Raw genomic sequence first — 54,465 nt, forward strand, 5'->3', positions numbered from 1 at the left:
GGGCTGGTGGAGCGGAGAGGTGTGCACGCTGAACATGGCCACACGGCGTGGCCGCCGGGGGCCGGGGAGCCGCAGGAAGGGCTGTCGGGGCGCGCGCTCTGACCGGGCGCGCCGCTGGCCGAGCCGGGACACTGACTGGCTCACGGTGCCGTTGCCTCCTCCGATCGGGGCGGGGCTCGTGAACGGCCCTCGACGTACAACAGCGGAAGGGTTGCCTCCCATTTCCACTTTGCCAAATCGTGACATGACGGCGGGCGCGGCGCCTGGCCGTACCCTCATGTCATGCACACCCGTCCCCCGTCCCCGGCCGCGTCGCGGCCCGTCGGGACGGTGACGCGCGGGACGACCAACCCCAACCGGCTGCGCCGCATGGACCGCTGGATCGCCGCCGTCCACGCGCCCGCGCTGCGCCGCGCCGACGCGCCGCCGGTCGCCGTGGACCTGGGGTACGGGGCCGCGCCCTGGACGGCCGTCGAGCTGCTGGCCCGGCTGCGCACCGTGCGCGCGGACGCGCGCGTGCACGGCGTCGAGATCGACCCGGAGCGGGTCGCCGCCGCCCTCCCCTACGCCCGCGAGGGGCTGCGCTTCACGCGCGGCGGCTTCGAGGTGCCGCTGCCGGGCGGGGAGCGCCCGCTGCTGATCCGCGCGGCGAACGTGCTGCGGCAGTACGGGGAGGACGAGGTCCGGCCCGTCTGGGACCGGCTGCGCGCGCGGCTCGCGCCGGACGGGCTGCTGGTCGAGGGGACGTGCGACGAGATCGGCCGCCGGCACGTGTGGGTCGCGCTCGGCCCCGAGGGCCCGCGCACGGTCACCTTCGCCACGCGCCTGGGCTCGCTGGACACGCCCTCGGACCTGGCGGAGCGGCTGCCCAAGGCGCTGATCCACCGCAATGTCCCCGGCGAGCCCGTCCACGCCTTCCTGCGCGACTTCGACCGCGCGTGGGCCGCCGCGGCGCCGTACGCGGCGCTCGGCGCGCGGCAGCGCTGGGTCCGGGCCGTACGGGCGCTGGCCGGGGAGTGGCCGGTGGCGGACGGGCCCCGGCGGTGGCGGCAGGGCGAGGTCACGGTGCGCTGGGAGGCGCTGGCCCCACGCTGACGTGCACGGACGTGAACGCGGGTGTGGGCCTGGATCTGGGCCCGGCCCTGAGCCCGATCCGGGGCTTGGGCGCCTTTAGAACACGTGCCCAGAATTTCGCACATGAGTGCATTCATGTGTTATACGCATTCGGCCCACAGAGGCTGACCGACCCCGTTATGCTCGCTGTCGCGCAGCGAGTTGTGAGGGTTACAGCACGTGACCGGTGATGCTGTGACGCCACTCGTCGCACGTGGGCTCGGGAGTCCTGGGACCCGGCTCCGCGCGTGCAACGCCGAGGGAGCGCGCCGCTGTCAGGCGTTGGCGAGGACGGCCGGACGGTCGTCGATCTTGTTCATACCTCCATCTCCCCGGTGCTCGTATGCGCCGTGCACCACGCCCTGTCCCCTTTTTCATGAGCGCTCTGAGGATGCCGATGGTTAGTGCTGATTCGCCACCCGGAGAGCCGAGGTCCGCCTCCGTCACGGGGTGGCTGCTGCCGCCCGCGCTGCTGGCCCTGGTCACGGCCGTGACGGTGCTGCTGGCACCCTCGGACGCCCGCGTCCACGTCGCCTGGATCGGCGCCGCCGCGACCGTCGCGGTGGCCGTCGCGGCCTGGGAGGCCGCACGCCGGGGGCGTGAGCTCGCCGACGCGCGCCGCCAGTTCGCCGAGAGAGACGCCCTGCTGTGCCAGTACCTGAACGACCAGCAGGCAGAGACCGAACGGCTGGCGCGGGAGTCCGTGCCCGCCGCCATCGCCAAGCTCAAGCGGGGCATCCCCTTCGACGAGGCCTCCCGCGGCACGGATGTCATCTCCCGCGTGAGCCCGGGCTTCGAGTCCGCGCACAGCGAGGTGCTGCGCGCCACGCTGTACGCGGTGGAGACCGAGGAGAACCTGAAGGACGCCGCCCAGCGCGCGTTCGTCAACATCGCCCGGCGCGTCCAGGCGATCGTGCACCAGCAGGCCTACGAGCTGCGGGAGCTGGAGGACAAGCACGGGAACGACCCGAACGTCTTCCACGACCTGCTTCGTCTCGACCACAGGACCGCGCTGATCGGCCGGCTCGCGGACAGCATCGCCGTGCTCGGCGGCGCCCGTCCCGGCCGCCAGTGGAAGAACGACATCCCGCTGTTCAACGTGTTGCGCGGGGCCATGTCCCGGATCACCGACTACCCGCGGGTGAACCTGCACAACGTGGCCGAGGTCGGCATCATCGGGCGCGGCGTCGAGCCGCTGATCCACGCCGTGGCCGAGCTGCTGGACAACGCCACCCGGTACTCCCCGCCGGAGACCAAGGTCCATCTCACCGCGACCGAGGTCCAGAACGGCGTCGCCGTCGAGATCGAGGACGCCGGTGTCGGCCTGACCGACGAGGCCCGCAGGCGTGCCGAGGAGTCCCTCGCGCAGATCACCACCGACGGCATCGACCTCGACGACCTGGGCGAGACGCCGCGGCTCGGCCTGGCCGTGGTCGGACGGCTCGCCCGGACGAACCGGTACCGGATCGCCCTGCGCGCCTCCGCGTACGGCGGGGTCCGCGTCGTCCTGATCGTCCCGCCGGAGGTCCTGTGCGTGACGCCCGTGCCCGGCGGCGACATCGCCAGGGCCCAGGTCCTGCCCCCGCCGAAGCACATCCTCGACGCGCGCAGGCGTGCCGCCGAGGCGGCGGAGGAGGAGTCCGTGGCCACGAGCGGCGAACGCACCGCCAACGGGCTCCCGCAGCGCAGGCGCCGTTCCCGCGCGGCCGTTCCCTCCATGCGGGAGTGGCACGCGGCCGGGAACGCCGCGGCTCACACCGGAACCGCGACCGACTCCTCGTCCCGGGCGTCGGAAGAGAAGCAGCCCCCTCCGCCCGGCCTGTGGCTGGCCGCCTTCACCGAGGGGATCTCCGGCGAACCCGGTCCCGGCTCCCCGGCATCTCGTCCCCACGGCCCGAGCGATGAAGAGTCCGAGCAGTAACTGAGCCATTACGTAAGGGTGAGTAAGCAAGTGGCGACAAAGCAGCGGCTCAATATGGACTGGATGCTTGAGGATCTGGCGTCCAGCGTTCCTCAGACCCGTCATGTCGTGGTGCTGTCCTCGGACGGCCTCTGCATGGCCCAGCACGGCACGGACGAGGACACCGCGGATCGTCTCGCCGCCGCCTGTGCCGGGCTCCAGAGTCTGTCGGCGGCCGTCGGTGCGGAATTCCCCCACGGCGACGGGAAGATGAAGCTCGTCGTCATCGAGGTCGACGGCGGCTTCTTCTATCTGATGGCGGCGGGCGCCGGGGCCTATCTGGCGGTCCTCGCCGAGGACGACGTGGACGCCGGGCTCATGGGCCAGCGCATGCGCGACCTCGTGCTGCGGATCGGCCAGCACCTCAGCAGCCCGCCCCGGGCCGACCAGCAGGTTCCATGAGCGACCCCGAACAGCCGAAGGGCCGTCGGTCCCGGCGGGAAGAGGGCGGCCCGGAACGGCTCTACCTTCTCGCCTCCGACCAGAAGCAGAAACCCGACGAACACGTCCCCCTCGACGTGGTCACGCTCATCCTGAGCCGGGGTGAGCCCAGCGCCAGTCTGCAGCCCGAGCAGGCCTCGATCGTGCAGATCTGCGCGTACCCGCTGTCCGTCGCCGAGCTGTCCGCCTACCTCAAGCTGCCCGTCAGCGTGGTCATGGTGGTGCTCGCGGAGCTGCTGGCGGGGGGCCATGTCGAGGCCCGCGCACCGGCCACGCAGACCAAATCGGTGCCCGATATCCAACTGTTGGAGGCGGTGATGCATGGACTTCAGAATCTCTGAGCCCGTGGTCGGACCCCGGAGCGAGGACATCCTGCCGCACTCCGTGACCTCGGCGGTGAAGATCGTGGTCGTCGGCGGCTTCGGCGTCGGCAAGACCACCCTCGTCGGCTCGGTCAGCGAGATCCGCCCGCTGACCACCGAGGAGACGATGACGCAGGCCAGCGCGGGCGTCGACGACCTCGCCGGGATCGAGCGCAAGACCGAGACGACCGTGGCGATGGACTTCGGCCGGATCACCCTCAGCGAGGAGCTGGTGCTCTATCTGTTCGGCACCCCCGGGCAGCAGCGCTTCTGGTTCCTGTGGAACGGCCTCTTCCAGGGCTCGCTCGGCGCGGTCGTCCTGATCGACACCCGGCGCCTGGAGGACAGCTTCGACGTGATGGAGCGGCTGGAGGAGCGCGGCACCCCTTTCGTCGTGGCCCTCAACTCCTTCCCGGACGCCCCCTCGTACCCGGTGTCGGAGATCCGCACGGCGCTGGACATCCCGGAGTCCGTGCCCGTGTTCGACTGCGACGCGCGCGACCGTACGTCCAGCCGTGACGCCCTGCTGACCCTCATCCGCTATCTGCACTCGCTCACCACCACGACCCCGGAGCCACGGTGACCGCCTCCTTCTCCCACCAGCCCCGCACCCCCTCCTCGTCCGGGCCGCCCCCGGAGTGCCCGGCGCACTCCCACTTCGGGAGAGTCGACGACCTGGCGTGGCTCCTCGGCCCCGAGGCGCTGAAGGACCCCCTGGCCTGGTACGAGAACCTGCGCGCCAAACACGGGCCCGTCGCGCCCGTCCGGCTGGACGGCGACCTCCCGGCCTGGCTCGTCCTGGGCTACCGCGAGATCCTGGAGGTCTCCGGCACGACCACCCGGTTCAGCCGCGACTCCCGCATCTGGCGCCCGTTCCGGGAGGGCAGGGTCCCGCCCGACTTCCCGCTGCTGCCGATGATGGCCTGGCAGCCGGTCTGCCTCTTCCTGGACGGCGAGGAGCGCAGCCGGCTGCGGCTGGCGGTCACCGAGAGCCTCGACCGGTACCACCGCCGGGGGATCCGCCGCCATGTCATGCGCTTCACGCGGGAGCTGGTCGCGAAGTTCGCCGAGCGCGGCGAGGCGGACCTCGCCGACGAGTTCGCCGAGCACCTGCCCATGCTCGTCCTGACCAAGATCCTGGGGATGCCCGACGAGTACGGCCCGCGCCTCGTGAAGGCCAGCCGCGACATGGTGGCGGGCACCGAGACGTCCGTGGCCAGCAACGAGTACATCGTCGAGACGCTCAAGCGGCACGTGCGCCGCAAGCGCGGCAGCCCCGGGCACGACATCACCTCCTGGCTCATCGAGCACCGCTCCGGGCTGACCGACGAGGAGGTCTGGAACCATCTGCGGGTCATCCTCATCGCCGCGAACGAGACCACGGTCAACCTGCTCAAGAGCACCCTTCGCGTCGTCCTGACCGACCCCCGCTGCCACGCCTCGCTGGCGGGAGGGCAGATGGTCCTGCCCGACGTGGTGGAGCAGGTCCTGTGGACCGAGCCGCCCCTGATGACCGTGCCCGGCCGCTGGGCCGCCGTCGACACCGAGCTGGGCGGTCAGAAGATCGAGGCGGGCGACATGCTGCTGCTCAGCCTGGCCGCGGGGAACCAGGACCCGGCCATCCGGCCCGACCCCTCGGCGCCCCTGTTCGGGAACCGCTCGCACCTCGCCTTCAACAGCGGGCCGCAGGAGTGCCCCGGCCAGAACATCGGCCGCGCCATCGCCGACACCGGCATCGACGCGCTGCTGGCGCTGCTGCCGGACGCCACGCTGAACATCCCCGAGAGCGAGCTGACCTGGAAGTCGGGGTGGATGACGCGCCATCTCACCCGTCTCCCCGTGACGTTCACCCCGCCGGAGGCCGAACTCCTGGAGGACGACGAGGCGGAGGACCGGGCCGCCGCGCCCGAGGGCGCCGGTGCCGGGGCGCGCCCCTCGCCCTGGGGCGCGGGGGACGCCGCGGCAGGGCCCGTTCCCCCGCGGCCCTCGGCGGCCCCCGTCCCGCACGCCCGGAAACCGTGGTGGGACACGCTGCGGACCTGGCTGCGGCGCTGACACCGGCCGCGGCGCCGACGGGCGCCGGGCCGGTCGGGGCCGCGGCCGGTCACGCGGCCGAGTGCGAGGAGGACCCGGTGAGTTCGGCGAGGGCGCGCTCGACGCGGTTCATCGCCTCCTCCACGACGCCCCGCGAGGTGGCGTAGCAGAGCCGTATGTTGCCCTCGGCGCCCGGCCCGAACCACTCGGGCGTCCCGGGGACCACGGCCACCCGGGCGCGCTCCAGGAGGAACGCGCCCATCTCCTCGCTGGTGAGGCCGGTGGCCGTCACGTCGGGGAAGAGCACGAACGTCCCGTCGGGGCGGGGGCAGGAGAGGCCCGGCATCGCGTTCAGCCGGTCCACGCAGTAGTCCCGTATGCCGTGGAGGTGGGCCAGGAAGGCGTCCTTCCAGGCCCAGCCGTGCCGGAGCGCCGCCAGGGCCCCGGCCTGCGCGAACGGCGTCAGGCTGTACGCGGCGCCCAGGCTCTGGAAGGTGCGCTGGAGCGCCTCCGCCTCCCGGGCGCCCGGGGCGATCACGAAGCCCATCCGCAGTCCGGGCAGCGCGAAGGACTTGGAGAGCCCGGTCACCGTGTAGACGCGCGGGAGACGCGGGAGGTCCAGGCTCGCCGTGCTCACGTGCCGGGCGGGCGGATACACGATCTCGCTCCACACCTCGTCGGAGAGGACCGGCACCCCGTGCTCGGCCGCCGCGGCGGCCACGGCGCGCAGCGTCTCCTCGGGGAAGACCGTGCCCAGCGGGTTGTGCGGGCTGCACAGGCAGATCAGCGCGGTGCGCGGAGTGATCAGCGAGGCGAGCCGGTCCGGGTCGAGGCGCCCGGTGCGCTTGTCCATCGGGCAGTGCACCCGGCGCGCCCCGGCCGCGTCGACGGCCTCGCCGAAGAGCAGGTCGACCGGGTCGAGCAGGACGCACTCGTCGCCCTCCCCGCACAGCAGGCGGACCACGCCCCACAGCGCGGCGGCCGTCCCCGGGGTGAGCACCACGCGCTCGGGCCCGGTCCTGATCCCGTAGCGGGTCTCCGCGACCTCGGCGACCGCCTCCCGCAGCTCGTCGAGCCCCTCGGGCGACTCGTACGGGAAGTAGCCGTCGGCGACGGCGGAGACGATCGCGTCCTTGACGACCCGGGGCCCGGGGAAGTCGGGCTCCGCGGCCGTCAGGGGGATGACGTCGGGCGGGTAGGCGCCCCAGCGCATGTGGGACCGGTCGCGCAGCAGGTCCGGCCGGATCCGCGCGTCGTCGAAGAGCGACCCCTCGGTGTGACGCAGCGACACGGCGATCAGCCCCTCTGGTAACGGGCGGACGGGTAGCGGTCGTACAGCTCCGTGGACCAGTACGTGGCGACCCGGGGGCGGCCGTTCCCCACGCGCAGCGAGGCGTACGTGTGGATGCCGCGGCCGTCGGCGAGCGGGCGCCGGGCCACGTGGTCCAGCAGCGTCCGGTAGCGGTCGGCGGGGAGGCCGAGACCGGTCATCGCGGAGCTGACGCGGCGCTCTATGGTCCGGTCGCTGTCCGCGTACAGCCACAGGGGGACGTACGCCGTGGCGGACACGGGCGTGGTGCCGCCGGAGGCCGTGAAGGTCAGATTGCTGACGAGGGGCTGCTCGCGCAGCTCGCCCTCCTTGCCGGTGAGTTCGCGGCAGAAGTCGGCGAGGAGCCCGGTCCGGTGGCGGGCGGCGACCTCGTCCATCCGCGCGTCCAGCTCCCCGGGCACGGCGTCGTAGTGCCGGAAGTAGACCTTCACGCGGGCCTCGGGGCCCTCGGCGAGGTCCAGGCCGAAGTAGACGATCCGGTCGAGGTCGAAGCCCCGGGCCGCGTACGCCACGACCGCGTCCCAGGCGTCCGCCAGGCCCACGCGCTCCAGCGCGGCCCTGGTCCTGTCGACGCTGCTCATCGCCCGGTCCGCCTCCGGGTTCAGATAGACCTTGAACCCGGGCCGTCCGGTGGGCCCGAAGATCGCGGCGTGCATCATGGCGAAGCCCGTCGGCGCCTCGTGGGGCAGGAAGAGGTCCCATACGGCCGCGAGACGGCCGCCGTCGGCGCCGAACTCCTGGATCAGCCCCTGGGTGAGACCGGTGGCCGCGCGCTGCGCGGCCGGGGTGGTGGGCACCTCGGGGAGGGACTCCACGAGCGCCCGTATGCGCACCTCGTCGCCCGCGAAGGCCGCGGAGAACTCGATCGGTGAGCCGTCGGCGCACACGTCCGAGTGCCACTCGGGCCGCTCGGCTATCCGCCGGGCGCCCCACGGGGAGAGCATCCTCCGCAGGGTCGCCGTGCCCCCGGCGACGTCGATGCCCGCGCTGTCGAACAGCCGCGTGGCGGTGGCGATCCCGTAGTCCGAGAAGGTCACGGCCGCGGCCGTCCGCGAATCCGGCTGCAAGGACAACATGGAATTCCTCCCCCATCTCGGGTCCCGCCGTACCGAGCGCCTCGCTGCACAGGCCGGCCGGCCGGTCGCCTCAAGACCGGGAGATGTCCATCCTTCACTCCACCGGGACACAGCCGTCGTTCCGCCCCGGGCCGCCGCCGCCCCGCATTCGCCAAGGAGTTACCCAGATCATGACCCTTGCATTCGTCAATGGTCGCGTGCCCCCGGGTAATGCCCCTGTCCCATGAATAGAGGAGGCTCGCGGGTCCCGGCAGCGGCGTGCGCCGGGCTGCCGAGGCACTCACCGGCCCGGCCGTACGCCCCCGCCTGACGGATGTGGAGGACGGTCACCGGAGAGACAGGAACGGTCTCAACAGGTCATCTCCCACTCCCGCCGGATCACAGGGAGGACGACTGCGGAAAGCATTCATCACATCGGAGGAAATCCCGCGCCGCCACAGTCTTCACCGAATCCCCCGGTTTCCCGACCCTCCGAAGAAGGCCGAAGAGGGGCCGGGGACGCCTCGCCGGGAAAAGTGTGAACGGGGGTCACGGCACGGGCCCAAGACGGCATATTCCCCGGCATTTTGCGTTCGCGACGTTACGGGATCACGCCGTGCGCAGCGCCGCCAGCAGGGCGTCGACGAGGGGGCGGTCATGGTCGTACGAGAGCGTCCGGCGGGCCGCCTCGGGGGACAGCCACCGCACCCGGTCGACCTCGCGGTTCGGGACGAAGACGCCGCCGCGCGCCTCGGCCGCCCAGTAACGCACCTCCTTGGGCCGCCCGTTGGCGAGATAGCGCATCGTGGAGAGCGAGGCGCCCAGCTCGCACTCCAGGCCGGTCTCCTCGCGCACCTCGCGCAGCGCCGCGCGGCTCTCGCCGGTCAGCGGGTCCGCGGCCTCCGCGCGGGTCAGCTTCCCCTTGGGGAAGGTCCAGTCGGCGTACTTCGGCCGTCCGACCAGGACGAGTTCGATCCCCTCGCCCTCCGGCGCGCGGCGCCACACGACGCAGCCCGCGGCCCGTACGACATCCCCGTGCGCTCCGCTCATAAGGAGGCCCGCCCTTCCAGCCGTTCCGGTGACGAGGCGGTGGAGACCCACAGGCGGCCGAAGGCGAAGCGGGCGGCCTCGACCTCGTGGCGCTGGTCGGCGTGGAGGACGCCCAGCGCGTAGGCGGTCGCGGGCGCGATGCGCGGGGTCGCTGCCGCCGAAGCGGCAGCGGCGGCGGCCTCCGCCGCGTCCCGGTGCCGGTCCAGCGCGCGGCTCGCGGGCACGAGCCGCGGGTCGCCGCCGCCCGCGCCGCCGAGCGCGAGCACCTCCTGCGCGTACCGGTGCACCCGCAGCAGCGTCCGTACGTGGTGCCAGGCGGCGTCCTGCCGGGCCTCGGCGGCGAGGGAGCGGGCCAGGGCCTCCGCGTTGTACGGCGCACCGGCGCGCGAGAGGGGCAGCGCCTCGACGGCCTCGGTCAGCCGCCACTGCGCCTGCTGGGCGAGCGGCACCAGCACGGGCGCGGCCCCGTCGGCCGCGCCGCCGTCCTTGTCGTCCGTACGGAACGGCACCTCCGAGGCGAGCACCGCGACCTCGTCCGCCACCGCGTGGAACCGCGCCGAGCCGAGCGCCTGGAGCGCCGCCGAGTGGGCGCGGGTCCGGGAGAGCGTCAACTGCCGCTCCAGCAGCGCCCCGGCGCGCGCGGCGCCGACGGGGAGCGAGCCGCGCTCCCGCTTGCCGCCCGGGTGCGCCGCCGCCCCGTTGCCCGCCGGGGCGCCCGGACCGGTCGGACCGCCCGGACCGGTCGGGCCGGGCACGGGGCCGCCGCTCGCCAGCCGGTGGAGCGCCGAGAGCAGCCGGTCGAGCCGCGCCGCGTACGCGTACTCGCGCGCGAGCGTGCCCGACAGCCAGTTCAGCTCCGTGCGCAACTGGTCGGCCCAGGCCGCGTCGAGCAGCGGCCGGTACGTGTGCAGGGCGCCGCCCAGCCTGCGGGCCGCGGCGCGCAGCGCGCGCACCGCCTCGGCCGCCTCCGCCGCGCTCTCCGCGCCGCCCGCGCTCTCCCTGTGTGTGCGCAGCCCGCGCAGGAACTCGGCCGCGCGCTCCCTCAGATACGTTCCGAGGACGTCGGCTGCCGTCGTTCCGGCCGTCACCGCCACTTCCCTCCCCGCCTGGGCACCGGCCGGACCGGCCACGGCGCCGCCGTCACGTCGCCGGGCCACGTCGCCTTCTCCGCCCGTCGATCAGCATTTCCTGCACGTTCGGCAGCGGCTGCCCCTCCTGATCGTGGGCCCGCCGGGTCCAGTCGCCGTCCGGGCCCAGGTGCCAGGACGCGGTGGTGTCGGACATGCCCGTCTCCAGCAGCCGGATGAGCGAGGCGCGGTGCGCGGGGTCGGTGACCCGGACCAGCGCCTCGATACGGCGGTCGAGGTTGCGGTGCATCATGTCGGCGCTGCCGAGCCAGACCTCGCCCTCGCCGCCGTTGCCGAAGGCGAAGACCCGCGAGTGCTCCAGGAACCGGCCCAGCACGCTGCGCACCCGGATGTTCTCGCTCAGCCCCGGCACGCCGGGCCGCAGCGCGCAGATGCCGCGCACCCACACGTCGACCGGGACGCCCGCGCGCGAGGCGTGGTAGAGCGCGTCGCAGATCGCCTCGTCCACGATCGAGTTGACCTTGATCCGGACGTACGCCTCACGCCCCGCCTCGTGGTGGGCGATCTCCTTGTGGATACGGGAGACCAGCCCGTCCCGCAGCGACTTGGGGGCGACCAGGAGCCGCCGGTAGGTCTCCCGCCGCGAGTAGCCGGAGAGCCGGTTGAAGAGGTCCGAGAGGTCGGCGCCCACCTGCTGGTCGGCGGTGAGCAGGCCCAGGTCCTCGTAGAGCCGGGCCGTCTTGGGGTGGTAGTTGCCGGTGCCGACGTGCGCGTACCGGCGCAGCACGTCGCCCTCCTGGCGCACCACCAGCGACAGCTTGCAGTGCGTCTTGAGCCCGACGAGCCCGTACACGACGTGGCAGCCCGACTCCTCCAGCTTGCGGGCCCACTTGATGTTGGCCTGCTCGTCGAAGCGGGCCTTGATCTCGACGAGGACGAGCACCTGCTTGCCGGACTCGGCGGCGTCTATCAGCGCGTCCACGATGGGCGAGTCGCCCGACGTCCGGTACAGCGTCTGCTTGATCGCGAGCACGTCGGGGTCGGCGGCCGCCTGCTCCAGGAAGGCCTGGACGGACGTCGAGAAGCTGTCGTACGGGTGGTGCAGCAGCACGTCGCGCTCGCGCAGCGCCGCGAAGACGTCTGGCGCCGAGGCGGACTCGACCTCCGCCAGGTCCCGGTGCGTCCCGGCCACGAACTTCGGGTACTTCAGCTCGGGCCGGTCCATCGCCGAGGCGATCCCCGACAGCCCCGTCAGGTCGAGAGGGCCCGGCAGCGGATAGACCTCGGCGTCGCTGACCTTCAGCTCGCGGACCAGCAGGTCGAGGACGTACGGGTCGATGGACTCCTCGACCTCGAGCCGGACGGGCGGGCCGAAGCGGCGGCGCATCAGCTCCTTCTCCAGGGCCTGGAGCAGGTTCTCCGCGTCGTCCTCCTCGACCTCCAGGTCCTCGTTCCGCGTGACCCGGAACATGTGGTGCGCCAGCACCTCCATGCCGGGGAACAGCTCCTCCAGGTGCGCGGCGATCACGTCTTCGAGCGGCACGTACCGCTGCGGCGAGGCCTCCAGGAAGCGGGGCAGCAGCGGCGGCACCTTGACCCGCGCGAAGTGGTTGTGCCCGGAGACCGGGTTCCGCACGACCACGGCGAGGTTCAGCGAGAGCCCCGAGATGTACGGGAAGGGGTGCGCGGGATCGACCGCGAGGGGCGTCAGCACCGGGTAGATCTGCTGGCGGAACAGCGAGAAGAGGCGGGCCTGCTCCTTCTCGGTCAGCTCGGCCCAGCGGATCAGGTGCAGCCCCTCCTCGGCGAGGGCGGGGGCGATGTCCTGCTGGTAGCAGGCCGCGTGCCGCGCCATCAGCTCGCGCGAGCGGGTCCAGATCAGGTCCAGGACCTCGCGCGGCTGGAGCCCGGAGGCGCTGCGCGTCGCGACGCCGGTCGCTATGCGGCGCTTGAGCCCGGCGACGCGGACCATGAAGAACTCGTCCAGGTTGCCGGCGAAGATCGCGAGGAAGTTCGCCCTTTCGAGGAGGGGCGTCGCGGGATCCTCCGCCAGCTCCAGCACCCGTTCGTTGAACGCCAGCCAGCTCCGCTCCCGGTCCAGGAAGCGCCCGGCCGGGAGCGTCCCGTCGGCCTCGTCGGGCCCGCGCCCCTCCTCGTACAGGTCGACGTCGGAGTCGATGTCGGGGTCGAGGCGCAGCTCGGCGGCGCCTCGTGCGACCGGCTGCGCGCGGTGGGCGGCGATCGATCCGACGGAGGGCTGGGCAGCGTGCGGGGCTGGCTGGCTCATGGCCCCATTGTTCCGGGCATTCTCCCGCCCGCGCTCGGGCTCCGGCGCGGTGAGGGGGCGGGGGGCTGCTGGCTGCATTGCGTGAGCCTCGCACTCGGGTTTGAATACCCGGTTACGCGAGGGTGGCGCCTCGGGGTTGCCCAGGTGCCGCGGCGGTGGTGCGGCCCCCCGTCCGGGCGGTCAGGTCTCCGTGCGGTACATGAGATCCGTCTCGTGGGTGCGGAAGCCCAGGCCCTCGTAGACCCTGACCGCCGCGGCGTTGTCGGCGTCGACGTAGAGCATCGCGGTCGGCAGCGCGCGCTCGTCGGCGAGGTGGCGCAGGCCGATCGTGGTGAGCGCCTTTCCCAGACCGTTACCTTGCTCGTCGGGCCCGACCCCGAGGACGTAGACCTCGCCGAGGTTCTCGTCCGCGTGGACCTTCGTCCAGTGGAAGCCGACGAGCCGCTCGTCACGCCCGCCGTCGCCCCGTACGGCCAGGAAGAAGCCCGCCGGGTCGAACCAGGACTCGGCCTTGCGGTCGTCGAGGTCGCGCTGGGTGAGTCCGCCCTGCTCGGGGTGGTGCGCGAACGCCTCGGCGTTCAGCCGCAGCCACGCCTCGTCGTCCTCGCCGGGCCGGAACGTCCGTACGGTCACGCCGTCCGGAAGCACCGGGTCCGGCAGCGTCAGCCCGGTCAGCGGGCGGCGGAGCTGGCGCAGCTCGCGGAAGAGGGTCAGCCCGAGGGTCTGCGCGAGGTGGCGGGCCGCCGGGTGGCCGCCGTGCGCCCAGACCCGCAGCCGCTTGCCGGAGGCGTCGAGGAGGGCCTGGCCGAGCCGCCGCCCGTGCCCCTTGCCCCGCTGCTCGGGCGCGACGACCAGCTCGCCGGTCGGCGCCTCCACCGGGTCGGTGTCCTCGAGCTGGGCGTATCCCGCGAGCCGTCCCTCGCCGTCCCGGAGCAGCAGATGGCGCACGCCCACCCGCCGCCCGCCCCGCAACTGGAGGCGGCCCTGCTCGGAGACCGCGGCCTGGCCGTCCTCACGGGCCGCGCTCCCGATCAGGTCCAGCACCTCGCGTACGCCGTCCGCCGGTACCTCGTCCACAACAACCACGTCGCTCATGGGAACGACCCTACGACCGGGTCCCGGTGAGAGTGTCGTCCCGTCCCTCCCGGTCCTCGTCCCGCGGCGGGACGGCGGTGTCCGAGTCGGGCCGCGCGCGCAGCAGGAGGACGGCCAGGAGGCCCTGGACGACCACGAGCCCGACGGAGATCGCGGCGACGAGGTGCAGCCCGCCGGTGAACGCCCCCCGTGCGGCGTCCAGCAGCGGGCCGCCCAGCGTCTCCGGGAGCCTCTCCGCCGCGGCGACGGCGCCGCCGAGGGTGTCCCGGGCCGCGTCGGCCGCGGTGTCCGGGAGGCCGCCGGGCAGCCCGTCGGCGACCTCGCTCCGGTAGACGGCGGTGCTGGTGCTGCCCAGCAGGGCGATGCCCAGGGCGCCGCTCAGTTCGCCCGTGGTCTCGGAGAGCGCGGAGGCCGCGCCCGAGCGCTCGGGCGGCGCGGAGGCGACGACGGTGTCGGTGGCGAGGGTGAGGATCGCGGAGAAACCGAGGAACATCACGCTGAAGGCGGCGATGATCGTGGGCAGCGCGTCCTCGCCCTCGACGCGGCTGAGCACGAGCAGCGAGGCGATCCCCGTCGCGACGCCCGCCAGGATGATCGCCAGGCGCGGCACGCGGCGCGCCAGCACCGGCGCGAGCACGGCGCCGACGACGCCCGCGAGGGCCTGCGGCACCATCACGAGCGCCGCCTCCAGGGGCGAGAGCCCGAGGACGAGCTGGAGGTACTGGACCACCAGGAACTGCACCCCGGCGCCCATGAAGACCGCGAGCCCCACCATGGCGAGCGAGCCGCTGAAGGCCTTGCGCGCGAAGAGCCGTACGTCGATGAGCGGTTCGCGCCCGGACCCCTCCCCGGACCGGAGCTGCCGCCGTACGAACGCGTAGCCGACCGCGAGCCCGAGGGCCGCGGCGATCCAGGTGCCGGCGTCGGGCCCGCCGTGCTCGGCGGCGCGCTTGACCCCGTAGACCAGCGAGATCACCGCGACGACGGAGAGGACCACGCTCACCGGGTCCATGCGGCGGGGCGAGGGGTCGCGGAACTCGGGCAGCAGCAGCGGTCCGACGAGGACGAGCAGCACCATCACGGGGATGTTGATCAGTAGCGTCGAGCCCCACCAGAAGTGCTCCAGCAGCACCCCGCCGATGGGCGGCCCGATGGAGCTGCCGACCATGAACCCGGCCGACCAGATGCCGATGGCGAGGGTGCGCTGCCGGGCGTCGGGGAACATGTTCCGGATCAGCGAGAGCGTCGAGGGCATCAGCGTGGCCCCCGCGACGCCGAGCAGCGCTCGGGTGGCGATCAGCATCTCCGGGCTCGTCGAGAAGGCGGCGAGCGCGGAGGCCGCGCCGAACGCGGCGGCGCCCGTGAGCAGCAGCCTTCGGCGGCCGATACGGTCGCCGAGCGCGCCCATCGTCACGAGGAACCCGGCGACGAGGAAGCCGTAGACATCGGTGATCCACAGCAGTTCGGAGCTGGTGGGCCGCAGATCGGCGGAGATCGCGGGGACGGCGAGATGCAGCACCGTCAGGTCCATGGACACCAGCAGCAGGGGGAGCATCAGGACGGCCAGGCCCAGCCATTCGCGCGGCCCGGCACGCTCGTTCGGGATCGTGTGCCTCATGCCGGGGACGCTAGGAGTTGAACTCTGCTTGAAGTCAAGCGGAGGTCAAGCGATCCCCAAGGGCTCGATTCCCAGGTGCGCGATTCCCAGGTGCGCGATTCCCAGGTGCTCGTGGAGCGCGGACCGGCCGGTGTCCGTGAGCGCGACGGCCCGCGTGGTGCCGATCCGGGTGATCCACCCCGCCTCGAAGGCGTGCCCGCACAGCGCGGCGCCGACCGCGCCCGCCAGATGCGGGCGGCGCTCCGTCCAGTCGAGGCAGGCGCGCACGGCGGGGCGGCGCGAGGAGCCGGGGAGCGCGATGCCGAGCGCGTCCAGCCACGCCGCGCCGTCCTCCGTCAGCCGCAGCCCGCCGCCCCAGTCGAGCAGCCCGCGCCCCGCCATCGCGTCGGTGATCGCCACGCCGACGGTGCCCGCGAGATGGTCGTAGCAGGTACGGCCGCGGGCCAGAGCCCGGTTCCGGCTCGCGGCCGAGAGCGAGCGGGGCGGCGCGTCCTCGCGGCGCGGGCCGAGCGCGGCGAGGTTCTCGATCACCTCGGCGACGCGCGGGTCCGCCAGCCGTACGTAGCGGTGCCTGCCCTGCCGGACCTCGGCCAGGAGCCCGCCCTCGACCAGCAGGTTCAGATGCCCGGTCGCGGTCGGCGGGGCCACGCCCGCGGCCCGCGCCAGCTCGCCCGCGGTCCAGGCCCGGCCGTCGAGCAGGGCCATGCAGAACGTGGCGCGCGTACGGTCCGCGAGCAGCGCGGCGACGGCGGCGAGGTCGGGACCCCCGGCATCGTGGGACATGGCACCCATTCTGCTCGGTTCACGCTTCGGCGCCCGCCGAAGCGTCACCGCCCCCGCCGCCGGGAGGCCCGTCCGGTGGCGGCGTCGGCGCGCCCGGCAGCCACAGCACGGCCTCCGTGCCGCCGTCCCCGTCGCCGGGGGCGCGCAGCGTGACGTCGCCGCCCGCCTGGCGCGCCGTACGCGCGACGATCGACAGGCCGAGCCCGGAGCCCGGCAGGCTGCGCGCGGACGGGGAGCGCCAGAACCGGTCGAAGACGTGCGGCAGTTCGTCGGCCGGGATCCCCGCGCCGTGGTCCCGCACCCGCAGCGTGCCGCCGCTCAGCGAGACGTCCACGGTGCCGCCGTCGGGGCTGAACTTCACGGCGTTGTCGAGCAGGTTGACGACGGTGCGCTCCAGCTCCGAGGGCTCGCCGCGCACGTACCAGGGCGCGGCCTGCGCCACGATCGTCACCTGCGGCGCGCGCAGCCGTACGCGCTCGACCGCGCGCTCGACGACCTCGTGCAGGCTCACGATCCCGCCGCTCTGCGACTGGCCCTGCGGGCGCGAGAGCTCCTGGAGGTCGCCGATGAGCGCGTTCAGCTCGGTCATCTGCGCCCGTACGGACGCGAGCAGGTCCCTGCGGTCCTCCTCGGGCAGCGGGCGGCCGGTCTCCTCGCTGCGCACCAGCAGGTCGATGTTGGTCCGCAGCGAGGTCAGCGGCGTGCGCAGCTCGTGCCCCGCGTCGGCGATGAGCTGCTGCTGGAGCTCGCGGGAGGAGGCGAGGGCGCCGGTCATCGAGTTGAACGAGCGCGAGAGCCGGGCGATCTCGTCGTGGCCCGCGACGGGGATACGGACGGCGAGGTCCTCGGTGCGCGCGATGTGCTCGACGGCGTGCGTGAGCCGGTCCACGGGCCGCAGTCCGGCGCGCGCCAGCACCACGCCGGCGCCCGCGGCGCCGAGCACGCCCGCGCCGCCGACGAGCGCGAGGATCAGCGCGAGCTTGCGCAGCGACTCGTCGACCTCGGTCATGGGCCGGGCCACCGAGACGGCGAGGTTGGTGCCGACGACGGGCGTCGTCCGTACGCGGTATCCGGTGCCGTCCTCGGCGCGCGTCGTGTGCACCGTCACGGCGCGGTCCCGCTGGGCGACCTCGATGTCCGACGCCGAGACGTCCAGCTTGTCGCCGACGATCACGCAGCTCACACCGCTGGGGTGCACGACCTGCACGACGGCGCTGAACGGGTTCGGGTTCCGCTGCTCCGGGGGCCGGCACTCACCGGCCTCCACCCTGTTGACGACGTCGCTGGGCCGGATGCTGCTCTCTTTCAGGGAGTCGTCGAGGGAATTGAGGAGCTGGGCGCGTACGAGGAACCAGCAGGCGAGCGCGCAGGCGGCGACGGCGAGCGCGACGGTGAGCGCGGCCATCAGCGCGAGCCGCCCCCGCAGGGGCATGGAAACGGCCCGAGCCCCATTCCGGCGCAGTCGGGCCACGACCGTACGAGAGCTCACCGTACGTCTCCGGGGCTGCGCACAGGCTGCCCCTGTGCGTGCGTCGCAGTCCTCGGGTACGTCGTGGCCGGGCGCGCAGTTCCCCGCGCCCCTTGATGGCTGGCCCCCGACGCATGCTGGACGGTCACGACGCGTCGTCTCTCAGGACGTAGCCGACGCCGCGCACCGTATGGACGAGGCGGGGCTCACCCCCGGCTTCGGTCTTGCGCCGCAGATACATCACGTAGACGTCCAGCGAGTTGGACGAGGGCTCGAAGTCGAAGCCCCAGACGGCCTTGAGGATCTGTTCCCTCGTCAGGACCTGGCGCGGGTGGGCGAGGAACATCTCCAGCAGCGTGTACTCGGTCCGCGTCAGCTCCACCGGGCGTGAGCCCCGCGTCACCTCGCGGGTCCGCAGATCCATGCGCAGGTCGGAGAAGGTGAGCGCGGCGGGTCCCTCCTCCGCGTCGGCCTCCGCCTGCTCCCGCGCGTACGAGCTGCGCCGCAGCAGCGCCCGTACGCGCGCGAGGAGTTCGTCCAGCTCGAACGGCTTGACGAGGTAGTCGTCGGCGCCCGCGTCCAGGCCCGTGACGCGGTCACCGACCGTGTCGCGCGCGGTCAGCATGAGCACCGGCACGCGCTGGCCCGCCGCACGCAGCCGCCGGGCCGCGGTGAGGCCGTCCATGCGCGGCATCAGCACGTCGAGGATCACCAGGTCGGGCCGGTGCTCGGCCGCCTTCTCCAGCGCCTCGGCGCCGTCGGCGGCCAGCACGGTGTCGTACCCCTCGAAGCTGAGGCTGCGGCGGAGCGCCTCCCGCACGGCGGGTTCGTCGTCGACGATCAGGACCTTCATGGGCTCCAGCTTGTCACCGGGGCCCCGCTCCCCGTCGGAAGCGGTGGAGCCGTCAGCCATCCCCGTTCCGCAGCTTGTCCAGGTCCTTCTTCACGTCGTTGATCGGGATGGCGAAGCCGAGCCCGATGCTGCCGGACGAGGAGGACGCCTGCGCGCCGCCGCCGCCCTGGCCGCCGCCCGCCGGGTACATCGCGGAGTTGATGCCGATGACCTGCCCGTTCATGTTGACGAGCGGGCCGCCGGAATTGCCGGGGTTGAGGGAGGCGTCCGTCTGGATGGCCTTGTAGGTGGTCGTGTCGCCGTCGGTGCCGCCGTTGAACTGCTCTCCGCCGAACTCGAACGGCCAGTTGTCGCCGTTGTTCCCGCGGCCCGGGCTGTCGTCCCCGCCTTCCTTCTGGACGGTCACGTCCCGGTTCTTGGCGGAGACGATGCCGCTGGTGACGGTGCCGGAGAGGCCCTCGGGGGAGCCGAAGGCGACCACCTGGTCGCCGACGCCCACGCTGTCGGAGTCGCCCAGCGCGGCGGGCTTGAGGTCGTCGGCGCCGCGCACCTTGATCAGCGCGAGGTCGCGGTCGGGGTCGGTGCCGACGACCTCGGCGGTGGCGGTCTTCCCGTCGCCGAAGGAGACCTTCGCGGTGTCGGCGCCCGCGACCACGTGGTTGTTGGTGAGGATCTCGCCGTCCTTGGTGATCACCACGCCGGACCCGGTGGACTGCCCGCCGCCCGAGGACGCCTTGATCTCGACGACGCTGTCGTCCATGGCGTCGGCGACGGCCGAGACGCCGCCCTTCGCGGACGCGTTCCCGGCGTTGACGGGCGCGGAGGCCGCGGTCGTCGCGTCGTCCCCGAAGATCCGCTCGACGCCGAACGCGGTCCCGCCGCCGACGACCGCGGCGCCGACGGCCACGGCGGCGATCAGCGCGACGGGCTTACGGACGCGGCGCGGGCGCTCCGGGGAAGGCACGGGGGAATCCGCGGAGGGACCCGCGGAGGGACCCATGGGGGGCTCCGGAGGAGGGGGCGGGGGATAGGGGCTTCCGGTGCTGCTCACGGTGTTCTCGTCCATGCCCCCGAGAGTGGCCCGGCAACCTGAGAACAGTCTGAGTGGGCGCTAAGAAACCCCGTAATCCCCGGAGTTCCCGTTCCCGTTCCCGTCCCCGAAATTGCACGACGGCGGGGTGTCGCAGCCGCACGAGCGCCGGACCACCAGCCGCGAGGGGAACTGCCGGACCCGGCCCTTGCCGCCCGCGACGCCGGGGCTGCGCGTCCCGCCCGAGACCCGCAGCGAGTCGTCCAGCACCAGGTCCACGGCGGCCTTGGAGATCGCCACCCGGTCCGAGCCGACGGTGGTCAGCGGCGGGTCGGTGAGTCCCGCCTCCTTCACGTCGTCGAAGCCCACGACCGCCAGCTCGCCCGGCACGTCGATGCCCAGCTCGCGCGCGGCGCGCAGCACGCCGATGGCCTGGTCGTCGGTCGAGCAGAAGAGCGCGGTGGGGCGGTCGGGCCCGCTGAGCAGACCGAGCGCGACGCGATACGTGTCGTACCGGTTGTACGGGGACTGGAAAAGGCGGCCCTCGACCGACTTCCCGGCCTCCTTCATCGCCCGCGTCCAGCCCTCGATGTGGTCGGTGACCGGGTCGCCGTACTCGGGGGTGGACTCGACGCCGCCGAGACAGGCGACGTACTCGTGCCCGTGCTCCAGGAGGTGGCGGGTGGCGAGCTGGGCGCCGCCGGTGTCGTCGATGACGACGGCGACATCGTCGATGGCCTCGGGCCGCCGGTGCATCAGCACGACGCGGGCGTCCCACGCGTCGATCTCGGAGGCCGCCTGCTCGCTGGGGCCCGCGCTGATGAGGATGAGCCCGGAGACGCGCATGCCCAGGAAGGCGCGGAGGTAGTGGACTTCGCGGTCGTCGAGATAGTCCGAGTTCCCGACGAGGACCATCTTGCCGCGCTCGGCCGCCGCCTGTTCCACCGCGTGTGCCATCTCGGCGAAGAACGGCTGGCGCGCGTCGGGGACGATCAGGCCTATGAGATCGGTGCGGCGGGACGCCATCGCCTGCGCGACCCGGTCGGGCCGGTACCCCAGCTCCTTGATCGCCGCCAGCACCCGCTCCTTGGTGGCCGGAGCCACCGGGCGGGGGCCGTTGTTGATCACATAGCTGACGACCGCGGTCGACGTACCCGCCAGTCTTGCCACATCGTCCCGCGTCACCTTGGCCACGCCGCGAAGTCTACGCGCGCCAACAGAGCGAGCCCCAGACCCCGCACCCCCTCACCTTGCACGGGGGCGCGGGGCACAGAGGGATCAGTTCCTCTTCGTCGCCGCCTCGCGCGCGACCCGGGTGGCCTCGTCCGCCACGGACTCCCCGGCCGGGGACGGCTTCTTCTCCCGCTCGGGCTTCTCCGGGGAGACGAAGCGGTACCCGACGTTGCGCACGGTCCCGATCAGCGCCTCGTGCTCGGGGCCCAGCTTGGCGCGCAGCCGCCGCACGTGGACGTCGACGGTGCGCGTACCGCCGAAGTAGTCGTACCCCCACACCTCCTGGAGGAGCTGGGCGCGGGTGAAGACGCGGCCCGGGTGCTGGGCGAGGAACTTCAGCAGCTCGAACTCCTTGAACGTGAGGTCGAGCACGCGGCCCTTGAGCTTCGCGCTGTACGTCGCCTCGTCCACCGACAGGTCCCCGTTGCGGATCTCCATGGGGCTGTCGTCGGAGACGATCTGCTGCCGCCCGGTCGCCAGCCGGAGCCGGGCCTCGACCTCGGCGGGGCCCGCGGTGTCGAGGAGCACGTCGTCCACGCCCCAGTCGGCCGTGACGGCGGCCAGTCCGCCCTCCGTCACGATCAGCAGGAGCGGGCAGCCGGGGCCCGTCGAGCGGAGGAGCTGGCACAGCGAGCGCACCTGCGGCAGGTCGCGGCGGCCGTCGACGAGGATCACGTCGGAGCTGGGCGCGTCCACGAGCGCGGGGCCCTCGGCGGGCGCGACGCGCACATTGTGGAGGAGCAGGCCCAGCGCGGGGAGCACCTCGGTGGAGGGCTGGAGGGCATTGGTCAGAAGAAGCAGCGAGCTCATGCGCGTACGCCCTCCCTCATCGGGGCCGGGGTCGGAGTCGTACGGTCTTGTTGATGCGGATTTCGCTTGCCCATGACGTCGAGTTCCCTCGGAAGTGTGGCGGCACTGCTTCGTCCAGAAAGCACAAAAGGACCCGGGGGCGACGCTGCCCGGATCCTTCTTGTCGAGAAAGAATACCGACATGAGGCATCGCGCGGGGTGTGACGTCGCTCGCTCACCCCTCGAATCCGTCACGGAAAGTGACGGCGGCGGCGCGATCCGCGCCGTACTGCGGACGACGGACGGCGTACGGATCGAGGCGCGGTACGAGCCGCGCGCCGCCCGCGAGGCGCCGGGCGCCCCCGGATCCGCCCCGGGCCCCGGCCCCGGTTCCGCCCCGGACTCCGGCCCCGGATCCCTCGCCGTGGTGCTCGCGCACGGCTTCACCGGCTCGCTCGACCGCCCCGCGCTGCGCCGGGCCGCCGCCGCGTTCCGGCAGTACGCGGCCGTGATCACATTCTCCTTCCGGGGCCACGGCCGCTCCGGGGGCCGCTCCACGGTCGGCGACCGCGAGGTCCTGGACCTCGCGGCGGCGGTCGGCTGGGCGCGCGCCCTGGGCCACTCCCGCGTGGCCACGGTCGGCTTCTCGATGGGCGGTTCGGTGGTCGTCCGCCACGCGGCCCTGTACCGGCCGGAGGGCGCGGACGGGTACGGAGAGTCAGTTGAGGGCGCCCCGGAGCACGGGGGGCGCACGGGCGCGCGTACGCCGTCGAACACCACCGCCACCGCCACCGCCACCGGCACCGGCGCCGCAGCCACCGGCATCGCCGGTGAAGCCGCCGACGCCGCCGTGGCCGTCAGCGCCCCGGCCCGCTGGTACTACAACGGCACCGCGCCCATGCGGCGGCTGCACTGGGCCGTGCAGCGCCCGCTCGGCCGCCTCGTCGCCCGGCACGCGCTGCGCACCCGTATCCACCCCGAGGACTGGGACCCGGTGCCGCTCCCGCCCGTCGCCGCCGCGCCGCTGATCGCGCCGACGCCGCTGCTGGTCGTCCACGGCGACCGCGACCCCTATTTCCCCCTCGACCACCCGCGCTCCCTCGCCGAGGCGGCCGGTCCGGAGACGGCGGAGCTGTGGCTCGTCCCGGGCTTCGGGCACGCGGAGAATGCCGCGGAACCCGCGCTCCTCGACCGCGTCGGCGCCTGGATCCTCTCCACCGGTGCACCGGCCGCCCGCGCGAGGCGCCATCATGGGACGCGCAAAGCGGCAGACGGCTGAGAGGGACCCCCACCATGGCGAGCGGCACGATCCGCTACTGGGCCGCGGCGAAGGCCGCCGCCGGTACCGCGGAGGAGCCATACGAGGCCACGACACTCGCCGGAGCGCTCCAGCGCGCCCGCGACGCGCACACGGAGCGCCCCGAGTTCGCCCGGGTCCTGCTGCGCTGCTCGTTCCTGGTCGACGGCACCCCCGTCGGCACCCGCGAGCACGAGGCCGTCCGGCTCAGCGAGGGCGGCACGGTCGAGGTCCTCCCGCCGTTCGCGGGCGGTGCGGCATGAGCACGCCGTACGAGGGCTATGAGGGGTACGAGGGTTACGAAGGCCAGCCCCAGCCGCAGCCTCAGCCCCAACCGCAACAGCAGCCGCAACAGCAGGCGCAGTCCCAGCCGCAGCCGTACGACTGGCAGCACCAGCCCCTCCCCCAGCCGCAGGCCCAGCAGTACGAGCAGGCCCAGCAGTACGGCCAGTACGAGCAGTACGGGCAGCCCTTGCCCCCCGCCGAGCCGTCGTACCCGTACGAGTACGGCTACGGCCACAACCCGTACGAGGTCCAGTACGAGGTGACCCGCGAGGCACCCCCGTACGACGCGCCCCCGTACGAGGCGTCCTCGGCACCGCTCCCTCCGCAGCACCCTCACCCGGGCCCGCTGCCCCCGGAGCACCGGTTCGCCGGAGCACAGCAGCAGCCACAGCCGCAGCCGCAGTCCCAGCCCCTCCCCCAGCCGCACCCCGCGCAGGCCTCGCCCCAGCCCCAGCCCCCATCTCAGCCCCAGTCCCCGCCCCAGCCGCACGGCGCGCACGCCGCCCCGCCCGTCCCGCCGGCCCCCACGCCCCCCGGCGCCCCCGCCTCGCCCGCGGCGTCGCCCGCGCAGCGTCAGGCGCCCGTCCGCACCGGGTCGCCGATCATCGCCCCCGGGCTGCGCCCCGCCGCGCTGACGGCCGTGCTCGGCGCGCTGCTCGCGGGCTCCGCCTCGCTCGCCGGCGGCGTCGGCACCGGGCTGCTGGCGGTCTGCGTGGTGCTGCTCCAGGCGGTCACGGCGGCGGGCTGGTTCCGGCTGAACGGGATGTGGCCCGCCCGGCAGGGCATCGCCCTCGCGTTCCTCGGCGGCGTCGCGGCCGTCGTCGGGCTGCTGCTCGCGGACGAGGACAAGGGCCCGACCGTGCTCATCGGCACGTTCGGCGTCTGGTGCGTCCTCTCGCTGATCCTCCAGCTCCGCAACCACTCCAGCCCCGACGAGCGCCTCTACGCCCTCACCGCGGGCCTCGCCTCCAGCGGCCTGACCGTGCTGGCCGCCGGGCACCTGGCGGCGGAGCGCGAGGCCGTGACGGTCGGCGCCGCCGCAGTCGCGGTGGCCGCGCTCGCGCGGGCCCTGCCGCTGCCGCCGTACGTCTCGCCCGCCGTCGCCGTGGCCGCCGCCGCGGGCGCGGGCGTGGCCGTGGGGCAGCTCACCGGCATGGGCGCGAGCGGGGCGCTGCTGGGTCTCGCCGCGGGCGGCTGCGCCGTGATCGGCCTGCGGGTGGCCAGCTACGACTTCCCGTCCCGCTTCGTCCACATGACCGCGGGCGTCGCGCTCCCGCTGACCCTGGCCGTCCCGGCCGTGTACGTCCTGGGACGCGCGCTCGTCTGACGTCGGGTTACGCTCCACGGCTGAGGGGGCTGCAAACCGACACCCATGGGGGAACACAGGCAATGCGCGCGCTACGCATCGTGCTGGTGATCGTGATCGTGCTGGCGGGGCTCTTCGTCGCCGCCGACAGGGTCGCGGTGAACATGGCCGAGGACGAGGTCGCCGAGAAGCTCATGACGGAGCTGAACGTGCCCTCGTCCGGCGACGCCTCGGTCTCCATCGACGGCTTCCCCTTCCTGACCCAGGTCGCCTCCAAGGACCTGGACAAGGTCGAGGCCGAGCTGAGCGGCATCACCGCGGACGCGGGCGACCGCCGGGTGACGCTCACCAAGGTCGAGCTGAGCGGCAGCGACGTGCGCCTCTCCGACAACTACTCCTCGGCGGTCGCCAGCAGCGCGACGGGCTCGGTCCACATCTCGTACGCCGACCTCTCCCGCGCCGCCGACGAGGGCGTACGGGTCGGGTACGGCGGCAAGGACAAGTCGGGCCGCGGCCAGGTCAAGGTCACCGCCGCCGTCACGGTCCCGGTGCTCGGCAAGACGCTGGAGCGCAGCGTCTACAGCACGGTGAGCGTCCAGGGCGGCGACACGGTGCGGCTGCACGCCGAGGAGGTGCCGGGCTCCCGCATCCCCGGCGTCGAGGACGCGGTCCGCAAGAAGATCGACTTCGACCGGAAGATCGACCAGCTCCCCGACGGGCTCAAGCTGAAGAAGGTCGTCACCACCGAGACCGGCATCGACGTCGCCGTCTCCGGCACGGACGTGAACCTCGCGGGCTGATCCCGCCTCACCTCCTCACCGTTTCGTCCACGTACCGAGACACCCGCGTCCGTACCCCAGAAGGCGGCGCGGCACCCCGGCGCGCCGCCGCCCCTCCCCGCCCTGGCCAGGGCCCTCGCATCCCGTATCGCGGACGGATTCGTCTCAGGATCCGGATCACCGGTGACACGACCCCCTCCGCGTCCTTACGATCGAGCGCATGCAGCGACAGGCGGACCTCACGAAGCGACGGGCAGTCGACCTGTGCCGCGTCGCCGCCATGCTCTGTCGCACCTCCCTCTGACGGCCGCGCGCCCGCCGTACCGGCGTTCCGCCGCATCCCCGCATCCCGCCGCGCCTGCGCGCCGCACGCCGCCGTGCGCGCGCTGCCGCGTACCTCCGCGCACCCTCTTCGCCTTCCCATCCACCGCATGAGGAGACACAGCATGAGCCGCAGCGACGTCCTCGTAGACGCCGACTGGGTCGAGGCCCGCATCGACGACCCGAAGACCGTCATCGTCGAGGTCGACGAGGACACCTCCGCCTACGACAAGAACCACATCAGGAACGCCGTCCGCATCGACTGGAAGCAGGACCTCCAGGACCCGGTCCGGCGCGACTTCGTCGACCAGGCCGGCTTCGAGAAGCTGCTCTCCGCCAAGGGCATCGCCAACGACGACACGGTCGTCCTCTACGGCGGCAACAACAACTGGTTCGCCGCCTACGCCTACTGGTACTTCAAGCTCTACGGCCACCAGGACGTCAAGCTCCTCGACGGCGGCCGCAAGAAGTGGGAGCTGGACTCCCGCGACCTGGTCGCCGAGGTCCCCGAGCGCGCCGCGACCGACTACAAGGCGAAGCCGCAGGACCTGTCCATCCGCGCCTTCCGCGACGAGGTCGTCGACGCCATCGGCGCCCAGAACCTGGTCGACGTGCGCTCCCCCGACGAGTTCAGCGGCAAGCTGCTCGCCCCCGCGCACCTGCCGCAGGAGCAGTCGCAGCGTCCGGGCCACGTGCCCAGCGCCCGCAACATCCCCTGGTCCAAGTCGGCCAACGACGACGGCACCTTCAAGTCCGACGACGACCTCAAGGCGCTCTACGAGGGCGAGGGCGTGGACCTGTCCAAGGACACCATCGCCTACTGCCGCATCGGCGAGCGCTCGGCCCACACCTGGTTCGTCCTGCACGAGCTGCTCGGCCAGCCCAACGTCAAGAACTACGACGGCTCCTGGACCGAGTACGGCTCCCTCGTCGGCGTCCCGGTCGAGCTCGGCTCCAACTGACTACACGAAAGGCGATCACCATGTGCGGAGCGAAGACGGGCGGCCCCGACGCCTCCACCATCAAGCCCGGCGAGACCACCATCCAGGGCAGCGTGACCCGCGACGGCGAGCCCGTCACCGGCTACGTGCGCCTGCTGGACTCGACCGGCGAGTTCACCGCTGAGGTCCCGACCTCCGCGACCGGCCAGTTCCGCTTCTACGCGGCCGAGGGCACGTGGACGGTGCGCGCGCTGGTGCCCGGCGGCACGGCCGACCGTACGGTCGTCGCCCAGCACGGCGGTCTCTCGGAGGTCGCCATCGCGGTCTGACACGACCGCACCCGCGGAGGGCCGCGCCCAGGGGTTGGACACCACCATCGGGCGCGGCCCTCTGCATGCCCGCAACACGGGCTGCCCCGCACGCTGCCTCGCGGTCTGCGGCCGCGTCGTGCCCGCTCGCGCAGTTCCCCGCGCCCCTGACGGGCGCATACGCTGCGCGGCATGGCAAACAGCAGGCTCGTCATCAAGGTCACCGCGGGCGCGGACGCGCCCGAGCGGTGCTCGCAGGCGTTCACGGTGGCCTCCGTCGCGGCGGCGAGCGGAATCGAGGTCTCCCTCTGGCTCACGGGCGAGTCGTCCTGGTTCGCCCTGCCCGGCAAGGCGGCCGAGTTCACGCTGCCGCACGCGGCGCCGCTGCCCGACCTGATCGAGACCATCCAGGGCGGCGGCCGTATCACGCTGTGCACCCAGTGCGCCGCGCGCCGGAGCATCACCCAGGAGGACGTCCTCGAAGGGGTGCGCATCGCGGGCGCGCAGGTCTTCGTCGGGGAGATCATGGAGGAAGGCGTCCAGGCGGTCGTCTACTGACCTGCGTCCGGCCCCCGCCGCGCCGCCGACTAGACTCGGCGGCGTACGTGCACACCGCAAAGGAGAGCCCCGTGCTTGAGGCATTCTTCACCGCCCTGATGGTCCTGGTCTGCGTCGGCACCGTGGCCTTCGCCGGTCTCACCTTCAAGAAGCTCTACCAGGGTCAGCGCTGACATGATCGAGATTCCGTCCGACCTCCACCCCGACCTCGTCCCCCTCGCCTTCCTGCTGGGCAACTGGACCGGCGCGGGCGTAGCGGAGTTCCCGGGCCAGGACAAGTGCAACTTCGGCCAGGAGGTCACCTTCACCCACGACGGACGCGACTTCCTGGAGTACGTCTCGCACGCGTGGGAGCTGGACACGGACGGCAAGAAGGTCCGCCCCCTGGAGACCGAGACCGGGTACTGGCGGATCGACAAGGACCGCAAGGTCGAGGTCGTCATGATCCGCGACCAGGGCATCGCCGAGGTCTGGTACGGCGAGCTGGCCGACCAGAAGCCGCAGATCGACCTCGCGACCGACGCCATCGCGCGCACGGCCTCCGCGGGCGAGTACAGCGGCGGCAAGCGGCTCTACGGGTATGTGAACAGCGACCTGATGTGGGTCGGCGAGAAGGCCACCCCCGAGGTCCCGCTCCGGCCGTACATGTCGGCGCACCTGAAGAAGGTCGTCGACCCCAAGGAGTGGGCCAAGGACGTCGCGGACCTGCCCGACGACGGGATCGCCTTCTTCAAGTAGGGCAGCCCTTCGGGTAAGGCATGCCTAACAATCCTGTGGTCTCTCTTACACTGGGCCCGTGGCTACCACCGACTGGCAGAGCGACCTCCGGGCGCGCGGGTACCGGCTGACCCCGCAGCGCCAGCTCGTGCTGGAGGCCGTGGACAAGCTGGAGCACTCCACTCCGGACGACATCCTGTGCGAGGTGCGCCGCACCGCGGGCAGCGTGAACATCTCGACGGTCTACCGGACCCTGGAGCTGCTCGAAGAGCTGGGCCTCGTCTCCCACGCGCACCTCGGGCACGGCGCCCCGACGTACCACCTCGCGGACCGGCACCACCACATGCACCTGGTGTGCCGGGACTGCACCGAGGTCATCGAGGCGGACCTCGCCGTGGCCGAGCCGTTCACGACGACGCTGCGCGAGAAGTTCGGCTTCGAGACGGACATGAAGCACTTCGCCATCTTCGGCCGCTGCGCGAACTGCGCCTCGGACGCCGACGACACGCCGTCGTAGGCTGGTCGTATGTCCTCCAGCAACGCTGTGCTCAGCCCGCTCCTCTCACTCCCGGGCGCCGTCGCGGCCGAGGCGCCGGACGAGGGCGTCGCCGCGCACTACGGCGATCTGTTCAAGGAGCAACGGGCACTGGCCGACGGCACGGGCTTCGTGGACCTCTCCCACCGCGGCGTGGTCACCGTCTCCGGCGACGACCGGCTCTCCTGGCTGCACCTCCTGCTGACCCAGCACATGACCGAGCTGCCCCCCGGGCAGTCCACCGAGGCGCTGATCCTCTCCGCCAACGGCCACATCGAGCAGGCGCTCTCCCTCGTCGACGACGGGGAGACGGTGTGGATGCACACCGAGCCCGGCAAGCAGGGCGAGCTGATCGCCTATCTGGAGAGCATGCGGTTCTTCTACCGCGTGGAGATCGCCGACCGTACGGACGCCTTCGCCGTGGTCCACCTCCCCGCGGGCTCCATCGCGGAGGTGACCGGCGCCGCTGCCGTACGGGAGACGGCGTACGGGCGGGATGTCTTCCTGCCCCGCGAGGAGCTGCGCGCGTTCGCCGAGGCGCACGGCCCGGCGGTCGGCGTCCTCGCGTACGAGGCGCTGCGTGTGGAGGCGCACCGGCCGCGGCTCGGCATGGAGACCGACCACCGCACCATCCCGCACGAACTGGGCTGGATCGGCACGGCCGTTCACCTCGACAAGGGCTGCTACCGGGGCCAGGAGACCGTGGCCCGCGTGCAGAACCTGGGCAAGCCGCCGCGCCGCCTGGTCTTCCTGCACCTCGACGGCAGCGAGGTCAAGATCCCCGTCCACGGCGACGCGGTCCGGCTCGCCGCTGGGGGCACCTCCCGGCCGGAGGCCGGGGGAGGGGCGGAGGGCCGCCAGATCGGCTTCGTCACCACCTCGGCCCGCCACCACGAGCTGGGCCCCATCGCCCTGGCCCTGGTCAAGCGGAACATCCCGGTGGACGCCCCCCTGATCGCGGGCCCGGACGCGACGGCGGCGGCCCAGGAGACGGTGGTCCAGCCGTAGGGGTGCCGGAGGCCGCAGGGGCGACGGGGCGCCTTCAGACCTCGACCAGCACGGTGAACGGGCCGTCGTTCGTCAAGGACACCTTCATCGCGGCGCCGAAGGAGCCGGTCTCGACCTCGGCGCCCAACGCACGCAGCCGCGCGACCACTTCGTCGACGAGCGGCTCGGCGATGTCACCCGGAGCGGCGGCGTTCCATGTCGGTCTGCGCCCCTTTCGCGCGTCACCGTAGAGAGTGAACTGGCTGATGACGAGGAGTGGCGCTCCGGTGTCCGAGCACGACTTCTCGCCGTGCAGGATCCGCAGGCTCCACAGCTTGCGCGCGAGGCGCTCGGCCTCGGCCTCCGTGTCCCCGTGCGTGACTCCGACCAGCGCGCACAGGCCCTCGCCGACTATCCGACCAACGGTCCGGCCCTCCACGTCGACGCTCGCGCCGTCCACTCTCTGCACCACAGCTCGCATCCCGCCATGATGCCGTGCCGCCATTCGCCACCGTGCGCCGCCGCCGGATGGGTGCCAAGGGCGCTGCGCGCGGTAGCCGCACAGTGGCACGATGCGCACACGCGGTGTGTGCCGCTGCCACTGTGCGATGGGGATGAGGGGACACAAGCCCATGAGTACAACCGGAGCCGGACGGACACCGGGCGGGGTACCGGCCGCCCGAGCGGGCGCCGCGCCCACAGCCGCGTCCGCCCCCGCGCCCGTGCCCGCCACCGCGCCCGCGTCCGTGCGCACGCGGGCCCCGCAGCAGCGCGGGCACCACGAGGTGCTGCGCGACCCCGGCCGGCCCGAGCTGCACACGCTGCGGCTGCCCGAGCTGCGGGAGCTGCGCCGCTCCGCGCAGCAGGACGAGGCCGATCTCAGCTACGTCCGCAGACTCCTCCAGGGCCGGATCGACATCCTCAGGGCCGAGCTGGCCCGGCGTACGTCACCGGGCTCGCCGCTGCTCGACCTGCTGCCGGAGATCCTGACCGACGGCCCCTCCAGCCACCGCTCCTCGGCGCGGCACGTGACGCTGGGGGCGCCGCGCAGCGAGGAGTACCGGCGGCTGGCGGAGGACATGCTCGCGGAGGTCGAGCTGAGCGACCTCACGGCCCGTACGGACGACGAGCTGCACGACGCGATGGGCCGCCTGGTGCGGTACGAGCAGCAGGTCTCCCGGCACCGGCAGGCCCTCCAGCGGACCGCCGACGGGTGCAGCACCGAGATCGCCCGGCGCTACCGGGAGGGCGAGGCCCAGGTGGACGACCTGCTTCCGTGACGCGGGCGGCTCCGGGGGCCCGTTATTCGGGTGCGGCCGTACGGGCGTGCCCCTAGCGTGAGTTCATGCCGAACCGCCCGGAAGTGCGTACGCTCGCCGACACCCCCGACGCGCTGCGCGACTGGCTCCGCGCGCTGAACACCGGCTTCTACCGGGGCACCGAGGTCACCCCGGAGGAGGTCGAGGTCCGCAGGGGCGGCACCGACCCGGAGCGCACGCAGGGGGCGTACGAGGACGGCCGCTGTGTCGCGACGTTCCGCACGACGCCGCAGCGGCTGACCGTTCCGGGCGGTGCCGCGCTCCCCTCCTGCGCGGTCACCAATGTCACCGTCTCGCCCACGCACCGCCGTCGCGGCCTGCTCACCGAGATGATGGCGAACGGGCTCGCGGCGGCGCGGGAGCGCGGCGACGCGTTCGCCTCGCTCATCTCCGCCGAGTACCCCATCTACGGGCGCTATGGCTTCGGCGCCGCCGCCTGGACCACCGAGTGGGAGGTCGAGGTGGCCCGCACGGGCCTCGGCCGGCGCTACTCCGGCCCGGCCGACGACGGCGACGGCGGCCGGGTGGACCTCGTGGACGCCGCCACGTACCGGGAGACGGCCGCCGCCGCGCACGAACGGTTCCGCGCGCAGCCGCAGCGGCAGGGCGCCATCGACCGCACGGACCGCTGGTGGCGGCTCTACACGGGCGGGCTCCGCTTCCCCGGCGACGGCTTCGACTCCCCGTTCCTCGCGGTCTACCGCGACGCGGACGGCGTCCCGCGGGGCGCCGTGGCGTACACGGTGGACAACCGCTGGGAGAGCAAGCAGCCCCAGCAGACCGCGACCGTCGACGACCTGTTCGCCTCGACGCCCGAGGGCGAGCGGGCCCTGTGGCGGTACGTGCTGTCGATGGACTGGGTGCTCAAGGTCCGTACGGGCCTGCGCGCGCCGGACGACATCCTTCCGCTCCTGCTGCCGGACCCGCGCGCCGCGCGGACCCTCACGCACGCGGACTTCCTCTGGCTGCGCCCGCTGGACGTCCCGGCGATGCTGGAGGCCCGTACGTACGCCGTACCGGGCACGCTGGTGCTGGACGTGCGCGACAAGGCCGGCTTCGCCGGGGGCCGCTACCGGCTGGAGGCCGGTCCCGACGGCACCTCGTGCCGTACGACGCACGACGAGCCCGACCTCTCGCTGGACGCCGGGGAGCTGGGCGCGCTGTACCTGGGCGACGAGTCGGCGGTGCGGCTCGCGGCGCTCGGCCGGATCGCCGAGCACCGCGCGGGCGGCGCGGCGGGCGCCGACACGCTCTTCCGCACGGCGCGCCGGGCGTGGTGCCCGGACATCTTCTGAGACGCCGGTCCGGTTCGCGCTCTGCGCATGCTCAAGCCGCCTCCCCCGAGGCGTGGGTAGAAGGGAGGGGGAGACGGCATGATCACGGCAGAACGGGTGCACGGGCTCTCGCCGGTCCCTCACGCCTGAAGCAGCAGCGTGGCCAGGACGATCGCGCCGACGGCGCTGCATCCCGAGTGCTTGGCCTTCACGCCGATGGTCAGGAAGAGAAAGCCGACGAGCCCCATGACGCCGAACCGGAGCTGCACCAACTGCTCGAACGCGACGATGGCACCGGCGATGACGAGCGCGACAACAGGCATGGTGGTCCCTCCTTCGGAGACACGGAACGACGGGCTGTGCGGAGGGGTGGGGGACAGCGGCCCATACGTCTTCGGACGGGCGGGTGGCTCGGGAATGCGCGGGACGGTCCGAGCCGCAGCGGCAGTTGGCAAACTTGTCTGCCACCTTGAGAAGTTGGCGACCAACCTCGATGTCCACATGCCCAGTTGGTCGCCATCTAAAAACACTTGGCAGACAACTCCCTTCCGGTGGCCTGAAGTTGTAGGGTCTTGGCGTGAGCAAGAAGAGGGCCACAGCCACCCATAGGCGACCCCGTGACCTGGTCGCCGACACCCTCCGTGAGCGCATCCGGAACGGCGACTTCGCCCCCGGCACGCGGCTCCCGACGCAGCGGGAGCTGGAGGAGGAGTTCGGCGTCGGCCGCAGCGCGGTCCGCGAGGCACTGGGTGCCCTCACCCAGGAGGGCCTCCTCACCTCGGTGGGCCGGGGGGCGCCACCGACAGTGACCAGGCCCGCCGAGCCCCAGGAGGGCCCCCGGATAGCCGGGGACATCCTGACCGAGCGGCTCCATGAGGCATTTCAGGCCGAGCACGTCACGATCGACTCCTTCTCGCTCACCACGGAGACCCTCAACAACGCGCTGGCCTGGCCCATGCGCCAGGTGATGGAGGGCGCTCTCAAGCCGGAGACGGTCACCACCCGGCTCATGGTCCCCAGCTTCGAGGCGAAGCTGGCGCTGCCGCGGCTGAAGGACGACCCCGAGGCGGACGACCCCCGGCCCCTCCAACGGCTGCACAGCATCCAGCGCACGTATCTGAACGCCGTCGTGCGGTCGCTCCAGTCGCTCCGCCGCTTCGGCATCGAGGTCCGCACCTCGATCCGCACCGTCCGCATCACGCCCACGAGCAAGCTGTACCTGCTGAACGGGAACGAGGCGCTGGTCGGCTACTACGCGATCACCCTCAACTCGGCGGACTTCAAGGGCGAGCGGCTGGAGTTCTACGACGTGCTGGGGCTCAGCTCCAAGCTCTTCCACTCCTCGGCGGGCAGCGGCAGCAGGGACGAGAGCGAGGCGGCCTTCGTGGCGGAGTCGCAGACCTTCTTCGACTCCTTCTGGAACAACCTCGCGGACGAACTCACCCTCGACTGAGGCGCGTCCCTCAATTCGGGTGAAGCCGAGCCCCCCGCGAGGAAGCCGCACCGTACGCCCGGTTACTGTTCAACCCTTCCGACCGCCGACCGCCGTTCCGAGGGCCAGCCGATGCCGTCCACCGCGTTGCAGAAGGCCACCGGCATCGGCCGGGTGGACGGGCCCCTGCGGGGCTATCACCGCGAGTGGTACGTCGTGAGTCCCGGCCCCGGCTTCGCCGGTGAGGGGCGGCTGAAGGTGGGCGAGCCGCGCGAGGACGCCTTCTGGTTCGACAGACGGTGCTTCGCGTCCGAGGACCTGCTGCTGCGGGAGCTGGCGAAGCGGGGCGTCCCGCGCGTCCCGCCGGTGCACCAGCTCGTGCCCGACGGCCCCCTCATCCACGGCTTCATCGAGGGGACGCCGCTGAGCTTCCTCCACCCGCGCGACCACAGGGTCCCGCTCGTCCATCTCGGCCAGATCATGGCCGTGTTCCGGAGACTCGCCGCCATCCGGCCCTCGGGCTTCCCGGCCCCCCGGCTGTGCAGGCCCGAGGACCGCACGGAGGACGGGAACAGCGGGGGCTTCCTCCGGACCCTTCTGCGCTTCACCCGCGAGAAGGGCTTCCTGCCGCACGCGGCCGAGTTCGGCACGCTCTTCGCTCGGCTCGGGCTGACGGAGGACGTGCTGCGGCCCGGCGCGCCGCTGGATGCCGGGGCCGGGCGCCTCACCCGCCGCCCCTTCTGCCTGCTCCACGGCGATCTGCACCGGGCGAACTTCATCGTGGGCGAGTCGCTCCAGCTCTGGACCATCGACTGGGAGCTGGCCATGCTCGGCGACCCCCTGTACGACCTGGCCACGCACCTCCACCTCATGGAGTATCCGGCCGACCAGGAGCCCGAGGTCGTCGAAGCCTGGCGCGCCGCTGTCTCCGCCGAACTGCCGGACGCCGTCGCGGGGCTGGAGCGGGACCTGCCGCTGTATCGCGCGTACAAGAGGATCCAGTCCGTCTACACCGACGTCGTACGGCACGCCAGGACGCTCCAGGCGCTCCCGCCCTCCGAACGACGTACGGAACAGCTCGGCGCCTCCGCGAAGGCCGTCCACCAGGCACTGTGGCGGGCACGGCACGACCTCGGGCTGGCCGAGGTCCCCGCTCCCGCCGAGGTGGAGTACGCCTATGGGCCGTTCAGCGCTGTACGCCGGGGTTCCCGCGCGTAGATAGTGGTGAGGTCCCCGAGCTGAAGGACCACCGCGATGCAACAGCTCATCGAGTCGGCGAAGTGCGTGCTCCTCGACTTCGACGGCCCCGTCTGCCACTTGTTCAGCCGGCTGCCCGCGTCCGACATCGCCGCGCGGCTGCGTGACGCGTTCCCCGGGGCCTCCCTCCCCGAGTCCGCCGACCCCCAGGAGTACCTGCACCGGGTCTTCCACTCCCCGCCCCTGCTGGAGGACGGCACAGCCCGTGCCCTGGAGGCCGCGCTCACCCGGGAGGAGCTGGCCGCCGCGCCGCTGGCGCTGCCCACCGCGTACGCGGACCGGCTCATACGGACCCTGCACGCCACCGGCCGCGCCCTGGCCGTCGCCACCAACAACTCGCAGGCGGCCGTCGAGTGCTATCTCGGCAGCCGGGGGCTGCGCGAGCTGTTCGACGGGCGGATACACGGGCGTACGCCCGAGGGCGTGCTGCGGGTGAAGCCCGATCCGTACTGCCTGGAGCGGGCCCTGGAGTCCACGGGGACGTCCGCCGGGGACGCGGTCATGATCGGGGACGCGCCGCGGGACCTGGAGGCGGCGCGGGCCGCGGGGGTGCGGTTCATCGGATACGCGCCGGAGCGGCGGTCCAAGGACAAGTACGCGGAGCTGCGGGACGCGGGCGCCGAGCACATCGTGCGCTCGCTCAGCGAAGTGCTGCTCGCCGTCGACCCCGACGCCCACCTCTGAGGCGCCCCGTCAGGGGCGCGGGGAACTGCGCGAGTAACCACACTCGACGCGCAGCCTGCAAGGCACCGGACGGGGCACCTCCTGCCCAGCAGTCGCCGGAGACGGGCTACGCGCCCGTCACCGATTCCAGCGCCACCGCGTCCCGCGGAACCTGGCGGCCGTCCGCGTCGATCGAGCGGCGGAGGGCCTCGTGGAGGCTCGCGGGGGTGAGGACGCCCGTGAAGCGGTCGGCGTCGTCGAGGACCGCTATCCAGCCGGCGTCGTGCTGGAGCATCGTGCTGAAGGCGTGCTTGAGGGGCGAGCCGAGGCGGAGCCAGGCCTCCATGCGGCGGGCGTGTCCCCGGACCGTCGGGGGCTCCGGCGGCGTGTCGCCCTCCAGGACCTCGGCGACCGTCTGCGCGGATATCCAGCCGTGCAGCTCCTCCGCGTCGTCGAGGACGACCGCCCAGCGCGCGCCCTCGCCGCGCATGCGGGCGGCGGCCTTGTCCACGCGGTCGTCCAGGTGCACGACCGGCGGCTGCTCCAGGTCGCCGCGCTCGACAGGCGTGACGGAGAGGCGCTTGAGGCCGCGGTCGGCGCCGACGAAGTCCGCGACGTACGGGGTGGCGGGGGCGCCGAGGATCTGGGCCGGTGAGTCGAGCTGCTCGACGCGGCCCTCGCCGAAGACGGCCATACGGCCACCGAGGCGCACCGCCTCCTCGATGTCGTGCGTGACGAACAGCACGGTCTTGCCCAGCGTCGAGTGCAGCCGCAGGAACTCCGTCTGGAGCCGCTCGCGCACCACGGGGTCGACGGCGCCGAACGGCTCGTCCATGAGCAGCACCGGCGGGTCGGCGGCCAGCGCGCGGGCCACGCCGACGCGTTGCCGCTGGCCGCCGGAGAGCTGGTCCGGGTACCGGCCGCCGAAGACGGAGGGGTCGAGGCCGACCAGGTCGAGGAGTTCGCGGGCGCGCTCGCGCCGCTTGGCCTTGGGCCAGCCGAGGAGGTGCGGGACGGTGGCCGTGTTGTCGAGCACGGTGCGGTGCGGGAAGAGACCGGCCTGCTGGATCACGTAGCCGATGCGCAGCCGCAGGTCGACGGGTTCGACGGTGGAGATGTCCCGGCCGTCGACGAAGATGCTGCCCGAGGTGGGCTCGACGAGTCTGTTGACCATCTTCAGCGTCGTGGTCTTGCCGCAGCCCGACGGGCCCACCAGCGTGACCAGTTCGCCCTCGGACACCTCGAAGGACAGGCCCTCGACGGCGAGCGCCCCGTTCGGGTAGCGCTTCGTCACATTCTCAAAGCGGATCATCGCGTGCCCGTCCCCGTTCTTCTCGCGTGTACGTCGCGCTCTCCTCAATGTGAGCAGTCTGACGCGAATTCCCTGTGAAGCGCACCGTAAATCGCACGCATTGACGAAGGACCCCCGGGTAGGGTCGCCGGTCGAGATGGGGGAATGAGGTGACGCGCGTGAGCGACAACTGCCTCGCGGCGAACGACTGGCTGTGCGGCGAGTATCTGCGCACCCGCCAGAGCGAGCTGGCGGACGCGACCGTGGAGCACATCTGGATCACGGCCGCCTCCATCGCCCTCGCGCTGGTGCTGGCCCTGCCGCTCGCCCTCGCCGCGCGCCACTGGCGGCTCGCGCGCGGCCCCGCGCTCGGGCTGACGACGGTGCTCTACACGATCCCCTCGCTCGCCATGTTCGCTCTCCTGCTGCCCGTCTTCGGTCTGTCGGCCGCCGTCGTGGTGACGGGCCTGGTGCTGTACTCGCTGACGGTCCTCGTGCGGAACATCCTCGCCGGGCTCGAAGCCGTCCCCGCCGAGGCCACGGAGGCCGCGCGGGGCATGGGATACGGGCCCGTGCGGCTGCTGTTCGAGGTCGAGCTGCCCCTCGCGCTGCCCGCGCTGCTCGCGGGCGTACGGATCGCGACCGTCTCGGCGGTGTCGCTGACGACGGTCGGCGCGATCGTCGGCTACGGCGGCCTCGGCAACCTCATCTACGAGGCCATGGAGAGCTATTTCAAGGCCCAGGTCCTCACGGCCTCCGTGCTGTGCGTCCTCCTCGCCGTCACCGCCGACCTCCTGCTGCTGGCGCTGCAACGGCTGCTGACGCCCTGGACCCGCGCCCGTACCTCTGCCCGCGCCCGTACGCGCACGCGAAAGGCCGGGTGAGCCGGAGATGGGCATCTTCGCGGACGTATGGACCTGGCTGACGACCGGGTCGCACTGGACGGACGAGGGCGGCGTGCTGCAACGCCTCGGCGAACACGCGTATCTGACCGTCGTCTGTCTCGCCCTCTCCTGCGCCCTCGCGCTGCCGCTCGCGCTCTGGCTCGGGCACGTGGGGAAGGGCGGCGCGCTCGCGGTCAACCTCTCGAACGCGGGCCGCGCGATCCCCACGTTCGCCGTGCTGGTGCTGCTCACCATGAGCCCCCTCGGCAAGCACGGCGACTGGGCGACGATCGTGGCGCTGGTGCTCTTCGCGCTGCCGCCGCTGCTGACCAACGCGTACACGGGCGTGCGCGAGGCCGACCGGGAGGTGGTGGAGGCGGCGCGCGGCATGGGGATGACCCACTGGCAGCTCCTGCGCCAGGTCGAACTGCCCCTCGCCTTCCCGCTGATCATGACCGGTGTGCAGACGGCCGCCGTCCAGCTCGTCGCCACCGCGACGCTCGCCGCGCTCCCGGGCGGCGGCGGCCTCGGCCGCCTCATCACCGCCGGGTTCGGCAACTACGACACGCCCCAGGTCGTCGCGGGCGCCCTGCTCGTCGCGCTGCTGGCGCTGCTGGTCGAACGCCTGCTGACGGTCGCGGAGAAGCTGCTCGACCCGATGCGCCGCCGCGACCGGGGCCGCGACCACGACCGCGCGGACGATGCCGTGCCCGGGCCGAAGACCCCCGTCTCCTCCACCTCCTGAGTCTCCCCGAAACCCTCGAAACTGGTGATCCCCATGCATACGTCCCCCCGCGCCCTCGCCGCCACCGGTGCCGTCGCCGCGCTCGTCCTCGCCCTCGGCGCCTGCGGTGGCGGCGACGACCTGGAGGACAAGGGCGGCAAGGACGGCGGAGGCGGCGGCAAGGGGAACGGCGATCTCGTGATCGGCTCCGCCGGGTTCACCGAGTCCCAGATACTCGCCGAGCTGTACGCCGGGGTGCTCTCCGACGCCGGTTACGGCACGACCGTGAAGAAGGTCAAGAACCGCGAGCTGTACGCCCCCGAGCTGGAGAAGGGCCGCATCGACGTCGTACCGGAGTACGCCGCGACGATGGCCGAGTTCCTCAACGCCAAGGAGAACGGCCCCAAGGCGAAGCCCGTGGCCTCCAGCGACCGGGACAAGACGGTCGCGGCGCTGGAGAAGCTGGCGAAGCCGCGCGGGCTCACCGTGCTCCCGGCGGGCGACGCGGTGGACCAGAACGCGTTCGCCGTCTCGAAGAAGTACGCCGACGAGCACAAGCTCAAGAGCCTCTCGGACCTCGGCGCCTCCAAGGAGAAGGTCACCGTCGCGGCGGGCGACGAGTGCGAGACCCGCCCGTTCTGCAAGCCGGGCCTGGAGAAGACCTACGGGATCAAGGTGGCCGGAATCGATCCCAAGGGCGTCGGCACCACCCAGTCCAAGCAGGCGGTCAAGGACGGCAAGGACCAGCTCGTGCTGACCACGACCACGGACGCCACGCTGGACCAGTTCGACCTCGTCCTGCTCAAGGACGACAAGAAGCTCCAGAACGCCGACAACGTCCTCCCCGTCCTCAACACCAAGAGCGCCGCCGGGCCCGGGAACAAGGCCGTCGCGACCGCCCTCAACAAGCTGACGAGCACCCTCACCACGAAGGACCTCACCGACCTCAACCGCAAGGTCGACCGGGACCGCGAGAAGCCGGAGGACGTCGCGAAGGAGTACCTCGACAGCAAGGGCCTGTGAGGCGCGTGCCGCGCCGAGCGCGTTGTGAGGCGGTAACAAAGAGCAATGCCCGGTGTCGGGAGTGGAACGACACACGGTAAATTCCAGGCCATGCCACGTGGACGTCATCGCCATTCACCGCCCCTGCACCGGCTGCTCTCCCCGGTCGCGGTCGCGGCGGCGGCGCTGGTCTGCGCGGGAGGCTCCTGGCTGGTCGGCGAGTCCGGCGTCGGGGACGCGGAGACCGTGGTGCTCCGCGGCCTCACCGCCGCCGCCGCTGCCGCCGCCGTGACGGGCGCGGTCCTGCTCCGCAGGTGGGACCGCGCCGCCGGACGGCGCGTGGGCGACCTCAAGGCCCAGCAGGCGAGCACCGCGTGGCGCGCCGAGGAGCGCCAGGCCGAGCTGGAGGGCGAGAACGAGGACCTGCGCGAGCGGCGCGGCAAGCTGGAGAGCAAGGTCCGCGACAAGCGCGCCGAGCTGGCCCGGCTGCGCTCCGAGCACGCCGACCTGCTGCGCCGCTACGCGAACGCGGAGACCGAGCGCGCCCGCGCCCTGGAGGGACGGCGCCAGCTCGAAATAGAGGCCGCCGAGCCCGCGAAGGCGCTCACCGTCTCCGCGACGGACCACCGCCTCAGCTCGGGCGCCCCGACCCCGCTGACGTACCTCCAGGCGAACGAGGCCCTCAACCACCTCGCGCGCAACGCCGACCGCCAGCGCGCCCACCGCAAGGCCCGTACGGCCCCCGCGACCCCCGTGGTGCCCCGTCCCCTGGACCCGGACGGCAGCCACGCCGACACCAGCAGCTTCGACTTCTTCGGCCTCGGCACCACCGCGGATCCCGCGGACGACAAGGAGCCGGAGAAGCCCGAGGAACCGGCGGAGTCGGCGGAGCCGGCGGAGGACGTCTCCGGCGAGGAGAAGGACGAGGACGCGCTACTTGTCGATGTCGCCGACGACGAAGAAGAACGAGCCGAGGATCGCCACCATGTCCGCAACTAGCGTCCCGGGCAGCAGCCGCGTCAGCGCCTGGATGTTGTTGTACGAGGCGGAGCGCAGCTTCAGCCGGTAGGGCGTCTTCTCGCCCTTGGACACCAGGTAGTACCCGTTCAGCCCGAGCGGGTTCTCCGTCCAGGCGTACGTCGCGCCCTCCGGGGCCTTCAGCACCTTCGGCAGCCGCTGGTTGACCGGCCCGGGCGGCAGCTCGGCGAGGCGGTCGAGGCAGGCGTCGGCGAGGTCCAGCGAGTTGTGCACCTGGCCGAGCAGCACCTCGAAGCGGGCGAGGCAGTCGCCCTCCTCGCGCGTGACGACCTTCAGCGTGTCCCGCAGCGCCGGGTCCCCGTACGCGAGGTACGGCTCGTCGCGCCGCAGGTCGAAGTCGACGCCGGAGGCGCGCGCGATGGGCCCGCTCACCCCGTACGCGTGGACCAGCTCGGGGCTGAGGACGCCCACGCCGCGCGTACGGCCGCGGAAGATCTCGTTGCCCAGCACCAGGTCGTCGAAGACGTCCATCCGGCTCCGGGCCGCGGCGACCGCGCCCCGCGCCCGCTCCGTCCACCCGGCGGGCAGGTCCTCCTTGAGGCCGCCGACGCGGTTGAACATGTAGTGCATCCGGCCGCCGGAGACCTCCTCCATCACGGCCTGGAGGTCCTCACGCTCCCGGAACGAGTAGAAGATCGGGGTGATCCCGCCCAGCTCCAGCGGATAGGAGCCGAGGAACATCAGGTGGTTGAGCACCCGGTTCAGCTCGGCCAGCAGCGTGCGCAGCCACACCGCGCGCTCCGGCACCTCCATGCCGAGCATGCGCTCGACGCCGAGGACCACCCCCAGCTCGTTGGAGAAGGCCGACAGCCAGTCGTGGCGGTTGGCGAGCACGATGATCTGCCGGTAATCGCGGGCCTCGAACAGCTTCTCCGCGCCCCGGTGCATATAGCCCACCACCGGCTCGGCCGCGCCGATGCGCTCACCGTCCAGCACCAGCTTCAGCCGCAGCACGCCATGCGTGGACGGGTGCTGCGGTCCGATGTTCAGCACCATGTCGGTGCTCTCGGCCGCGCCTCCGATACCGACCGTCGTAACGGGCGTCTCCGTCTGCGTCATGAAACTCAGTCTGTCAGCTTCCTTCTCCAGGTGGATACGGACGGTCACAACCACTCTTACGCTGGCCGTATGTCGACATCCCCAGGTACCGGGCCGGACGTCACGCCGGACACCGGGCCGGACACCACGGCCTGGCGCGGCGTCGAGCGTGCCCTGCTGCCCATGCGGCGGCTCGTGCTGCTCTGCTGGCTGCTGCCGCTGGCCCTGGGGCTCGGCGTGCTGCTGTGGCTGACGGCGGGGCCGCCGTGGGCGGCGTTCGCCGTGCTGCCCCTCGCCCTCGCCGCCTGGGGCTGGGGCGCGCTGGCCCGCAACTGGCGCTCGTGGACGTACGCCGAGCGCGACGACGACCTGCTCATCGCGCACGGCGTCCTGTGGCGCGAGATGACGGTCGTGCCGTACGGCCGTATGCAGCTCGTGGAGGTCACCTCGGGCCCGCTGGAGCGGAAGTACGGCCTCTCCACGCTCCAGCTCCACACCGCCGCCGCGACCACCGACGCCTCGATCCCCGGGCTCTCGCCCGAGGAGGCGGAGCGGCTGCGCGACCGGCTCACCGAACTGGGCGAGGCCCGCTCGGCGGGACTGTGAGTACGGAGAACGTGAGTACGAGGACCGACCTCTCCCGTGGCCCCCGCTGGCTGCCGCGCCGCCCCGAGGGGCGCAGGCTGCACCCCGTCACGCCCTGGCGGCGCGCCTGGGCGCCGCTCGCCGCGCTCCTCGCGGCCTCCGTCCACGACTTCGACCGGGCGCGCGACTGGGCCGCGCACCTCACCCTGGGCTGGCTGCTGCTGGCACTCGCCGTACTGCTGCCCGTCGCCGCCGCGTACGGCTTTCTGACCTGGTGGTTCACGGCCTACGCGGTCACCGACACCGAGCTGCGCATCCAGACGGGCCTGCTCTTCCGGCGTACCGCGCACATCCGGCTCGACCGGATCCAGGCCGTCGACGTCACCCGGCCGCTGCTCGCCCGCGTCGCCGGGGTCGCCAAGCTGAAGCTCGACGTCGTCGGCGCGGACAAGGACAAGGACGAGCTGGCGTTCCTCGGCGAGCGCGAGGCCGTCGAACTGCGCGCCGAACTCCTCGCGCGCGCCGCGGGCATCGCCCCCGACGCCGCCCCCGCGGCGGGCGAGGCCCCCTCCCGCGAACTGCTCCGCGTGCCGCCCCGCACCCTGATCACGGGCCTGCTGCTGCTCGCGAGCGGCTGGGTGACGCTGGCGGCGGTCGTGGTCGTACCGCCGCTGATCTATCTCGCCACCGACAGCCTGTGGCCCGCGCTCGCCACCGCCCTGCCGCTGCTGGGCGGATTCTGGGCGAGCGGCTTCGGCAAGTTCGTCACCGAGTACGACTGGACGGTCGCCGACTCCCCCGACGGGCTCCGCCTCGACCACGGGCTGCTCGACCGCGAGCACGCGACCGTACCGCCGGGCCGGGTCCAGGCCGTACGGCTGGTCGAGCCCGTGCTGTGGCGGCGGCGCGGCTGGCTCCGCGTCGAACTGGAGATCGCGGGCACGGACAAGGAGAAGGACGGCGTGCTGGTGCCGGTGGCCGCGTGGGACGACGCGGCGTCGGTCCTGGCCCGCGTCCTGCCGGGGACGGACCTCGACGCCGCGCTGGCCTCCCTCGCGCCGGTGCCGCGCCGCGCCCGCTGGTGCGTTCCCGTGCTCTGGCGGGGCTACGCGCACGGGGTGACGGACTCCGTCTTCGTCACCCGCAAGGGCCGGCTCGTACGCTCGACCGTCCTCGTCCCGCACGCCAAGGTCCAGAGCGTCCGCCTCGAACAGGGGCCGTGGCAGCGGCGCATGGGCCTGGCCGACGTCTCCGTCGACAACGGCGCGAACGGCGCGACGACGGCGCGCCTCCGCGACGTGGACCAGGCTCACGCCCTGGTCCACGCCCAAGCGGCCCGTTCCCGCACGGGCCGCCACCAAGCGCCCCCCGCCCGCTGGCTCACCTGACCCCGCTGTGCTTGGGAGGTCTGCCACTGGGGGTACCCCCTGCTCGAAGAGCTTGGGGGAGCAGGGCTGGCAAGCGCAGCCCCCTTCGCCGGGTGCCCCGCGATGAGGGCTGGGTTCGGGCTGCCCCCGGCTGTGCATTGCAGGCTGCGGCTGCGCCGTGGCTCGTCGCGCAGTTCCCCGCGCCCTGAAGGGGCAAGCCCCGAGGCGTCGTGACCCCGTCGCGCCCGCGCGGCGGAGCCGCAAAATGAACACCGTCCCGCGCCCCTGAAGGGGCAAGCTCCGACATCGCGGAGCCGCGAATGGGGCTCAGCCCCGTGGCCCCTCCAGGGGCGGGCTCTGGGGCAGATGGCCCCCGGAGACACGGGAGGGGGAACGGGGCGTTGACCTCTGGTGGGGTGGCTCGTTGTGCCTCGCGGCAGGCCGCCCGCAAGGCACGCGGGCGGCGACTCGTGAGCAGGACGGACACGCCATGCACGTCAACCGCAACCGCTCCCTCCCCCACCGCAGGGCTACCCGCGTCGCCGGCACCCTTCTCGCCACCTCATTCGCCCTCGGCGCCCTCCAGGGCGGAGCCTGGGCCGCGGGCTCAGCCCCCGCCGGCTCGGCGCCAGCCGTTCCCGCGCCCTCCGCCGCCCCGCCCATCGCCCCCGCCGACGAGCCGGGGAGCTGGCACTCCGAGGGCCTCTCCCTCGACGCCGTCGAGAACCGCCAGGTGGACCGCTACCTGGAGCACGCCCGCGGCGCGGAACGCATCATCAGCACCCAGATCCGCGAGGCCGCCCGCCGCAACGGCGCCGAACTCGTCGGCTTCGAGCACCGCCTGAAGTCCCCGGACTCCCTCAAGCGCAAGGTCGCCACGTATATGAAGGGCGACGAGAAGCACCCGCCGACGAACGTCGACACGGCGCTGGAGCGGGTCAACGACGCGGTCCGCTACACCTTCGTCTGGGACGACAAGAAGTACACGAAGGGCGTACGCGGCGCCTCCCGCGACCTGGTCTCCTGGCAGTACAACAGCGTCCGCTGGGCCAACACCTGGGACAGCAAGGACCGCTACAAGGCCATCAACTCGGCCTGGCGCGATCCGCTGCGCGACCAGAAGTTCGAGGTCCAGTTCCACACGCCCGCCAGCAAGGCCGCACAGGAGGAGACGCACAAGCTCTACGAGGAGCAGCGGCTCCCCGGCACGCCCCCCGCGCGCAAGGCGGAGCTGCAGCGTGAGCAGGGCCGTATCTTCGCCGCCGTGCCGGTGCCGGAGGGCGCCGGGGCGCTGACGGCGCCCGCGCGGACCCGCCCGCTGCCGATGCCCGCGGCCTGAGGTTCCGGGGGCCGGTCGCGGACCGGCCCCCACCGCCTACGCTGGACGCATGAACGCAACGCGTGGCCAGGTCACCGGGCTCCCCTCGTGGGACCGCTGCGCCGTCATGGGCGTGGTCAACGTCACACCCGACTCCTTCTCCGACGGCGGCCGGTGGTTCGACACCCAGGCGGCGATCAAGCACGGCCTGTATCTCGTGGGCGAGGGCGCCGACCTGATCGACGTCGGCGGCGAGTCCACCCGCCCCGGGGCCACGCGCGTGGACGAGGCGGAGGAGCTGCGCCGCGTCCTGCCCGTGGTGCGCGGGCTGGCCGACGAGGGCGTCGTCGTCAGCGTCGACACCATGCGCGCCTCGGTCGCCGAGCAGGCGGTCGCGGCGGGCGCGGTGCTGGTGAACGATGTGAGCGGCGGCCAGGCCGACCCCGGCATGGTCCCGGCCGTGGCCGCGGCGGGCGTCCCCTTCGTGGTGATGCACTGGCGGGGCCAGAGCATCGACATGAACAACCGCGCGGTCTACGGGGACGTCGTCGCCGAGGTGATCGACGAACTGCGCGCGGGCGTCGACCGCGCCGTCGAGGGCGGTATCGCCCCGGAGCGGATCGTCGTCGACCCCGGTCTCGGCTTCGCCAAGAACGCCGAGCACGATCTGGCGCTCGTCGCCCGCCTCTCCCGGCTCCGCGCGGAGCTGGGCCGCCCGCTGCTCGTCGCGGCCTCCCGGAAGCGTTTCCTGGGCCGTGTGCTGGCCGCGGAGCGGGAGAACGCGACCCCGCCCCCGGCCCGCGAGCGCGACGCCGCGACGGCCGCCGTCTCCGCGCTCTCCGCCCGCGAGGGCGCCTGGGCGGTGCGCGTCCACGAGGTGCGGGCGAGCGCGGACGCCGTGCGCGTGGCCCGCGCCGTCGAGGCGGCCACCGCGTGAGCGGGGCCCGTACCGACATCGAGGCGGTCGAGGCCGCCAACACCGCGCTGTACGAGGCGGTCGAACGGGGCGACGTCGACGCGCTGTCCGAGCTGTGGCTGGACGACGAGATCAGCGTCGTCCACCCGGGCTGGCCGGTGCTGACGGGCCGCGGCGAGGTGCTGCGCTCGTACGCCCTGATCATGGCCAACACCGAGTACATCCAGTTCTTCCTGACCGACGTCGAGATCTCCGTGCTGGGCGACACCGCGCTGGTGAGCTGCACCGAGAACATCCTCAGCGGCGGCCCGGCCGAGGAGGACGGCTCAGCGGGCCCGCTCGTGGGCGGCCTGGTCGTCGCGACGAACGTGTTCCGCCGCACCGAGGACGGCGACTGGAAGGTCTGGTCGCACCACGGCTCCCCCGTCCTCGTGGAGAGCGAGGACGACGAGGAGGACGGCACCTCCCCGGACGACGGCGACATCGAGATGTGAACCCGGACCCGCCCTCCTCCCCCGTACGGGGCACGGGGCGGGGAATGCGCGAGTGTCCGGGGCTGCTGTGGGGTATGCGGCGCCGCGAGCTGGCCCCCTCGCCCGGGACGGCTGTCGCTCGCAGGTAGATTCGATTCGTTGGCGTGCCCAGCCGCGCCTCGTCCGCACGACCGACTCGTACGAGGACTCGTACGACCGACGGGAACGGGAGTGATTCGCGTGGACCGTGTCGCACTGCGCGGCCTCACAGCGCGGGGGCATCACGGCGTGTTCGAATGGGAACGCGAAGAGGGTCAGACCTTCGTCGTGGACCTCGACATGGGCCTGGACACGCGGGAGGCGGCCGAGGGCGACGATCTCGCGAAGACCGTCCACTACGGAATCGTGGCGGAGGAGGTCGCCGCGGTCGTCGCGGGAGAACCGGTCGATCTGATCGAGACCCTCGCGCAGCGGATCGCCGACACCTGTCTGCGGCACGAGGCCGTCCGCGAGGTCGAGGTGGTCGTCCACAAGCCGGACGCCCCGATCTCGGTGCCTTTCGAAGACGTGACCATCACTATCAAGCGGAGCCGCGCATGACGCCGAACAGTGACCCGACCGTACAGCCGGTGCCCGCTGCCGTGGTGCGCAAGGTGGACGAGGCCGATGCCACCCTGCACAACCCGAAACGCGCCGTGCTCTCGCTCGGAAGCAATCTCGGAAACCGGCTGGAAGCCCTCCAGAGCGCCGTCGACGCGCTCGCGGACACCCCGGGCCTGCGGGTCAAGGCGATCTCTCCCGTCTACGAGACGGAGCCGTGGGGCGTCGACCCCGGCAGCCAGCCCTCGTACTTCAACGTGGTGGTGGTCGTGAAGACGACCCTGCCGCCCGGCTCCCTCCTCGAACGCGGCCACGCGATCGAGGAGGCCCTGGAGCGGGTGCGGGACGAGCGCTGGAGCCCCCGCCCCATCGACGTGGACATCGTCGCCTACCAGGACGTCGTCTCGGACGACCCCGAGCTGACCCTCCCCCACCCGCGCGCCCACGAGCGGGCCTTCGTGCTCGTGCCGTGGCACGACATCGACCCCTCGGCCGAGGTCCCGGGCCGCGGCAGCGTCGACGCGCTGCTGGCCGCACTCGGCCGTGAGGGCGTCACGCCCCGCCCCGATCTGGAACTCAGCCTGCCCGCCTGAGCGTTGGGAACGCAGTGAAGGAACTCCGCATCCGCATCCTGGTCGGCGTCTTCGCCGTCGCCGGGGTGCTCTCCTGGGCAGGCGCGCGGCTCTGGGACTCGCTCGGCACTCTCCCGAGCGTCCCGGTCGCGGCGCCCATCGTCCTGGGCGCCATCGCCGCGATCCTGCTGGCCACCGCGCTCTCCCTGCGTTCCCGTCTCAAGGCCCAGCGCGAGCGGGAGCCGGGCGCCAAGGGCGTGGACCCGATGATGGCGGCCCGCGCCCTGCTCTTCGGCCAGGCGAGCGCCCTGGTGGCGGCGCTGGTCTCGGGCATGTACGGGGGCGCGGGGCTCTTCCTCGCCACCGAGCGCTCCGACGTCCCCGCCAGAGGCGACCAGGCGCTCTACGCGGGCCTGGCCGTCCTCGCGGGCCTCGCCGTGATCGCGGCCGCGGTCTTCCTCCAGCGCGTATGCCGCCTCCCGGAGGACGAGGACGACGACCACCCCCCGGCCGCTACGGCGTAGGCGTCAGGCCGCACGTGTGAGGTGCCCCTGGAGCAGAAAGCACCCGTGCGGCTCCGCCTCGAAGCGATAGAGCGTGAAGGGCTTCGCAGCCTCGGCCCGGCGCTTCCGCACGCCCGTCACGCGAGCCCATCCCCTCTCCACAAGGTCCATCGGATGCTGTTCCTCAACGAACGTCCCGCGCTCGGGCCATCCGTCCACGACGCACAGATGTGACGCTCTCCCTGGTGTCCGTGCCGGCGTGAACCGGGCTCCGATGACGGTGGCGAGCTCTCGCAGAAACGGCACGTTCGCGCTGACCACCACTCTGCCTCGCCAGTGCTTCGCACGGCAGCCGTCGCCTTCCACGTATCCGTCGAGAAAGCCGTCGAACGTCGCCATGTCGCCCAGCACGACCCGTGGAGAACGCTGACGCATATGGTGCGCGTCGCCACCGACGTACTGCCTCATGAGATCTGCCAGGTACGAGGAAGAGCTGGCCGGGAGCGGCCAGGAAGCTCGCTGAGTCGGTCGTCACCGTGACCAGGTCACGGGCCTTCTCCGCGACCACATCCCGCACGATCACATGCTCAGTGCGCGATCCGGGCAGCGTCCACAGAGCGTCGCCCCTGACCACATCCCTCACGCGGAGACGCCCGCCCACGGCATTCACGGTCTGCCTGCTGGGCAGTCCAGTCATCATCCCGTACCTCCTGGTGCAGCCCTCGCTCGGCTGTACCCGCACAGTACGGGTCCCTACTGACAGTGAGACGTCAGCGGGCGAGTATCAGGCTCATGGCCTCGGAGCGTGTGGTGGCGTCCCGGAGCTGCCCTCGCACAGCCGAGGTCGTCGTCTTCGCCCCCGGCTTACGAACGCCCCGCACGGACATGCACATGTGCTCGCACTCGATGACCACGATCACACCGCGCGGTTCGAGGATCTGCATGAGGGAGTCCGCGATCTGCGTCGTCAGCCGCTCCTGGACCTGGGGTCTGCGGGCGAAGACATCGACCAGTCGGGCGAGCTTCGACAGTCCTGTGATCTTGCCTGTCGCCGCAGGGATGTAGCCCACATGTGCCACCCCGTGGAACGGCAACAAGTGGTGCTCGCACTGGCTGACGACTTCGATGTCCTTGACCAGCACCATCTCGTCATGGCCCAGATCGAAGGTCGTCGTCAGGACATCCTCGGGGCGCTGCCGCAGCCCCGCGAACATCTCCCTGTACGCCCGGGCCACGCGCGCCGGGGTCTCCAGGAGGCCCTCCCGGTCCGGGTCCTCGCCCACGGCGATGAGCAGCTCGCGCACCGCGTTCTCCGCCCGCTTCTCGTCGAACTCGCCTATCGGGCTCTCGCCGTCCAGCGTCACCGGGTCGGTCATGTGGTCCCTCGTTCCTCTTCCGTGCACCGCGCACAACGCGGAAAAAAGCGAAAGCCGCGTCCCACAGGCTAGAACCTGTGGGACGCGGCTGACATTCCGGGGCGGCCGGGACGGCGGCCTCAGGGGGTCCCGAGGGCCGCCTCAGGCCCGGGTCAGGACCGCCCGGCGCTGTCCTCCGGGTCGGCCGGCTCCACGATCGCGTCGGAGTCGCGGGGGCCGATCTCCTTGCCGACGTCCAGCGGCTTCACCCCGTTGGTGAGCGCCGCCGGAGGCGCCGAGACCGGCGGCCGGGTGGACGGGGTGCGCCGCGAGGAGCCGGTCCACGCGGGCCGTGCCGGGCGCTTGACGATGGGGGCGAAGACCTCGGCGATCTCCTCCTTGCCCAGCGTCTCCTTCTCCAGCAGGGCCAGCACGAGGTTGTCGAGGACGTCGCGGTTCTCCACCAGGATTTCCCAGGCTTCGTTGTGCGCCGTCTCGATCAGCTTCTTGACCTCCTCGTCCACCAGCCCGGCGACCTCCTCGGAGTAGTCGCGCTGGTGGGCCATCTCCTTGCCCAGGAAGGGCTCGGAGTTGTCGGAGCCGAACTTGATCGCGCCGAGCCGCTCGGTCATGCCGTACTGCGTGACCATCGCGCGGGCCGTCGCGGTCGCCTTCTCGATATCGTTCGCCGCGCCCGTGGTCGGGTCGTGGAAGACCAGCTCCTCGGCCGCGCGCCCGCCCATCATGTACGCGAGCTGATCCAGCATCTCGTTGCGCGTGGTCGAGTACTTGTCCTCGTCGGGGAGGACCATCGTGTACCCGAGGGCACGGCCTCTCGACAGGATCGTGATCTTGTGGACCGGATCGGAGTTCGGCGAGGCCGCCGCGACCAGGGCGTGACCGCCCTCGTGGTACGCGGTGATCTTCTTCTCCTTGTCGCTCATGATCCGGGTCCGCTTCTGCGGTCCGGCCACGACGCGGTCGATCGCCTCGTCCAGATAGTGATTGTCGATCAGCTTCTGGTCGCCCCGCGCGGTGAGCAGCGCCGCCTCGTTGAGCACATTGCTCAGGTCGGCGCCCGTGAAGCCCGGGGTGCGGCGCGCGACCGCGCTCAGGTCCACGTCGGGCGCCATCGGCTTGCCCTTCTGGTGGACCTTGAGGATCTCCAGGCGGCCCTGCATGTCCGGACGGTCGACGGCGATCTGCCGGTCGAAGCGGCCGGGGCGCAGCAGCGCCGGGTCCAGGATGTCCGGGCGGTTCGTGGCGGCGATCAGGATGACGCCGCCCTTCACGTCGAAGCCGTCCATCTCGACCAGGAGCTGGTTGAGCGTCTGCTCGCGCTCGTCGTGACCGCCGCCCATGCCGGCGCCGCGGTGGCGGCCGACGGCGTCGATCTCGTCGACGAAGACGATCGCCGGGGCGTTCGCCTTCGCCTGCTCGAACAGGTCGCGGACACGCGAGGCGCCCACACCGACGAACATCTCGACGAAGTCGGAGCCGGAGATCGAGTAGAACGGGACGCCCGCCTCGCCCGCGACGGCGCGGGCCAGCAGGGTCTTACCGGTACCGGGCGGCCCGTAGAGCAGGACGCCCTTGGGGATCTTGGCACCGACGGCCTGGAACTTCGCGGGCTCCTGGAGGAACTCCTTGATCTCGTGGAGCTCCTCGACGGCCTCGTCGGACCCGGCGACATCGGTGAACGTCGTCTTCGGCGTGTCCTTGGTGATGAGCTTGGCCTTCGACTTGCCGAAGTTCATCACCCGGGAGCCGCCGCCCTGCATCTGATTCATCAGGAACAGGAAGACGACGATGATCAGCACGAACGGCAGCAGCGAGAGCAGCATCCCGACGAACGGGTTCTGCTTCTGCGGCGCGACCGTGTACCCCTTGGGGATCTCCTTCTGCTCGTACTTGGTCTGCAGGGTCTTGGCGAGGTCGACGCCCTGGTCGTCGATGTAGCTCGCCTTGATCTTGTCGCTGTCCTCGACCTTGGCGCCGTCCTTGAGCTCCAGCTTGACGATCTGCTCGTCGCCGGTTGTCAGCTCGGCGGACTTCACCTTGTCCTGTTGAATCGCCTGTACGACCTGGCCGGTGTCCACCGTCTTGAAGCCGCCGGACGAGCCGACGACCTGCATCAACACGACCACGGCAAGGACGGCCAGCACGATCCACATGACCGGCCCGCGGAAGTATCGCTTCACGTCCATCCATACGGAGCGCGTGGGCCCCGTCCCTCCTGCCACAGTGAGTTGAAAAGCCTGACCTTCGGACGGTACCCCAGCATTGTCACCCGGCGCCGCCGAGGACGGTCAACCACAACCGTCCTCGAAGCTCCAACGACGCGCCCCGGCCCAGTGTTCCCGGGCCCGAAGCGTGTACGAACGGTTGGGCCAGGCGCCGTACTAGCCGCCGTACACGTGCGGGGCGAGCGTGCCCACGAAGGGCAGGTTGCGGTACTTCTCCGCGTAGTCCAGGCCGTACCCCACGACGAACTCGTTGGGGATGTCGAAGCCGACCCACTCGACGTCGATCGCCACCTTGGCCGCGTCCGGCTTGCGCAGCAGGGTGCAGACCTTGAGCGAGGCGGGCTCGCGGGAGCCGAGGTTCGACAGCAGCCAGGACAGGGTCAGCCCGGAGTCGATGATGTCCTCGACGATCAGGACGTGCTTGCCCTTGATGTCGGTGTCGAGGTCCTTGAGGATCCGCACGACGCCGGAGGACTGGGTGCCCGCCCCGTACGAGGACACGGCCATCCAGTCCATCGTGACCGGGTTCGACAGGGCGCGGGCCAGGTCCGCCATCACCATGACGGCGCCCTTCAGGACGCCGACGAGGAGGAGGTCCTTCCCCGCGTACTCCGCGTCGACCTTGGCGGCCAGCTCGGCCAGCTTCGCGTCGATCTCTTCCTTGCTGATGAGCACAGACTGAAGGTCGGCGCCCATGTCTTTCTCGTCCACCCGTGCCGCTCTCGCTCGTCGAGTCCTGGCTCAGCGCGGTGAGCCATGCCGGATGACCAGTCTGCCACCCTGCCGCTCGGCCTCCACACGCCCGGGCAGGTTGAGCGCGCGCTGGCCGCGCCAGGCGGTGAGGAGGCGGTCCATCTCCTCGATGTGCCGGGCGAAGAGCGAGCCGGCGGGCGCCCCCGCCTCGATCGCGGCCCGGCGCAGGACGCGGCGGCGGACGGCGGGCGGCAGGGCGTAGAGCCCCACCGTGTCGAGCGTGACCCGCGCCCGCTCGCCCGGCTCGTCCGTACGGACCGAGCGCTCGGCCTCGGCGGCCCAGGCGTCCAGCGCGTCGGCGTCGTCCCGGGAGAGCTGCGCGGTGCGGGCGAGGGCCTCGACGACGCCCTTGCCGAGGGCCTTCTCCAGGGTGGGCAGGGCCTCGTGGCGGACGCGGGAGCGGGTGTAGGCCGGGTCGGCGTTGTGCGGGTCGTCCCAGACGGGGAGCGACTGGACCATGCAGGCCTTGCGGGTGGACTGCCGGTCGACGGAGAGGAAAGGGCGCAGATAGCGGCCGCGGGCGCCGGAGACGGCCGCCATGCCGGAGAGGGAGCGGGTGCCGGAGCCCCGGGCGAGGCCGAGCAGCACGGTCTCGGCCTGGTCGTCGCGGGTGTGGCCGAGGAGGACGGCCGCGGCGCCGTGCCGCTCGGCGACCTCGTCCAGCGCGGCGTACCGCGCCTCGCGCGCGTCGGCCTCGGGGCCCGCCGCCGTCCGCGCGACGCGCACGGCGACCGATTCGACCGGGGCGAGGCCGAGCGAGGAGAGCCGGGCCGCGACGTCCTGGGCGCGCTCGGCCGAGCCGTCCTGGAGGCCGTGGTCGACGGTGACGCCTCCGGCGCGGACGCCGAGGCGCGGGGCCTCGAAGGCGAGGGCCGAGGCCAGGGCCATGGAGTCGGCGCCGCCGGAGCAGGCGACGAGCACGAGGGGGGCGGGGGACGGGGACTGTGCGGGCTGCGTGCGGTGCGCGGTGAGCACGTCGTGGAGAGCGCGGCGGACCGCCAGGCGTATCGCGGCGACCGCGGGGTGGGGACCCATGTCCGATTCACTTCCTCATAGGGGATCTGAGGGGTTCATGTGGTGTGGGGGATGGCGGGGAATACGAGAGACTTCTCGTCACGCTATGTGCACTGATGGTGACAGAGGAGTGCCGTGTTCCCCGAGCATCGCACGCATACCCGCCCCTTACGGTCCCTCAGAAGGGTGATTGGCGAGGATTTCCGTAGCCCTCAGTCGGCCTTTCGGTGCACCCTCGCGATCCAGTCCGCCGGTTTGGCGATCTCCGCCTTGGTCGGCAGCGTGTTGGGCGACGTCCACACCTTGTTGAAACCGTCCATGCCGACCTCCTCGACCACCGCGCGCACGAAGCGCTCCCCGTCGCGGTACTGGCGCAGCTTCGCGTCCAGGCCGAGCAGCTTGCGCAGGGCCTGGTCGAGGCGGCCCGCTCCCGTGGCGCGGCGCTTCTGGAACTTCTCGCGGATCTCCGCGACCGAGGGCACGACCTGCGGGCCGACGCCGTCCATCACATAGTCCGCGTGGCCCTCCAGGAGCGACATCACGGCCGTCAGACGGCCCAGGATCTCGCGCTGCGCCGGGGTCTGGACCAGCTCGACGATGCTGCCGCGCGACTCGCCGGACGGCTCGTCCTCGGCGTCGGCGCCCTCCTCCGCCTCCGGCTTGGCGCCGGTGAGCGACTGGGCGGCCTCGCGGAGCCGTTCGAGGAGGGTGGAGGGGTCGATCTCGGTCTCGCCGAGGAAGGACTGGATCTCCATCTGGATGTGGTCCCGCAGCCAGGGCACGGCCGTGAACTGCGTGCGGTGCGTCTCCTCGTGCAGGCAGACCCACATGCGGAAGTCGTGCGGATCGACGTCGAGTTCGCGCTCCACGTGCACGATGTTCGGCGCGACGAGCAGCAGCCTGCCCCCGCTCTCCGTCGCGCCCGGCAGCTCGCGCGAGGCCGGGGCGAACGTCTCGTACTGCCCCAGGACGCGCGAGGCGAGGAACGACAGCAGCATGCCGACCTCGACGCCCGTCACCTTGCCGCCGACGGCGCCGAGGACGGCGCCGCCCGGGATGCTCGCGCGGCGCTCCTCGACCTTGCCGAGCAGCGGCGCGAGCAGCTCGCGGAACCCGGCGACGTTGGCCCGGACCCAGCCGGGCCGGTCCACCACGAGGACGGGCGTGTCCGCATCCTCGGGGTTCGCCGCCTCCATGCGCGTGAACGCCCGTACGTGC

The 54,465-nt window shown here is 72.4% G+C and carries 58 protein-coding genes (2 of these 58 cut by a window edge); 34 read left to right on the forward strand and 24 right to left on the reverse strand.

All coding sequences use genetic code 11. The annotated features are described in order from the left end of the window. Window positions 1–144 carry the 5' portion of a D-inositol-3-phosphate glycosyltransferase gene (gene mshA, locus ABD343_RS02810; protein ID WP_344523542.1) on the reverse strand. 1,224 nt of this gene lie to the left of the window's left edge, so only the first 144 of its 1,368 coding nucleotides appear in the window; it begins with the start codon at window positions 142–144; its stop codon lies beyond the left edge, outside the window. Window positions 145–282: 138 nt separating this feature from the next. On the opposite strand from mshA, the gene ABD343_RS02815 reads away from it, so the two are divergent. The 6 genes from ABD343_RS02815 (at window position 283) to ABD343_RS02840 (ending at window position 5,931) form a co-directional block, all read left to right on the forward strand. Then, window positions 283–1,095, forward strand: a complete 813-nt coding sequence (locus ABD343_RS02815; protein ID WP_344523544.1) for a class I SAM-dependent methyltransferase — start codon at window positions 283–285, stop codon at window positions 1,093–1,095. A gap of 415 nt (window positions 1,096–1,510) precedes the next feature. Further along, window positions 1,511–3,034 carry a sensor histidine kinase gene (locus tag ABD343_RS02820; protein ID WP_344523546.1) on the forward strand — a complete coding sequence of 508 codons (1,524 nt, stop codon included), beginning with the start codon at window positions 1,511–1,513 and terminating at the stop codon, window positions 3,032–3,034. Window positions 3,035–3,088: 54 nt separating this feature from the next. After that, window positions 3,089–3,475 carry a roadblock/LC7 domain-containing protein gene (locus ABD343_RS02825; protein WP_344523547.1) on the forward strand — a complete coding sequence of 129 codons (387 nt, stop codon included), beginning with the start codon at window positions 3,089–3,091 and terminating at the stop codon, window positions 3,473–3,475. After that, window positions 3,472–3,855, forward strand: a complete 384-nt coding sequence (locus ABD343_RS02830; protein ID WP_344523548.1) for a DUF742 domain-containing protein — start codon at window positions 3,472–3,474, stop codon at window positions 3,853–3,855. Before ABD343_RS02825 ends, ABD343_RS02830 begins: the two co-directional genes overlap by 4 nt. After that, window positions 3,836–4,459 (forward strand): GTP-binding protein, encoded by a 624-nt coding sequence (locus tag ABD343_RS02835; protein WP_344523549.1) that lies wholly within the window; start codon window positions 3,836–3,838, stop codon window positions 4,457–4,459. Before ABD343_RS02830 ends, ABD343_RS02835 begins: the two co-directional genes overlap by 20 nt. Then, the gene (locus ABD343_RS02840; protein WP_344523550.1) at window positions 4,456–5,931 is read left to right on the forward strand and encodes a cytochrome P450; all 1,476 of its coding nucleotides are present in this window, start codon (window positions 4,456–4,458) and stop codon (window positions 5,929–5,931) included. Before ABD343_RS02835 ends, ABD343_RS02840 begins: the two co-directional genes overlap by 4 nt. 49 nt (window positions 5,932–5,980) lie before the next feature. Here ABD343_RS02840 and ABD343_RS02845 read toward each other — a convergent pair whose 3' ends face one another. From ABD343_RS02845 to ABD343_RS02905, 13 genes are all read right to left on the reverse strand, one after another. After that, window positions 5,981–7,201 carry a pyridoxal phosphate-dependent aminotransferase gene (locus ABD343_RS02845; protein ID WP_344523551.1) on the reverse strand — a complete coding sequence of 407 codons (1,221 nt, stop codon included), beginning with the start codon at window positions 7,199–7,201 and terminating at the stop codon, window positions 5,981–5,983. 5 nt (window positions 7,202–7,206) lie between these two features. Further along, a complete protein-coding gene (locus tag ABD343_RS02850) occupies window positions 7,207–8,316 on the reverse strand; it encodes a tryptophan dimethylallyltransferase family protein (RefSeq protein ID WP_344523553.1) in 1,110 nt (369 codons plus the stop codon). Window positions 8,317–8,904: 588 nt separating this feature from the next. Beyond that, window positions 8,905–9,345 (reverse strand): NUDIX hydrolase, encoded by a 441-nt coding sequence (locus tag ABD343_RS02855; protein ID WP_344523555.1) that lies wholly within the window; start codon window positions 9,343–9,345, stop codon window positions 8,905–8,907. Continuing rightward, window positions 9,342–10,502: a CHAD domain-containing protein gene (locus tag ABD343_RS02860; RefSeq protein ID WP_425578086.1), complete on the reverse strand. Its 1,161-nt coding sequence runs from the start codon at window positions 10,500–10,502 to the stop codon at window positions 9,342–9,344. The genes ABD343_RS02855 and ABD343_RS02860 overlap by 4 nt, the downstream gene beginning before the upstream one ends. After that, window positions 10,486–12,720: an RNA degradosome polyphosphate kinase gene (locus tag ABD343_RS02865; RefSeq protein WP_344523557.1), complete on the reverse strand. Its 2,235-nt coding sequence runs from the start codon at window positions 12,718–12,720 to the stop codon at window positions 10,486–10,488. Before ABD343_RS02865 ends, ABD343_RS02860 begins: the two co-directional genes overlap by 17 nt. Window positions 12,721–12,900: 180 nt before the next feature. After that, on the reverse strand, window positions 12,901–13,815 hold the full coding sequence (mshD, locus tag ABD343_RS02870) for a mycothiol synthase (protein WP_344523559.1): 915 nt from the start codon (window positions 13,813–13,815) through the stop codon (window positions 12,901–12,903). Between the two features lie 10 nt (window positions 13,816–13,825). Then, window positions 13,826–15,433 (reverse strand): MFS transporter, encoded by a 1,608-nt coding sequence (locus ABD343_RS02875; RefSeq protein ID WP_344523561.1) that lies wholly within the window; start codon window positions 15,431–15,433, stop codon window positions 13,826–13,828. A gap of 45 nt (window positions 15,434–15,478) precedes the next feature. Beyond that, window positions 15,479–16,216: an ArsR/SmtB family transcription factor gene (locus tag ABD343_RS02880; protein WP_344523563.1), complete on the reverse strand. Its 738-nt coding sequence runs from the start codon at window positions 16,214–16,216 to the stop codon at window positions 15,479–15,481. Window positions 16,217–16,235: 19 nt separating this feature from the next. After that, complete coding sequence (locus ABD343_RS02885) at window positions 16,236–17,648, reverse strand: HAMP domain-containing sensor histidine kinase (protein ID WP_344523565.1); 1,413 nt, start codon at window positions 17,646–17,648, stop codon at window positions 16,236–16,238. A 181-nt stretch (window positions 17,649–17,829) separates the two neighbouring features. Next, window positions 17,830–18,537, reverse strand: a complete 708-nt coding sequence (locus ABD343_RS02890) for a response regulator transcription factor (protein WP_344524365.1) — start codon at window positions 18,535–18,537, stop codon at window positions 17,830–17,832. Window positions 18,538–18,589: 52 nt separating this feature from the next. Beyond that, window positions 18,590–19,603, reverse strand: a complete 1,014-nt coding sequence (locus ABD343_RS02895) for a S1C family serine protease (protein ID WP_344523567.1) — start codon at window positions 19,601–19,603, stop codon at window positions 18,590–18,592. A gap of 45 nt (window positions 19,604–19,648) precedes the next feature. Then, window positions 19,649–20,761 (reverse strand): LacI family DNA-binding transcriptional regulator, encoded by a 1,113-nt coding sequence (locus ABD343_RS02900; protein ID WP_344523569.1) that lies wholly within the window; start codon window positions 20,759–20,761, stop codon window positions 19,649–19,651. 84 nt (window positions 20,762–20,845) lie between these two features. Further along, on the reverse strand, window positions 20,846–21,610 hold the full coding sequence (locus ABD343_RS02905; protein ID WP_344523570.1) for a winged helix-turn-helix transcriptional regulator: 765 nt from the start codon (window positions 21,608–21,610) through the stop codon (window positions 20,846–20,848). 181 nt (window positions 21,611–21,791) lie between these two features. Between ABD343_RS02905 and ABD343_RS02910 the strand changes: the two genes are divergently transcribed. The 11 genes from ABD343_RS02910 to ygfZ all read left to right on the forward strand — a co-directional run bounded on the left by ABD343_RS02910 (window position 21,792) and on the right by ygfZ (window position 29,644). Continuing rightward, complete coding sequence (locus ABD343_RS02910; protein ID WP_344523572.1) at window positions 21,792–22,868, forward strand: alpha/beta hydrolase; 1,077 nt, start codon at window positions 21,792–21,794, stop codon at window positions 22,866–22,868. 14 nt (window positions 22,869–22,882) lie between these two features. Next, entirely contained in the window at window positions 22,883–23,149 is a 267-nt protein-coding gene (locus ABD343_RS02915; RefSeq protein ID WP_344523574.1) for a MoaD/ThiS family protein, read from the forward strand. Continuing rightward, complete coding sequence (locus tag ABD343_RS02920) at window positions 23,146–24,498, forward strand: hypothetical protein (RefSeq protein ID WP_344523576.1); 1,353 nt, start codon at window positions 23,146–23,148, stop codon at window positions 24,496–24,498. Before ABD343_RS02915 ends, ABD343_RS02920 begins: the two co-directional genes overlap by 4 nt. Before the next feature lie 62 nt (window positions 24,499–24,560). After that, complete coding sequence (locus tag ABD343_RS02925) at window positions 24,561–25,277, forward strand: LmeA family phospholipid-binding protein (protein ID WP_344523578.1); 717 nt, start codon at window positions 24,561–24,563, stop codon at window positions 25,275–25,277. Window positions 25,278–25,476: 199 nt separating this feature from the next. Next, window positions 25,477–25,560, forward strand: a complete 84-nt coding sequence (locus ABD343_RS40940; RefSeq protein ID WP_425578096.1) for an Ms5788A family Cys-rich leader peptide — start codon at window positions 25,477–25,479, stop codon at window positions 25,558–25,560. Window positions 25,561–25,702: 142 nt separating this feature from the next. Next, window positions 25,703–26,539: a sulfurtransferase gene (locus ABD343_RS02930; RefSeq protein WP_344523580.1), complete on the forward strand. Its 837-nt coding sequence runs from the start codon at window positions 25,703–25,705 to the stop codon at window positions 26,537–26,539. A gap of 20 nt (window positions 26,540–26,559) precedes the next feature. Then, complete coding sequence (locus ABD343_RS02935; protein ID WP_344523582.1) at window positions 26,560–26,847, forward strand: DUF1416 domain-containing protein; 288 nt, start codon at window positions 26,560–26,562, stop codon at window positions 26,845–26,847. Between the two features lie 171 nt (window positions 26,848–27,018). Further along, window positions 27,019–27,384, forward strand: coding sequence for a DsrE family protein (locus ABD343_RS02940; protein ID WP_344523584.1), 366 nt, complete (start codon window positions 27,019–27,021; stop codon window positions 27,382–27,384). Between the two features lie 174 nt (window positions 27,385–27,558). Then, window positions 27,559–28,122, forward strand: coding sequence for a heme-binding beta-barrel domain-containing protein (locus ABD343_RS02945; protein ID WP_344523586.1), 564 nt, complete (start codon window positions 27,559–27,561; stop codon window positions 28,120–28,122). A gap of 58 nt (window positions 28,123–28,180) precedes the next feature. Continuing rightward, complete coding sequence (locus tag ABD343_RS02950; RefSeq protein WP_344523588.1) at window positions 28,181–28,618, forward strand: Fur family transcriptional regulator; 438 nt, start codon at window positions 28,181–28,183, stop codon at window positions 28,616–28,618. A gap of 9 nt (window positions 28,619–28,627) precedes the next feature. Continuing rightward, a complete protein-coding gene (gene ygfZ / locus ABD343_RS02955) occupies window positions 28,628–29,644 on the forward strand; it encodes a CAF17-like 4Fe-4S cluster assembly/insertion protein YgfZ (RefSeq protein ID WP_344523590.1) in 1,017 nt (338 codons plus the stop codon). A 34-nt stretch (window positions 29,645–29,678) separates the two neighbouring features. Here ygfZ and dtd read toward each other — a convergent pair whose 3' ends face one another. Next, entirely contained in the window at window positions 29,679–30,104 is a 426-nt protein-coding gene (dtd, locus tag ABD343_RS02960) for a D-aminoacyl-tRNA deacylase (protein WP_344523592.1), read from the reverse strand. Window positions 30,105–30,255: 151 nt separating this feature from the next. Between dtd and ABD343_RS02965 the strand changes: the two genes are divergently transcribed. Both ABD343_RS02965 and ABD343_RS02970 read left to right on the forward strand, forming a co-directional pair. Further along, window positions 30,256–30,903, forward strand: a complete 648-nt coding sequence (locus tag ABD343_RS02965; RefSeq protein WP_344523594.1) for an RsiG family protein — start codon at window positions 30,256–30,258, stop codon at window positions 30,901–30,903. Between the two features lie 65 nt (window positions 30,904–30,968). Then, window positions 30,969–32,237, forward strand: coding sequence for a GNAT family N-acetyltransferase (locus tag ABD343_RS02970; protein WP_344523596.1), 1,269 nt, complete (start codon window positions 30,969–30,971; stop codon window positions 32,235–32,237). A 119-nt stretch (window positions 32,238–32,356) separates the two neighbouring features. Here ABD343_RS02970 and ABD343_RS02975 read toward each other — a convergent pair whose 3' ends face one another. After that, complete coding sequence (locus tag ABD343_RS02975; RefSeq protein WP_344523598.1) at window positions 32,357–32,539, reverse strand: hypothetical protein; 183 nt, start codon at window positions 32,537–32,539, stop codon at window positions 32,357–32,359. Between the two features lie 254 nt (window positions 32,540–32,793). Here ABD343_RS02975 and ABD343_RS02980 point away from each other — a divergent pair, with 254 nt between their 5' ends. From ABD343_RS02980 to ABD343_RS02990, 3 genes are all read left to right on the forward strand, one after another. Beyond that, window positions 32,794–33,669 carry a FadR/GntR family transcriptional regulator gene (locus tag ABD343_RS02980; protein ID WP_344523600.1) on the forward strand — a complete coding sequence of 292 codons (876 nt, stop codon included), beginning with the start codon at window positions 32,794–32,796 and terminating at the stop codon, window positions 33,667–33,669. Between the two features lie 111 nt (window positions 33,670–33,780). After that, on the forward strand, window positions 33,781–34,866 hold the full coding sequence (locus ABD343_RS02985) for a phosphotransferase (RefSeq protein ID WP_344523602.1): 1,086 nt from the start codon (window positions 33,781–33,783) through the stop codon (window positions 34,864–34,866). Window positions 34,867–34,902: 36 nt separating this feature from the next. Next, window positions 34,903–35,589: an HAD family hydrolase gene (locus ABD343_RS02990; RefSeq protein ID WP_344523604.1), complete on the forward strand. Its 687-nt coding sequence runs from the start codon at window positions 34,903–34,905 to the stop codon at window positions 35,587–35,589. A gap of 106 nt (window positions 35,590–35,695) precedes the next feature. Here ABD343_RS02990 and ABD343_RS02995 read toward each other — a convergent pair whose 3' ends face one another. Then, on the reverse strand, window positions 35,696–36,880 hold the full coding sequence (locus ABD343_RS02995) for a betaine/proline/choline family ABC transporter ATP-binding protein (protein WP_344523606.1): 1,185 nt from the start codon (window positions 36,878–36,880) through the stop codon (window positions 35,696–35,698). Window positions 36,881–37,038: 158 nt separating this feature from the next. Between ABD343_RS02995 and ABD343_RS03000 the strand changes: the two genes are divergently transcribed. From ABD343_RS03000 to ABD343_RS03015, 4 genes are all read left to right on the forward strand, one after another. Continuing rightward, window positions 37,039–37,743, forward strand: coding sequence for an ABC transporter permease (locus ABD343_RS03000; protein ID WP_344523608.1), 705 nt, complete (start codon window positions 37,039–37,041; stop codon window positions 37,741–37,743). Window positions 37,744–37,750: 7 nt separating this feature from the next. Continuing rightward, window positions 37,751–38,488, forward strand: a complete 738-nt coding sequence (locus tag ABD343_RS03005; RefSeq protein WP_344523610.1) for an ABC transporter permease — start codon at window positions 37,751–37,753, stop codon at window positions 38,486–38,488. Window positions 38,489–38,521: 33 nt separating this feature from the next. Beyond that, a complete protein-coding gene (locus ABD343_RS03010) occupies window positions 38,522–39,490 on the forward strand; it encodes an ABC transporter substrate-binding protein (protein WP_344523612.1) in 969 nt (322 codons plus the stop codon). Between the two features lie 90 nt (window positions 39,491–39,580). Beyond that, on the forward strand, window positions 39,581–40,468 hold the full coding sequence (locus ABD343_RS03015; protein ID WP_344523614.1) for a hypothetical protein: 888 nt from the start codon (window positions 39,581–39,583) through the stop codon (window positions 40,466–40,468). Here the strand turns inward: ABD343_RS03015 and ABD343_RS03020 are convergent. Further along, on the reverse strand, window positions 40,403–41,566 hold the full coding sequence (locus ABD343_RS03020; RefSeq protein ID WP_344523616.1) for an NADH-quinone oxidoreductase subunit D: 1,164 nt from the start codon (window positions 41,564–41,566) through the stop codon (window positions 40,403–40,405). The two genes, ABD343_RS03015 and ABD343_RS03020, sit on opposite strands and share 66 nt — an antisense overlap. Before the next feature lie 69 nt (window positions 41,567–41,635). On the opposite strand from ABD343_RS03020, the gene ABD343_RS03025 reads away from it, so the two are divergent. The 8 genes from ABD343_RS03025 (at window position 41,636) to ABD343_RS03060 (ending at window position 47,900) form a co-directional block, all read left to right on the forward strand. Continuing rightward, a complete protein-coding gene (locus ABD343_RS03025) occupies window positions 41,636–42,151 on the forward strand; it encodes a PH domain-containing protein (protein ID WP_344523618.1) in 516 nt (171 codons plus the stop codon). A gap of 11 nt (window positions 42,152–42,162) precedes the next feature. Then, window positions 42,163–43,518, forward strand: a complete 1,356-nt coding sequence (locus ABD343_RS03030) for a PH domain-containing protein (protein WP_344523619.1) — start codon at window positions 42,163–42,165, stop codon at window positions 43,516–43,518. A 469-nt stretch (window positions 43,519–43,987) separates the two neighbouring features. Further along, window positions 43,988–44,836 (forward strand): ATP nucleotide 3'-pyrophosphokinase, encoded by an 849-nt coding sequence (locus ABD343_RS03035; RefSeq protein WP_344523620.1) that lies wholly within the window; start codon window positions 43,988–43,990, stop codon window positions 44,834–44,836. Between the two features lie 49 nt (window positions 44,837–44,885). After that, a complete protein-coding gene (gene folP / locus ABD343_RS03040) occupies window positions 44,886–45,752 on the forward strand; it encodes a dihydropteroate synthase (protein WP_344523621.1) in 867 nt (288 codons plus the stop codon). Beyond that, window positions 45,749–46,225 carry a nuclear transport factor 2 family protein gene (locus tag ABD343_RS03045; RefSeq protein ID WP_344523623.1) on the forward strand — a complete coding sequence of 159 codons (477 nt, stop codon included), beginning with the start codon at window positions 45,749–45,751 and terminating at the stop codon, window positions 46,223–46,225. The genes folP and ABD343_RS03045 overlap by 4 nt, the downstream gene beginning before the upstream one ends. Window positions 46,226–46,444: 219 nt before the next feature. Further along, window positions 46,445–46,804 carry a dihydroneopterin aldolase gene (gene folB / locus ABD343_RS03050; RefSeq protein WP_344523625.1) on the forward strand — a complete coding sequence of 120 codons (360 nt, stop codon included), beginning with the start codon at window positions 46,445–46,447 and terminating at the stop codon, window positions 46,802–46,804. After that, window positions 46,801–47,397 (forward strand): 2-amino-4-hydroxy-6-hydroxymethyldihydropteridine diphosphokinase, encoded by a 597-nt coding sequence (gene folK / locus ABD343_RS03055; RefSeq protein WP_344523627.1) that lies wholly within the window; start codon window positions 46,801–46,803, stop codon window positions 47,395–47,397. The genes folB and folK overlap by 4 nt, the downstream gene beginning before the upstream one ends. Before the next feature lie 14 nt (window positions 47,398–47,411). After that, window positions 47,412–47,900 (forward strand): DUF3180 domain-containing protein, encoded by a 489-nt coding sequence (locus tag ABD343_RS03060; protein ID WP_344523629.1) that lies wholly within the window; start codon window positions 47,412–47,414, stop codon window positions 47,898–47,900. A 3-nt stretch (window positions 47,901–47,903) separates the two neighbouring features. On the opposite strand, the gene ABD343_RS03065 is transcribed toward ABD343_RS03060, so the two are convergent. The 6 genes from ABD343_RS03065 to ABD343_RS03090 form a co-directional block, all read right to left on the reverse strand. Next, window positions 47,904–48,278, reverse strand: coding sequence for a hypothetical protein (locus ABD343_RS03065; protein WP_344523631.1), 375 nt, complete (start codon window positions 48,276–48,278; stop codon window positions 47,904–47,906). Window positions 48,279–48,649: 371 nt separating this feature from the next. Then, complete coding sequence (folE, locus tag ABD343_RS03070; protein WP_344523633.1) at window positions 48,650–49,255, reverse strand: GTP cyclohydrolase I FolE; 606 nt, start codon at window positions 49,253–49,255, stop codon at window positions 48,650–48,652. Window positions 49,256–49,407: 152 nt separating this feature from the next. Beyond that, entirely contained in the window at window positions 49,408–51,441 is a 2,034-nt protein-coding gene (ftsH, locus tag ABD343_RS03075) for an ATP-dependent zinc metalloprotease FtsH (protein ID WP_344523635.1), read from the reverse strand. Between the two features lie 195 nt (window positions 51,442–51,636). Continuing rightward, window positions 51,637–52,176 carry a hypoxanthine phosphoribosyltransferase gene (gene hpt, locus ABD343_RS03080; RefSeq protein WP_344523637.1) on the reverse strand — a complete coding sequence of 180 codons (540 nt, stop codon included), beginning with the start codon at window positions 52,174–52,176 and terminating at the stop codon, window positions 51,637–51,639. Between the two features lie 45 nt (window positions 52,177–52,221). Then, a complete protein-coding gene (gene tilS, locus ABD343_RS03085; protein ID WP_344523639.1) occupies window positions 52,222–53,268 on the reverse strand; it encodes a tRNA lysidine(34) synthetase TilS in 1,047 nt (348 codons plus the stop codon). Window positions 53,269–53,459: 191 nt separating this feature from the next. Further along, window positions 53,460–54,465 carry the 3' portion of a zinc-dependent metalloprotease gene (locus ABD343_RS03090; protein ID WP_344523641.1) on the reverse strand. Its footprint extends 149 nt past the window's final position, so 1,006 of the gene's 1,155 nt are visible here — the last part of the coding sequence; the start codon falls outside the window, past its right edge; the stop codon is at window positions 53,460–53,462.

This window comes from Streptomyces albiaxialis (assembly GCF_039530985.1).
Classification (GTDB): Bacteria; Actinomycetota; Actinomycetes; order Streptomycetales; family Streptomycetaceae; genus Streptomyces; species Streptomyces albiaxialis.

What these genes read in the sequence shown, in the direction of transcription:
- ABD343_RS02905 (WP_344523570.1), bottom strand. Translation starts at nt 21,610, where the DNA reads ATGAGCTCGCTGCTTCTTCTGACCAATGCCCTCCAGCCCTCCACCGAG.
- ABD343_RS02995 (WP_344523606.1), bottom strand. Translation starts at nt 36,880, where the DNA reads ATGATCCGCTTTGAGAATGTGACGAAGCGCTACCCGAACGGGGCGCTC.
- ABD343_RS02910 (WP_344523572.1), top strand. Translation starts at nt 21,792, where the DNA reads ATGAGGCATCGCGCGGGGTGTGACGTCGCTCGCTCACCCCTCGAATCC.
- hpt (WP_344523637.1), bottom strand. Translation starts at nt 52,176, where the DNA reads ATGGGCGCCGACCTTCAGTCTGTGCTCATCAGCAAGGAAGAGATCGAC.
- dtd (WP_344523592.1), bottom strand. Translation starts at nt 30,104, where the DNA reads ATGCGAGCTGTGGTGCAGAGAGTGGACGGCGCGAGCGTCGACGTGGAG.
- ABD343_RS02975 (WP_344523598.1), bottom strand. Translation starts at nt 32,539, where the DNA reads ATGCCTGTTGTCGCGCTCGTCATCGCCGGTGCCATCGTCGCGTTCGAG.
- ABD343_RS02920 (WP_344523576.1), top strand. Translation starts at nt 23,146, where the DNA reads ATGAGCACGCCGTACGAGGGCTATGAGGGGTACGAGGGTTACGAAGGC.
- ABD343_RS02825 (WP_344523547.1), top strand. Translation starts at nt 3,089, where the DNA reads ATGGACTGGATGCTTGAGGATCTGGCGTCCAGCGTTCCTCAGACCCGT.
- ABD343_RS03020 (WP_344523616.1), bottom strand. Translation starts at nt 41,566, where the DNA reads ATGACGCAGACGGAGACGCCCGTTACGACGGTCGGTATCGGAGGCGCG.
- ABD343_RS40940 (WP_425578096.1), top strand. Translation starts at nt 25,477, where the DNA reads ATGCAGCGACAGGCGGACCTCACGAAGCGACGGGCAGTCGACCTGTGC.
- ABD343_RS03005 (WP_344523610.1), top strand. Translation starts at nt 37,751, where the DNA reads ATGGGCATCTTCGCGGACGTATGGACCTGGCTGACGACCGGGTCGCAC.
- ABD343_RS02935 (WP_344523582.1), top strand. Translation starts at nt 26,560, where the DNA reads ATGTGCGGAGCGAAGACGGGCGGCCCCGACGCCTCCACCATCAAGCCC.
- ygfZ (WP_344523590.1), top strand. Translation starts at nt 28,628, where the DNA reads ATGTCCTCCAGCAACGCTGTGCTCAGCCCGCTCCTCTCACTCCCGGGC.
- ABD343_RS03065 (WP_344523631.1), bottom strand. Translation starts at nt 48,278, where the DNA reads ATGGCGACGTTCGACGGCTTTCTCGACGGATACGTGGAAGGCGACGGC.
- ABD343_RS02850 (WP_344523553.1), bottom strand. Translation starts at nt 8,316, where the DNA reads ATGTTGTCCTTGCAGCCGGATTCGCGGACGGCCGCGGCCGTGACCTTC.
- tilS (WP_344523639.1), bottom strand. Translation starts at nt 53,268, where the DNA reads ATGGGTCCCCACCCCGCGGTCGCCGCGATACGCCTGGCGGTCCGCCGC.
- ABD343_RS02925 (WP_344523578.1), top strand. Translation starts at nt 24,561, where the DNA reads ATGCGCGCGCTACGCATCGTGCTGGTGATCGTGATCGTGCTGGCGGGG.
- ABD343_RS02875 (WP_344523561.1), bottom strand. Translation starts at nt 15,433, where the DNA reads ATGAGGCACACGATCCCGAACGAGCGTGCCGGGCCGCGCGAATGGCTG.
- ABD343_RS03035 (WP_344523620.1), top strand. Translation starts at nt 43,988, where the DNA reads ATGCACGTCAACCGCAACCGCTCCCTCCCCCACCGCAGGGCTACCCGC.
- ABD343_RS03010 (WP_344523612.1), top strand. Translation starts at nt 38,522, where the DNA reads ATGCATACGTCCCCCCGCGCCCTCGCCGCCACCGGTGCCGTCGCCGCG.
- folE (WP_344523633.1), bottom strand. Translation starts at nt 49,255, where the DNA reads ATGACCGACCCGGTGACGCTGGACGGCGAGAGCCCGATAGGCGAGTTC.
- ABD343_RS02885 (WP_344523565.1), bottom strand. Translation starts at nt 17,648, where the DNA reads ATGCCCCTGCGGGGGCGGCTCGCGCTGATGGCCGCGCTCACCGTCGCG.
- ABD343_RS02895 (WP_344523567.1), bottom strand. Translation starts at nt 19,603, where the DNA reads ATGGACGAGAACACCGTGAGCAGCACCGGAAGCCCCTATCCCCCGCCC.
- ABD343_RS02930 (WP_344523580.1), top strand. Translation starts at nt 25,703, where the DNA reads ATGAGCCGCAGCGACGTCCTCGTAGACGCCGACTGGGTCGAGGCCCGC.
- ABD343_RS02835 (WP_344523549.1), top strand. Translation starts at nt 3,836, where the DNA reads ATGGACTTCAGAATCTCTGAGCCCGTGGTCGGACCCCGGAGCGAGGAC.
- ABD343_RS02990 (WP_344523604.1), top strand. Translation starts at nt 34,903, where the DNA reads ATGCAACAGCTCATCGAGTCGGCGAAGTGCGTGCTCCTCGACTTCGAC.
- folK (WP_344523627.1), top strand. Translation starts at nt 46,801, where the DNA reads ATGACGCCGAACAGTGACCCGACCGTACAGCCGGTGCCCGCTGCCGTG.
- ABD343_RS02815 (WP_344523544.1), top strand. Translation starts at nt 283, where the DNA reads ATGCACACCCGTCCCCCGTCCCCGGCCGCGTCGCGGCCCGTCGGGACG.
- ABD343_RS02940 (WP_344523584.1), top strand. Translation starts at nt 27,019, where the DNA reads ATGGCAAACAGCAGGCTCGTCATCAAGGTCACCGCGGGCGCGGACGCG.
- ftsH (WP_344523635.1), bottom strand. Translation starts at nt 51,441, where the DNA reads ATGGACGTGAAGCGATACTTCCGCGGGCCGGTCATGTGGATCGTGCTG.
- ABD343_RS02965 (WP_344523594.1), top strand. Translation starts at nt 30,256, where the DNA reads ATGAGTACAACCGGAGCCGGACGGACACCGGGCGGGGTACCGGCCGCC.
- ABD343_RS03025 (WP_344523618.1), top strand. Translation starts at nt 41,636, where the DNA reads ATGTCGACATCCCCAGGTACCGGGCCGGACGTCACGCCGGACACCGGG.
- ABD343_RS02820 (WP_344523546.1), top strand. Translation starts at nt 1,511, where the DNA reads ATGGTTAGTGCTGATTCGCCACCCGGAGAGCCGAGGTCCGCCTCCGTC.
- ABD343_RS02915 (WP_344523574.1), top strand. Translation starts at nt 22,883, where the DNA reads ATGGCGAGCGGCACGATCCGCTACTGGGCCGCGGCGAAGGCCGCCGCC.
- ABD343_RS02945 (WP_344523586.1), top strand. Translation starts at nt 27,559, where the DNA reads ATGATCGAGATTCCGTCCGACCTCCACCCCGACCTCGTCCCCCTCGCC.
- ABD343_RS02985 (WP_344523602.1), top strand. Translation starts at nt 33,781, where the DNA reads ATGCCGTCCACCGCGTTGCAGAAGGCCACCGGCATCGGCCGGGTGGAC.
- ABD343_RS02890 (WP_344524365.1), bottom strand. Translation starts at nt 18,537, where the DNA reads ATGAAGGTCCTGATCGTCGACGACGAACCCGCCGTGCGGGAGGCGCTC.
- mshD (WP_344523559.1), bottom strand. Translation starts at nt 13,815, where the DNA reads ATGAGCGACGTGGTTGTTGTGGACGAGGTACCGGCGGACGGCGTACGC.
- folP (WP_344523621.1), top strand. Translation starts at nt 44,886, where the DNA reads ATGAACGCAACGCGTGGCCAGGTCACCGGGCTCCCCTCGTGGGACCGC.
- ABD343_RS02970 (WP_344523596.1), top strand. Translation starts at nt 30,969, where the DNA reads ATGCCGAACCGCCCGGAAGTGCGTACGCTCGCCGACACCCCCGACGCG.
- ABD343_RS02865 (WP_344523557.1), bottom strand. Translation starts at nt 12,720, where the DNA reads ATGAGCCAGCCAGCCCCGCACGCTGCCCAGCCCTCCGTCGGATCGATC.
- ABD343_RS02855 (WP_344523555.1), bottom strand. Translation starts at nt 9,345, where the DNA reads ATGAGCGGAGCGCACGGGGATGTCGTACGGGCCGCGGGCTGCGTCGTG.
- ABD343_RS02830 (WP_344523548.1), top strand. Translation starts at nt 3,472, where the DNA reads ATGAGCGACCCCGAACAGCCGAAGGGCCGTCGGTCCCGGCGGGAAGAG.
- ABD343_RS03015 (WP_344523614.1), top strand. Translation starts at nt 39,581, where the DNA reads ATGCCACGTGGACGTCATCGCCATTCACCGCCCCTGCACCGGCTGCTC.
- ABD343_RS02880 (WP_344523563.1), bottom strand. Translation starts at nt 16,216, where the DNA reads ATGTCCCACGATGCCGGGGGTCCCGACCTCGCCGCCGTCGCCGCGCTG.